The 57,671-nt window shown below is 60.3% G+C and carries 48 protein-coding genes (1 of these 48 running past the window's edge); 22 read left to right on the top strand and 26 right to left on the bottom strand.

Annotated features, from left to right (window positions below):
• Window positions 1-288: 288 nt before the first annotated feature.
• The 4 genes from AAC645_RS10270 to AAC645_RS10280 all read right to left on the bottom strand — a co-directional run bounded on the left by AAC645_RS10270 (window position 289) and on the right by AAC645_RS10280 (window position 4,111).
• Entirely contained in the window at window positions 289-1,293 is a 1,005-nt protein-coding gene (locus AAC645_RS10270) for a dihydrodipicolinate synthase family protein (RefSeq protein ID WP_340315773.1), read from the bottom strand.
• Between the two features lie 30 nt (window positions 1,294-1,323).
• Window positions 1,324-2,154 (bottom strand): ornithine cyclodeaminase family protein, encoded by an 831-nt coding sequence (locus tag AAC645_RS10275; RefSeq protein ID WP_340315775.1) that lies wholly within the window; start codon window positions 2,152-2,154, stop codon window positions 1,324-1,326.
• A 198-nt stretch (window positions 2,155-2,352) separates the two neighbouring features.
• Window positions 2,353-2,676, bottom strand: coding sequence for an MFS transporter (locus AAC645_RS20440; protein WP_422785820.1), 324 nt, complete (start codon window positions 2,674-2,676; stop codon window positions 2,353-2,355).
• A gap of 385 nt (window positions 2,677-3,061) precedes the next feature.
• Window positions 3,062-4,111 carry a VOC family protein gene (locus AAC645_RS10280; protein WP_340315776.1) on the bottom strand — a complete coding sequence of 350 codons (1,050 nt, stop codon included), beginning with the start codon at window positions 4,109-4,111 and terminating at the stop codon, window positions 3,062-3,064.
• 326 nt (window positions 4,112-4,437) lie between these two features.
• Between AAC645_RS10280 and AAC645_RS10285 the strand changes: the two genes are divergently transcribed.
• Both AAC645_RS10285 and AAC645_RS10290 read left to right on the top strand, forming a co-directional pair.
• Window positions 4,438-4,662, top strand: coding sequence for a hypothetical protein (locus tag AAC645_RS10285; RefSeq protein WP_340315777.1), 225 nt, complete (start codon window positions 4,438-4,440; stop codon window positions 4,660-4,662).
• Window positions 4,663-4,674: 12 nt separating this feature from the next.
• Window positions 4,675-4,953 carry an SDR family oxidoreductase gene (locus AAC645_RS10290; protein WP_340315966.1) on the top strand — a complete coding sequence of 93 codons (279 nt, stop codon included), beginning with the start codon at window positions 4,675-4,677 and terminating at the stop codon, window positions 4,951-4,953.
• Window positions 4,954-5,012: 59 nt separating this feature from the next.
• Here AAC645_RS10290 and AAC645_RS10295 read toward each other — a convergent pair whose 3' ends face one another.
• The 9 genes from AAC645_RS10295 to AAC645_RS10335 form a co-directional block, all read right to left on the bottom strand.
• Window positions 5,013-6,665 (bottom strand): FAD-dependent oxidoreductase, encoded by a 1,653-nt coding sequence (locus AAC645_RS10295; RefSeq protein ID WP_340315779.1) that lies wholly within the window; start codon window positions 6,663-6,665, stop codon window positions 5,013-5,015.
• Window positions 6,666-7,110: 445 nt separating this feature from the next.
• Entirely contained in the window at window positions 7,111-8,226 is a 1,116-nt protein-coding gene (locus tag AAC645_RS10300) for a helix-turn-helix transcriptional regulator (protein WP_340315780.1), read from the bottom strand.
• 369 nt (window positions 8,227-8,595) lie between these two features.
• Window positions 8,596-9,426: an SDR family oxidoreductase gene (locus AAC645_RS10305; RefSeq protein WP_340315782.1), complete on the bottom strand. Its 831-nt coding sequence runs from the start codon at window positions 9,424-9,426 to the stop codon at window positions 8,596-8,598.
• On the bottom strand, window positions 9,423-10,811 hold the full coding sequence (locus tag AAC645_RS10310; protein WP_340315783.1) for a phosphotransferase: 1,389 nt from the start codon (window positions 10,809-10,811) through the stop codon (window positions 9,423-9,425). Before AAC645_RS10310 ends, AAC645_RS10305 begins: the two co-directional genes overlap by 4 nt.
• A 28-nt stretch (window positions 10,812-10,839) precedes the next feature.
• Complete coding sequence (locus tag AAC645_RS10315; protein WP_340315785.1) at window positions 10,840-12,123, bottom strand: cytochrome P450; 1,284 nt, start codon at window positions 12,121-12,123, stop codon at window positions 10,840-10,842.
• A 25-nt stretch (window positions 12,124-12,148) separates the two neighbouring features.
• Complete coding sequence (locus AAC645_RS10320; RefSeq protein WP_340315786.1) at window positions 12,149-13,405, bottom strand: serine hydrolase domain-containing protein; 1,257 nt, start codon at window positions 13,403-13,405, stop codon at window positions 12,149-12,151.
• On the bottom strand, window positions 13,387-14,604 hold the full coding sequence (locus AAC645_RS10325) for an amidohydrolase family protein (protein ID WP_340315788.1): 1,218 nt from the start codon (window positions 14,602-14,604) through the stop codon (window positions 13,387-13,389). The genes AAC645_RS10320 and AAC645_RS10325 overlap by 19 nt, the downstream gene beginning before the upstream one ends.
• A 161-nt stretch (window positions 14,605-14,765) precedes the next feature.
• A complete protein-coding gene (locus tag AAC645_RS10330; protein WP_340315789.1) occupies window positions 14,766-15,935 on the bottom strand; it encodes a cytochrome P450 in 1,170 nt (389 codons plus the stop codon).
• A gap of 233 nt (window positions 15,936-16,168) precedes the next feature.
• Complete coding sequence (locus tag AAC645_RS10335) at window positions 16,169-16,651, bottom strand: YybH family protein (RefSeq protein ID WP_340315790.1); 483 nt, start codon at window positions 16,649-16,651, stop codon at window positions 16,169-16,171.
• A gap of 296 nt (window positions 16,652-16,947) precedes the next feature.
• On the opposite strand from AAC645_RS10335, the gene AAC645_RS10340 reads away from it, so the two are divergent.
• Window positions 16,948-17,706 (top strand): SDR family oxidoreductase, encoded by a 759-nt coding sequence (locus AAC645_RS10340; protein ID WP_340315791.1) that lies wholly within the window; start codon window positions 16,948-16,950, stop codon window positions 17,704-17,706.
• Between the two features lie 214 nt (window positions 17,707-17,920).
• Entirely contained in the window at window positions 17,921-19,942 is a 2,022-nt protein-coding gene (locus tag AAC645_RS10345) for a PQQ-dependent dehydrogenase, methanol/ethanol family (protein WP_340315792.1), read from the top strand.
• A 57-nt stretch (window positions 19,943-19,999) separates the two neighbouring features.
• Here AAC645_RS10345 and AAC645_RS10350 read toward each other — a convergent pair whose 3' ends face one another.
• The 5 genes from AAC645_RS10350 to AAC645_RS10370 all read right to left on the bottom strand — a co-directional run bounded on the left by AAC645_RS10350 (window position 20,000) and on the right by AAC645_RS10370 (window position 26,047).
• Window positions 20,000-20,950, bottom strand: coding sequence for an NAD-dependent epimerase/dehydratase family protein (locus AAC645_RS10350; RefSeq protein WP_340315794.1), 951 nt, complete (start codon window positions 20,948-20,950; stop codon window positions 20,000-20,002).
• 131 nt (window positions 20,951-21,081) lie between these two features.
• The gene (locus tag AAC645_RS10355) at window positions 21,082-22,299 is read right to left on the bottom strand and encodes an amidohydrolase family protein (RefSeq protein WP_340315795.1); all 1,218 of its coding nucleotides are present in this window, start codon (window positions 22,297-22,299) and stop codon (window positions 21,082-21,084) included.
• A gap of 154 nt (window positions 22,300-22,453) precedes the next feature.
• Window positions 22,454-23,605: an acyl-CoA dehydrogenase family protein gene (locus tag AAC645_RS10360; protein WP_340315797.1), complete on the bottom strand. Its 1,152-nt coding sequence runs from the start codon at window positions 23,603-23,605 to the stop codon at window positions 22,454-22,456.
• The gene (locus AAC645_RS10365; protein WP_340315799.1) at window positions 23,605-25,365 is read right to left on the bottom strand and encodes an AMP-binding protein; all 1,761 of its coding nucleotides are present in this window, start codon (window positions 25,363-25,365) and stop codon (window positions 23,605-23,607) included. Before AAC645_RS10365 ends, AAC645_RS10360 begins: the two co-directional genes overlap by 1 nt.
• Window positions 25,262-26,047, bottom strand: coding sequence for an enoyl-CoA hydratase/isomerase family protein (locus AAC645_RS10370; protein ID WP_340315968.1), 786 nt, complete (start codon window positions 26,045-26,047; stop codon window positions 25,262-25,264). The genes AAC645_RS10365 and AAC645_RS10370 overlap by 104 nt, the downstream gene beginning before the upstream one ends.
• A 182-nt stretch (window positions 26,048-26,229) precedes the next feature.
• Between AAC645_RS10370 and AAC645_RS10375 the strand changes: the two genes are divergently transcribed.
• The 7 genes from AAC645_RS10375 (at window position 26,230) to AAC645_RS10405 (ending at window position 34,816) form a co-directional block, all read left to right on the top strand.
• Window positions 26,230-27,153, top strand: coding sequence for a crotonase/enoyl-CoA hydratase family protein (locus AAC645_RS10375; RefSeq protein ID WP_340315800.1), 924 nt, complete (start codon window positions 26,230-26,232; stop codon window positions 27,151-27,153).
• A complete protein-coding gene (gene ribB / locus AAC645_RS10380; protein ID WP_340315802.1) occupies window positions 27,153-28,352 on the top strand; it encodes a 3,4-dihydroxy-2-butanone-4-phosphate synthase in 1,200 nt (399 codons plus the stop codon). The genes AAC645_RS10375 and ribB overlap by 1 nt, the downstream gene beginning before the upstream one ends.
• A complete protein-coding gene (locus tag AAC645_RS10385) occupies window positions 28,342-29,388 on the top strand; it encodes an amidohydrolase family protein (RefSeq protein ID WP_340315804.1) in 1,047 nt (348 codons plus the stop codon). Before ribB ends, AAC645_RS10385 begins: the two co-directional genes overlap by 11 nt.
• A gap of 35 nt (window positions 29,389-29,423) precedes the next feature.
• A complete protein-coding gene (locus AAC645_RS10390) occupies window positions 29,424-30,419 on the top strand; it encodes a VOC family protein (protein ID WP_340315806.1) in 996 nt (331 codons plus the stop codon).
• 123 nt (window positions 30,420-30,542) lie between these two features.
• A complete protein-coding gene (locus tag AAC645_RS10395) occupies window positions 30,543-32,123 on the top strand; it encodes a hypothetical protein (RefSeq protein WP_340315807.1) in 1,581 nt (526 codons plus the stop codon).
• 4 nt (window positions 32,124-32,127) lie between these two features.
• On the top strand, window positions 32,128-33,555 hold the full coding sequence (locus AAC645_RS10400; protein ID WP_340315808.1) for an acyl-CoA reductase: 1,428 nt from the start codon (window positions 32,128-32,130) through the stop codon (window positions 33,553-33,555).
• A gap of 4 nt (window positions 33,556-33,559) precedes the next feature.
• Entirely contained in the window at window positions 33,560-34,816 is a 1,257-nt protein-coding gene (locus AAC645_RS10405; protein ID WP_340315809.1) for an MFS transporter, read from the top strand.
• On the opposite strand, the gene AAC645_RS10410 is transcribed toward AAC645_RS10405, so the two are convergent.
• Window positions 34,803-35,744 carry an alpha/beta hydrolase gene (locus AAC645_RS10410; protein WP_340315810.1) on the bottom strand — a complete coding sequence of 314 codons (942 nt, stop codon included), beginning with the start codon at window positions 35,742-35,744 and terminating at the stop codon, window positions 34,803-34,805. The genes AAC645_RS10405 and AAC645_RS10410 overlap by 14 nt on opposite strands.
• Window positions 35,745-35,923: 179 nt before the next feature.
• Between AAC645_RS10410 and AAC645_RS10415 the strand changes: the two genes are divergently transcribed.
• On the top strand, window positions 35,924-37,714 hold the full coding sequence (locus AAC645_RS10415; protein ID WP_340315811.1) for a flavin-containing monooxygenase: 1,791 nt from the start codon (window positions 35,924-35,926) through the stop codon (window positions 37,712-37,714).
• Window positions 37,715-37,786: 72 nt separating this feature from the next.
• On the opposite strand, the gene AAC645_RS10420 is transcribed toward AAC645_RS10415, so the two are convergent.
• The 4 genes from AAC645_RS10420 to AAC645_RS10435 are packed head-to-tail and all read right to left on the bottom strand — an operon-like array spanning window position 37,787 to window position 40,996.
• Complete coding sequence (locus AAC645_RS10420) at window positions 37,787-38,104, bottom strand: 2Fe-2S iron-sulfur cluster-binding protein (RefSeq protein ID WP_340315813.1); 318 nt, start codon at window positions 38,102-38,104, stop codon at window positions 37,787-37,789.
• 12 nt (window positions 38,105-38,116) lie between these two features.
• Window positions 38,117-38,986: a fumarylacetoacetate hydrolase family protein gene (locus AAC645_RS10425; protein WP_340315815.1), complete on the bottom strand. Its 870-nt coding sequence runs from the start codon at window positions 38,984-38,986 to the stop codon at window positions 38,117-38,119.
• A gap of 33 nt (window positions 38,987-39,019) precedes the next feature.
• Entirely contained in the window at window positions 39,020-40,042 is a 1,023-nt protein-coding gene (locus AAC645_RS10430) for a WD40/YVTN/BNR-like repeat-containing protein (protein ID WP_340315816.1), read from the bottom strand.
• A 15-nt stretch (window positions 40,043-40,057) separates the two neighbouring features.
• Entirely contained in the window at window positions 40,058-40,996 is a 939-nt protein-coding gene (locus AAC645_RS10435; RefSeq protein WP_340315817.1) for a fumarylacetoacetate hydrolase family protein, read from the bottom strand.
• A gap of 272 nt (window positions 40,997-41,268) precedes the next feature.
• On the opposite strand from AAC645_RS10435, the gene AAC645_RS10440 reads away from it, so the two are divergent.
• The 7 genes from AAC645_RS10440 to glcF all read left to right on the top strand — a co-directional run bounded on the left by AAC645_RS10440 (window position 41,269) and on the right by glcF (window position 49,902).
• The gene (locus AAC645_RS10440; protein WP_340315818.1) at window positions 41,269-42,081 is read left to right on the top strand and encodes an SDR family NAD(P)-dependent oxidoreductase; all 813 of its coding nucleotides are present in this window, start codon (window positions 41,269-41,271) and stop codon (window positions 42,079-42,081) included.
• A 34-nt stretch (window positions 42,082-42,115) separates the two neighbouring features.
• On the top strand, window positions 42,116-43,867 hold the full coding sequence (locus tag AAC645_RS10445) for an N-acyl-D-amino-acid deacylase family protein (protein WP_340315819.1): 1,752 nt from the start codon (window positions 42,116-42,118) through the stop codon (window positions 43,865-43,867).
• A 70-nt stretch (window positions 43,868-43,937) separates the two neighbouring features.
• Window positions 43,938-44,786 carry a metal-dependent hydrolase gene (locus AAC645_RS10450; RefSeq protein ID WP_340315820.1) on the top strand — a complete coding sequence of 283 codons (849 nt, stop codon included), beginning with the start codon at window positions 43,938-43,940 and terminating at the stop codon, window positions 44,784-44,786.
• Window positions 44,783-45,937 (top strand): epoxide hydrolase family protein, encoded by a 1,155-nt coding sequence (locus AAC645_RS10455; RefSeq protein ID WP_340315821.1) that lies wholly within the window; start codon window positions 44,783-44,785, stop codon window positions 45,935-45,937. The genes AAC645_RS10450 and AAC645_RS10455 overlap by 4 nt, the downstream gene beginning before the upstream one ends.
• A gap of 26 nt (window positions 45,938-45,963) precedes the next feature.
• A complete protein-coding gene (locus AAC645_RS10460; protein WP_340315822.1) occupies window positions 45,964-47,457 on the top strand; it encodes an FAD-linked oxidase C-terminal domain-containing protein in 1,494 nt (497 codons plus the stop codon).
• Window positions 47,457-48,620, top strand: coding sequence for a glycolate oxidase subunit GlcE (glcE, locus tag AAC645_RS10465; RefSeq protein ID WP_340315823.1), 1,164 nt, complete (start codon window positions 47,457-47,459; stop codon window positions 48,618-48,620). The genes AAC645_RS10460 and glcE overlap by 1 nt, the downstream gene beginning before the upstream one ends.
• Window positions 48,621-48,651: 31 nt before the next feature.
• Entirely contained in the window at window positions 48,652-49,902 is a 1,251-nt protein-coding gene (gene glcF / locus AAC645_RS10470; RefSeq protein WP_340315969.1) for a glycolate oxidase subunit GlcF, read from the top strand.
• On the opposite strand, the gene AAC645_RS10475 is transcribed toward glcF, so the two are convergent.
• Window positions 49,899-51,542, bottom strand: a complete 1,644-nt coding sequence (locus tag AAC645_RS10475) for a thiamine pyrophosphate-binding protein (protein ID WP_340315824.1) — start codon at window positions 51,540-51,542, stop codon at window positions 49,899-49,901. The genes glcF and AAC645_RS10475 overlap by 4 nt on opposite strands.
• Window positions 51,543-51,957: 415 nt before the next feature.
• Here AAC645_RS10475 and AAC645_RS10480 point away from each other — a divergent pair, with 415 nt between their 5' ends.
• From AAC645_RS10480 to AAC645_RS10490, 3 genes are all read left to right on the top strand, one after another.
• Complete coding sequence (locus AAC645_RS10480) at window positions 51,958-53,088, top strand: helix-turn-helix transcriptional regulator (protein WP_340315825.1); 1,131 nt, start codon at window positions 51,958-51,960, stop codon at window positions 53,086-53,088.
• 96 nt (window positions 53,089-53,184) lie between these two features.
• Window positions 53,185-53,808, top strand: a complete 624-nt coding sequence (locus AAC645_RS10485) for a TetR/AcrR family transcriptional regulator (RefSeq protein ID WP_340315826.1) — start codon at window positions 53,185-53,187, stop codon at window positions 53,806-53,808.
• 214 nt (window positions 53,809-54,022) lie between these two features.
• A complete protein-coding gene (locus tag AAC645_RS10490) occupies window positions 54,023-56,002 on the top strand; it encodes an oxidoreductase (protein ID WP_340315827.1) in 1,980 nt (659 codons plus the stop codon).
• 42 nt (window positions 56,003-56,044) lie between these two features.
• On the opposite strand, the gene AAC645_RS10495 is transcribed toward AAC645_RS10490, so the two are convergent.
• Both AAC645_RS10495 and AAC645_RS10500 read right to left on the bottom strand, forming a co-directional pair.
• Complete coding sequence (locus AAC645_RS10495) at window positions 56,045-56,920, bottom strand: VOC family protein (protein ID WP_340315828.1); 876 nt, start codon at window positions 56,918-56,920, stop codon at window positions 56,045-56,047.
• Between the two features lie 140 nt (window positions 56,921-57,060).
• Window positions 57,061-57,671, bottom strand: the 3' portion of a protein-coding gene (locus AAC645_RS10500; protein ID WP_340315829.1) for an aldo/keto reductase. It continues 214 nt past the right edge of the window; the window shows 611 of its 825 coding nt (coding positions 215-825); the start codon falls outside the window, past its right edge; the stop codon is at window positions 57,061-57,063.

The following is a 57,671-nucleotide window of genomic DNA, read 5'->3' on the forward strand; positions in this document are numbered from 1 at the left end:
CAATGCCGCTGCAAAGCGTATTCTGAAATCGGCAAACGACTGACGCTCGTCACCGCGGCCCTCGCCGAATGCTTACGCAACAGCGTCATGAAGCTGTGGTCTACACGCGCACCGTTGCGACGCCCTTCGGATCGGCGCTCCCTCCGAGCGCGAAAGACGCTCAGATCGACGACGCATGGCGTGCTGCCGGTCGTCCGAGACGGAGCACGAGCATAGGCGCCCGACGTGTTGCAATATCCTATCCGATCTTCACCCACTGGCACCTAGCCGGGGAGAATGTTCCCCGCATCACCTTAGCCCGGCAAAGAAATCCCGATCGTGAAGCGACGTCACGGGAAGCCCTGAGGCGACCAGTCCGCTGCGCAACTGGGACATGGCCGAGTCCTTGAGCCGCATGGTCGGCTGGCGCAGCGGGCCGCCGCTGTAGCCGCTGAGCCACGCCTGGTATTTCCACTGTAGGCGCGAAACGAGGCCGGTTCCCGCCCAGGTTGCGCTGACCAGCGCGTTGGCGCGGCGTGCCGGATCCACCTTCCAATAGAGCTCGGTCGCCTCCGCTAAGCGACCCTGCCGTACCATGTCGAATAGCCTGGGGACCGCATTGCCAAAATATTCCGAGTTGCTCGTACCCATGAACTGAACAGGAGCGATCTGCGCCAGCGCGAGGATGTCCGTCTCGAGCGGGTTGGTGACGATCACGCGCTCAGAGAAGCGCCGATAGCATTCGACAAACCCCATGGGGCTGGGATAGCCGCCCTCCGCCTTGATCGCGCAGACGTTAGGGCAGTCGTCGATCAGCCGCTCGATCAGGTCGGCGGAAAGTCCCGCGGGATGGACGCGGGTGAAGTTCCAGAGCGGCACCGGGAACAGGATGACGCCGAGCGACGTGCGGTCGCAGAAAGCCTTAGTGTAAGCATAGATCTGCTGCTCGTCCTCCGCGTAGAGCCAGGCAGGGTAGGTAAGCAGCGACAGACGCATGCCGAGCGCAGCCCCTACGTCCGCGGTGCGTGCGTTCTCGTCCGGTGTGTCGAAGCAGGCGTGATGGATGAGATGCAACCGGCCTGCGGCCTCGTCGACCGCGATCTCTAGAAATCGATCGTACTCGAATTGTCTTAGCACGACTTCGCCAACCATCAGCGTGCCGGTGAATCCGTTCTCGACGTGTCGGCGGATGTCATGCCGGATCGCCGCCTCGTCGAGGCCGGCGAGATCGGAGGTGAACGACGGTAGTGTGACATTGGCCACGCCCGTCACGTGCTCGCGAGCCCATTCGCGGATGTCGGTTCTTTTAGTCATGTCGATCCCTGATCGCTCCGAAGTTGAAGGTCAGCCGCGGGCGGCGAAGTTTATTGGAAGGTCGGTGGCGAGGCTCGCGGCGACCGCCATCCGGTAGGCGGCTTCGGCGACGACGACGTCTTGCAGCCCGCTCCCCGTCGACTTGAACATCGGCGAGCGGGCGTCGCGCAGCCGCTCGTCGGCAGCGCCGGATACTAGATCTGAAAGGCTGATCATGCGCTCGACAATCGTAGCGTCTTGCGCCAAAGCAGCCTCCAGATCACCGGTGTGCAGCACGTTCTCGACCGTGTCGCAGACGATCAGGTCGCGGTCCACGATCGAGCGGGTATCAACCTCACGCTGGCCGGGCATGGTTGACCCGATCGAGATGACAAGAGCATACGGCGGGACCCAGGCCCCGTCGATCACCGGACCACCGTCGTTCGATTTGGCGGCGGCGATCACGATATCCGCGTCGGCAAGCGCTTCCGGCCCATTCGCGGCCGCACACACGTCGATGCCCTGGGCTACGAAATCCGCAGCGAAACGCGCGCGGCGATCGGAATTGGGACTGAAAACGCTCAGCCCCGCGATCTGCAACACCGATGCAAGCGCCTCGACGTGCGACCTAGCCTCGAGACCGCTGCCGATAACACCAAGTTTCAGCGCCTTCGCTGGTGCCAGCAGACGCGCGGCGACGGCGGAGGTCGCGGCGGTCCGAAGTTTGGTGACTGACATGCCGTCGACGATCGCGCGTACCAGCCCGGTTTCGCGGTCGAACAGCAAGATCGCGTAGTTCACCCCAGGTTTCGATCCCCAGCCGAACAGCTTCGCGCCGAGCATGCCCTTGCCCGCCGGCGCATAGGCGTTGACCCGCAGCACCGATCCGCCCGCCCGGAGCGCGAGATGGCCGGCGCAACCGGGGGTGCTCGCCTGTTCGCGATAGGCGTGCTCCATCTGCTCGATAACATCGGCGAAAGCAAATGAGCGCGAGACTGCCTCATCACTCACGAAAACGACCCCGTTACTCATCGCCGCTTTCCCTCTGCTAGTCGCGGCAAACGCGGCTGGCGCCATTCCTCAACGTTCACTCGCTCTCCTCCACAAATGTCTGACGCAGTAAAAGACGGAAGCGCCGGACACCTGAACTCCAACGGGGCTGGTTCGCCGCTTTGGCAGATAGCTGTCACAGATTAGGCCATGTGCGCCGGGATTGTGTCCCCCCTCGCTGAAGCCGACTATCAGGCGCCCCACCGCTAGTTGAAAGTAGACGGTCGCGAGGCCGCACAGCGCAGTCGCGGCGCTCCAGACGCACAGCGAAGCCGTAAGCAGGTTGCCCCGGTTCCCGCTGTCGACCCACCGCGCGAACGCGAAGCCGCTTAAGCGATGCAGATACCCCGTCATTTGGACGCGATACCGCGATGAGCCTCTAGATCCGACAGGACGCTTTGCCAGCCCTTAGGGGGCGGCGCACTGGGGGCGAAATTCGGGCGCGAGCCGATGCGGGCTTCTTGCCGGTTATTCGGACCTAGATGGATTGCCATCCTAGCACCTCCTCTCACGCTACGTTTTCCCATCAAGAAGCGTAGCGGCGTGCCTCTCCAGTCGATCAGCTTGCCAAGCTCGTCGAGCGGTGATGTGGATCGTGCGCACCCGGCAAGACCGAACCGCTCCTGACCGATCGATGTGCCACGTCCGGCTCTTTCCTTGGAAAAGCCCATAGAATCAGCGATTGAAGCGGCTGTCTCCAACCACCCGCGCACAGGTCTCCTAGGCATTTGAAATTAGCCTATCCGCCGATCAGAATGTCTGCGATCGGCCCTTCCATCGCCACGCTGTCATCCTGACGGACAAGTACTTCGAGATACATGTTATCGAGTTTCTCGCGTGCGTCGATGAAGGCGACATAGGTTGAGCCATCCGGTGTCCAGGCGTCCTGTGCTATGGGCATGCCTTCGGCGGCGAGCCATTTGGATGTTTTTTCCCATTGCTCAGCGTTGGTGATCGTCGTCATGATGTGGTGCATGCCTGCGCCGTTGCGGCGAAGCTTTTCCTCGAAGATTGAGCCTCCGCCTTGCGGTTCGACAATCTCCACGCCCAAAGCGCCCTTGCGGCCGGACCAAGTCCTGAAGCGGAAGTCTCCCGGACGACCATTGTACCGAGCGTCATGTACCGTTTCGTTGGGTTTGTTCTCGAAGTCATACCATTCGGCGATACCGAACAGGTCCTCATAACCACGCTTGTAATGTTCGGCGGGCTGCCTAGCCGCGACGGTATAATGGTAGAGCTTGTCGATCGGCAGCTTGTCTGGTGTCTGCGTAATTTCCGGGCCGAAGCTGATGATTTCGTCGGGCGGCGTACCTTCGGGATTTGGCCCCTTGATCACCAGCAGTTCGATTAAGGTGCCCGTCTGGGCTTCCGCATCGACATACCAATAATCGACCGTGTCGCTGATTTCAGCACTTTGGTTGAATTTCAAGCCTCGCTTTTCCATTTCGGGGAGCAGCGCTTTGAATTCCTCCTCAGACATCAAGGTCGGCGAGATATGGTGGAGACCCGGGCCCTTCTCCTCTAGGAACTCGGCGTACAGCGTGCGGTCACCGGCCCTAGGCTCGCATAGTTCGAACGAGAGTGGGCCGCCGATGGCGAGCGCGGACACAAAATTCTGCTTGACATGCTTGCCATGTACGCGCGGATTTTTGAACCGGTCGTCAGTAAGATAGCGAATTTCCCACTTGGGAATACCGAAGACGCGCGAGTAGTTCTCCATCGACCGCTTGAAGTCATTGGTGACCACGCCGAGATGATACATATCGGTGATTGGAATGATCCCGTTCATCTGCACTCTCCACGGCTCGTTGTGCTCTACGCAGCGAATTCTGTCCTAGGATCAGACATCACTTGCAACTTACTGTATTTCGACCGTTCTATCCTGTCGGTTCGAGCCATTTCTGCGGTTCTAGGCAGAAAGGGGACGCGCAACCTCGTCCATCCGGCCTATGTTGAGCGGGCGATGCCCATTTATCGGTTGCGACGGAAATCCTGGCTATCACTACACAATCTTGTCGACCTCCTGCCGGGCGGGGGGGAACCGGCTGGGGCAAGCTTATCGGCTGGATCCGGAAGGATGTCGCAAGCCAGCGTATCAGCCTCGCGGTGTGCTCGGTGAGCTTACCGCGCCGAATTCATGGGTGTCCGCTGACCGACGAGGAACTCGAGATCATCACGCTGAACTTGCTGATCGGCGGATTGGGTATGACGCAGGGATTTGTCGGCAGCATGGTCGTTCATCTGGCGCGCAATCCGGATCACCGCCAGCAGTTGATCGACAATCCCGCCATCCGCCCCGGCGTGATCGACGAAATGCTGCGATATTATGCTCCCGGTTAGTGCAAGCGCGCGCTGTCGCTTTGGGTCAAGCGCGAGGCCGTCAAGGCGGAATGGGCGGGCAAGGGCATTTTGCTCAATGCGGTCGCACCCGGCGTGGTGCAGACGCCTATGATTCGATATCTGCTCGATACAAAGGACCGCACCGAATTCCTGAACAAAAACAAACCTGTGCGTCTCGGTCGACCGGCTAAACCTGCCGAGCTGGCCGCGTTGATCGCTTTCCTGAGCAGCCGGGAAACAGCTTCATTGTGGGCCAGACGATCTGCTGCGACGGTGGCACGGAAGCGATGAAGCGCCCCGATCAGGTTTGATAGTCGTCATGACCGTCAGTATCGATGGGGTCGTTGCCGCTAAGCCGTGATCGGACGGTTCGCCATGCGCCGGGCGGCATGCTCCATCGCCAGATAGCCGAAGGTCATCGCCGGGCCGAGCGTGACGCCGGGGCCGGGATAGGAGCGCCCCATGACCGAAGCCGTGGAGTTGCCCGCGGCATAGAGCCCTTCGATCGGATGGCCTTCGAGGTTCAGCACCTGAGCATCGGCATCGGTCACATATCCGCCCTTGGTGCCAAGATCGCCGAGATAGACGCGGGTGGCCAGAAACGGCCCTTGCTCGATCTTGCCGAGATTGGGGTTGGGCTTGATCGTAGGATCGCCCCAGTAGCGGTCATAGGGTTCGCCACCTCGCCTGAAATCCTCATCGACGCCCTTGTCGACGAATGTGTTGAATCGCGCGACCGTCGCGCGAAGTCCGGCCGGATCGATGCCACACACCTCCGCAATGCCGTCGAGAGTGTCTGCTGTCCTGAAGAAATCATGTTCGAACATTGCCTTGGGCGTGTGCCCGGGGAAAAAGCCGCCAAAGGTATAGCGTTTGCGATGGCGCGCATCCATTATGAGCCAGGCTTGATCTATGCCGTGGGCTATCAGTGACTGGCCAAAGCTGTAATAATCTTCGGCCTCGTCGCAGAATCTCTTGCCTGCGCTATCGACGACGATGCTGAAGGGAAGCGAACGCTCCCATTGGCAGAAGACCGGCACATCGCCGGGATAGACGAACGCCGAACCCCACCATGCCTCGTCGAGCATGGACGTCATGGCGCCGATGCCCATCGCCATCTGCACTATATCGCCGGTATCGTCGGGGCTAGCCGAGGACCAGCGCCCGGTCATTCCCATGACCTTCTCGCGATAAGCGCCGTGGGCGAACCCGCCGGCGGAGAGCAGCACGCCCGCGCGCGCCCCGATCCGCCGCTGCCCTGCTTCCCCCCCCGTCACCACGCCCGTGATACCACCCTCATCAGAGACGAGCTCAACGAGCGGGGTGTTCAAGCGGAATTCGACGCCACGTCGTTGCGCGATCGCCATGAGCTGCGCGACCAAGCTTTCACCGCAACCAACCGGGTCCTGCCCGAGAGCGGTCATCAGTTTCTGTCGAAAGAAGATGAACGCCATTCGGGACAGGCTTCTCACGCTGCTGATGCCCTGGGCGATCCCCTGAATGTCCTTAAGCCGGATCGCGTAGGGGGCCGGGCCGCGACGCATGGTCTTGCGCCACGCACCGAGCCGCTTGGCGTCGAAGAACTGCGAATCGAGATCGCGTCCGATGCCGGCATGCTTGCGATCCGACAGATAGTCGGGGTGTTTGCGATCTGCGGTCCAGCCCATGCCTTCTTCGATCAGCACATCAACCATTTCCGGCGCGCCGCGCAGATAGGCCATCCGACGTTCGGGAGATGTCGCAAGCCCCTCGTCCGTCACCACTTCATCGAGGAACTTCGCGGCTTCCTCGACCGAATCCTTTATTCCGGCGGCTTTCTGGAGGCGATTTGCAGGCGCCCATACGCCGCCGCCTGACCAGGCCGAGGTTCCGCCCCAGACGGCCGCTTTCTCGATGACGAGCATCTTCATGCCGCGGCGGGCACCGATGATCGCAGCGGTCAGGCCGGCAGCCCCGCTTCCAACGACAACGGCATCATAACGTTCGTCCCAGTTATCTGTCACGTTGCTCTCCCCCGCGCCACGGCGGTCCACCCTAGGCGGGTAGGCCGCAGATGGTAGCGCTGTCATAGTCTGATCGTGGTATTTTCAAGCGTCGCAAACAGCCTTCGATTGGCTGTTTGATCGCGCAGTGTGGTGGTACGATTGACCAACACACATGGCGGGAGGAGCTATGGGGCAGTTTTTACACGGTAGCGCCCGGACGATGACGCGGTCCGTCGAGCGATAAGCGGTGTGAAGAGAGCATAAGGGCGCTGGCCCGACGTCACGGCGTCAGCCCGACGCCAGAAGTGGCGCAAGCCGGCGAGCGTCAGCGATGCCCCTAAACAACTAGTCACCTGTTCGCGAACTCAGGGCATAATTGGTATTTTGCCAGGAGTGTGCGTTGAACCTCCAAGCCCACCCCTTTACATCTCGATGGAAAGCAACCTTGCTTCGACTTCCCCATCTACAGCGAAACCGCGCAGTTGGAGAGCAGGTGAATGAGCTGGGATTGCCGACTGACGTCGACTTTCAGGAACATGGATCGCAGATGCGCCCGCGCGGTATTGTGGCGAATGTTCAGTTCAAGCTCGAGGTCCTTCAGTTTCATGCCCTTCGCCAAGCCAACCGCCAATCGCGCTTCGGCGGGGGTGAAGTTGAACATCTGACGGACGAGCCCGGCGTCGATTTCCGACGATCCACCGACCGACCTGACAAAGAGAAGCGCGCTCAATTCTGGCTTTCCCGATGCCACGGAGATCGTTGAGCGCCGACGGATGACGATTCCGACATCAAGCGACCCGGTCCCGGAAAGCGACATGGCGCGAGTCGATGATGTCGCATCATTCCCAGAGAGAATCTCGCCGATCATCTTCTGCAGCTTGCGATCGTCCCAGCTATTGGGAGCATGAATATGTCCGTCACGCAGATGGAGGACGCCGGAGTTGGAAATGAGCTTCGACGCTGACTTGTTAAGGAGAATGGCGTTGCCGCTCTGATCGAGTAGTGCGCCAGCGATCGCAAGGCGATCAAGCCCTTCGCTCTGAAAATTGCTTATCAGCTCAAGGCGAAGATACTTCCGGCGCAACTGAAGCGCCCGACGCAGATGTCTGCCAAGCGCTTTGATGACATCGCCGTCCTTTCTGGAGAATTGATTCTGCTTCCTATCTCTTGAACCGATCAAAAAACATTGCGTGCTCTCGCTATCGTCAAAGCAGTGGATAATAGTCCATGAAGAATCGTAGTTATTCATGTACCTAATAAGCTCTTGGTCCTTGAGCGTATCCTCCCACCGAAAATAAGACACCTCGTCAACGGCTGGTGTCACCGGGAAAATTTCGCGGTACAACTGATCTTCCCAGTCACGAATCTTGTCCTGATCGACCTTAGGACCATAAGCGAATATAGAATCGCGCGATCTCTTGCTCCGTGACGAAATGCGCAACATCAGGTTGCTGGCATCTAAAAGCACGCGTGCGCCCTCCAGCGCGTCCTTCCAGGGTTCATCGGATGTAAGATGCTCATAAAACGAACCAATTAGGGTGTCGTCCAGCAACGAAGCAGTTTCCATGATGGTCGACATGCTCTCCCAATCCAATGACACGTGGGGTAGACCGAGCGCGAGCCGCGCCCAACCGTCTTTTTCAAATCGTATAGCACCGATATGTTGGGGAGCCAATTAAGGTTTGGGAAGCGCACTCGTCCCCCGGCCTATGATCGACAGCCGACTTACGGCATGCTCGCCGGCAAGAAAGCCGAAGTTCATCGCCGCACTCAGCGTCACGCCTGGACCTGGATAGGTTCGTCCCATCACAGAAGCTGTGGAGATGCCGGCGGCGTAGAGTCCTTCGATTTCTGTCCTGTTTCGAGGGCCGGGGTTGGCGATTGCTGAAAATGTTGTCTGGTAACTACCGATCCTGGCCGATTTATCTGGTAAGCCGGAACCCGCGGGCTAACAGGTGATGACCGAGGCCTTAGCTGCGCCCGCCCATCGGTGGGATGCGGTCATTCCGCCATCGACGAGCAGGTCAGTGCCGGTGATGTAACGCGCCTCCGCGCTGACGACCCAGGCAACTGCTGCGGCGATTTCATGGGGGGTGCCGATGCGCCCCATTGGCGTCGTGGAAAGAGCCTCGTCGATCGCCGACCCGGCCTCGGCTTCGCTTTTGGACATTTCGGTGGCCATGATTCCCGGACTCACGCTGACGATACGGGCGCCCTTCCGTCCCCAGGCGGCCGCTGCTGCCTCGATACGAAGCTGCGTCCCGCGCTTGGATAGCCAGTAAGCGCCCAGACCGTTATCGGCGCCCGGAACATTCCTCAGCGTGTCGAGCAATGTCTCCGGCGGATCTAACGCCAGCGACCGTTCGAGATCGGCAGCGACGGGAGCCAGATATCCGGCATTGCTGGCGATGACGACGGCGACCGTGTCCTGCACCGCCAGCGGTAGAAAGGTATCGATCACCGCACTGGTCCCCAGCAAGTTGACTGCGATGATGCGCTCGGGCGAGGCCATGTGCGGCGAAAGGCCGGCGGTCAGCACCATATTGTGCAACCGGCCCATTTTTGACGTTTTCTCCGCAAATTCGGTCAGCGACGATGCGTCGGTGATATCGACCAGCCTCGCGGTAACGTCATGGCCCTCGTTCCGCAGGGTTGCGGCGACGACGGAAAGCGTTTCCGCATTATTGTCTCCCAACACCAGCCGTCGTCCTGAACCCAGGCGTCGCGCGCAGGCGATGCCAAAGCCGCGCAGGCCGATGATCGCGGACACTTCAGTCATCGCCGTTCCCCCGTCGCCGCGCCGATTGGCTTCATTCGTGTCGTGATCTGCTCGTGATTCATCTGATCTTCCGGATCGGCGAGCAGGAAGCAGGTGCGCAGGTATCGCCGCGTCAAAAGCCGCCACAGCGCCTTTTCATCGACGGGGCGTTCCATCGCGACCACGCGCTCGATTTCTGCGTCAGCCTCTTGCCAGTCCGACGGTCGGCGTCCGATGAGCGCCGCAACATCATCCAGATATTCGGCGTCGAACTGCCAGCGCCAGCCGTCCGCCCGCTCTATATACCGCAATGTCCGTTGCAGCTTTCGACGGCGATAGGCCGCAAACTCATCCTCTTCCACACCGGCATCGAGGCTCATCGAAAGCGCAGTGAGCGATGTCGCATGCCGAGCCAGCCTTGGGTGATCGGGCAGGGGAGTCTCCAGTTCTTCCCAGCCCATGATCTCGGCAATGCAATCAAGCGCGATCAGCGTGCAGAAGGCGTCCCAAACCAGATATTCGTGATAGTCGATTTCAGGCGTTGGTCGTGCCAGTTCGGCAGCGACCTGCAACGGGGTGAGGATCGCGATCATCGCCGTATGATACCGGACGCGGTGGAGATCGACGGCGACCCCGCTGTGTTTTTGATACAACGTAATCATCGCTTCGACATCGCCGATATATTCGGCACGGTTGCGGATCCTGAGGGCCGCGAGATCAGTGTGGAAATCGCCAAGACCCGCGAACTCGAAGTCCAGCATCGCGGTCAGCCGGTCGCCTTCGAACAGGAACTGCCCCGCATCGACGGTGATCGGCCGAGCACCATCGGGGTTTTTCGGCACGTTGCGGTTGAGCCACCGTCGGACGAAATCGGCCGCTGGGGCGGGGGCGATCCGATTGCTGGTGAAAAGCTTCTCGATCAGGCGATAATAGGTCAGTCCCGCTTCGTCGTCGCCGTCGGGGCGAAGCGCGCCGATGTCGGCCATCGCATCAGGATCGATCGCGTGCATCATGACCATCTGCTCGATCAGTTGATCTCGAATCATGTCGCGGTCGGCCTCGGAATGGGCGGTGCGCAGATCCGGCCGGCCCGGCGCGAGGTCCATGACGATCGCCGGTATTTCCTGGATGAAGCCATGAATTTTCGGGACGCGTAATCCCTTCTGACCGAACAGCTCGAACACACGGCACTCATATTTCAGGGGCATCGGCGGCCAGTCGCCCGCCCGATCCCCACGAACATACAGGTGGCGCATTTCACTGCCGTCGAGCGCATCGACATACCAGCTCGGCCGCCAGCGACCCTGTCGTTCGATCCTACTCACCGGACCGATACGATCCTCAATCCAGCTTCGGATGAGCGAATCGGGGTCCAGCGCGGAATCCATCGGTGTGATTGCCTCCATTTCGATGTCTCCTGTCCCCGGACGGATCTTACGAAGGGTCGAACAAAACGTGGACGTGGTCGGGTGAGCGCAGCTCGGACCCATGCATTTCCGGGGGCGGCATGTCGGGGTCGAGCCGAAGGTTGGGGAGCCGATCCATGATGCTCGTCAGCGCACGGCTTATCTCGAGCCTGGCCAGGTGCATGCCGATGCAGATATGAGGGCCTAACCCAAAACGCAGTGCGCCGGCGGTACCCGTGCGAAAGATGTCGAACTTGTCGGGATCTTCGTAAAGCGCGGGATCGCGATTGGCTGCGCCTTGCGCGATCTGAACGAGTGAACCGGCGGGAATCGTGATTCCGCCGATCTCCGTTTCCTTCGCCGCGACGCGGTACATCATGAGGACCGGGGTGTCCCACCGCAGCGCCTCGTCGATCGCACGCGGCAACAGGCTGCGGTCCCTCATCAGCGCCGCATATTGCTCAGGATGGAGCATGAGCTGGCCAAGCAGCGTCGATGTCGAACGGAAGGTCGTGTCACCGCCGGCGTTCATCAGCTGCCGCAGGAACGAGATGATGATTTCATCCGGCAGCTTCTCCCCTTCGACCTGGACATTCAGAAGCGTGGAAACCAGATCCTCGCCGGGCCGTGCGCGGCGTTCCGCCAGCATGCCGGCGAAATAGTGGCCCAGCTTTTTCCCTGCCTCGACCGCAAATCTTGGATCGACATGAAGGTTTGTCAGCGAGACGGCGAGCTTGTGGAAGGTCTTCGTATCCGCAGCTGGAAGGTTAAGCAGCTCGTAGATGACACTGAAGGGGTAGAGTTGCGCGAAATCGGGGACGAGGTCCGCTTTGCCCTTGTGGATGATGCCGGCCATCAGCACGTCCACCACGGGGGCGACCACCGTTTCGCTCCATTGCATGACCGCTTTGGGCGAGAAGGCACGCTGGAATATCTTGCGGTAGCGGGTGTGCTCGGGAGGGTCCATCGCGGTGATCGTGCGGCCGAAGCTGAGGCCGAGGATCTGTTCGAAAATGCTGTTCGAAAAGCTCTCGGTGTCCCTGATCGCCTGATTGGCTTCCGCGGAACCGACAATCATGAAGCATCGAACGCCATCGGGCGTCGTCGCGCCGCTAATCTGACCGAGCGCGACCCGATACTCGATTTCATGGACCGGCGCCCGCTCGCGCATTTCCTTCAGGACCTCGAACGGGTCGCGATCCGTGGCGAATACCGCATCGGCGTCCGCGAACGGATCGTAGCTGGGGTCGTCGAAATCCTCGATTTGCGGGATCAGGCTTTCAGGTGGATCTGCGACGAGACTGTCGTTCATGGAAGACTTCCTCGCTTGCGGCGCATCAATTCATGCCCAGCGCGGCACGCACGGCTTGCGCGATTGGCAGCATCGAATCCTGGTCGGCGCTCATCGGTTGGGACATGCGGTTGTGGCAGATCGAAACTGCCAGTCTTCTCTCGCGATCCGCCCATCCGATGCTGTTGCCGAATCCCGGGTGGCAGATGGCGGAATTGCTACCGACGGCACAGGTAGGCGGATAATCGGTACCGAGCCAAAAGCCGCCGATCGTCAGTGGAATGGGAACCCCGTACATCACGGCGTCCGGTTCATCGGGATCGTCGCGCATGGTGTAGAGCGTATCGACCAGCTCGCGGGACAGCAGGCGCACGCCGTCCAGTTCACCGCCCTGGGCCAGCATCGCCCAGACACGGACCTCGCTACGCGCGTTGAAGATGCCACCGACGCCGGGAATGCCGGATCGGCGGACCTTGGCATTTTCGGCATAGATATCCGGCCCCAGCATGATCGCATCGGGCATCGACGCCTGCATCAACGGCGGCTGGTGCTCCGTAGGAACGGCAGCAATGGCGCTCACATGTCGGGCGAACCGGTGCATCTCACTGTCGGGCAGACCAAGCCAGAGGTCGGCGATACCCAGTGGAACCGCAATTTCCTCACGGATGAACTGTGCGATCGGGCGCTGCTGCGGATCCGTGCGACGCACCAGTTCGCCGACCAGCCAGCCAAATGTCATCGACTGGTACAGCGCCTTGGTTCCCGGTTCACAAATCGGCGTCAACGACCCGATTCGTGAAACGGTCTCGTCCCAGTCGCAGATGCTGTCCGGCGTTACACCCTCGGGCATCTGGGGAACGCCTGCGCGATGGGTGATGATGTGGCGCACCGTGGTGGCCGCCTTGCCGTTGACCGCATATTCGGGCCAATATTCGGCCACCGGCGCGTCATAGGTCAGCCGACCGCGATCGGCCTGAATGTGAAGCGCGGTGGCGATAATGGCCTTGGTCACCGAATAGCGGTTGAACAAAGTGTTCCCATCAACCATCCGCCCGCTGTCCGTGTCGGCAAACCCCGACCAGGTATCGACTACCAGCTCGCCATCCAGATAAGCGGCCACCTGCACGCCGATTTCGTGACCGGCGGCAATCTGCTGATCGATCGCCGCGCGGACGATGTCATTGGCTTTCGTGATTTGCGTTTGATACGCCGTTGCCATTCTCACCCCTTTTTGGCGGCGCGCGCCAAGGCCCCGTCGATACTGATCGCGTTTCAGGCACCAAGTTAGTCTGGCATGATCCATTGGGCGTTGGAGACGAAGAACTTGTGCTGGATATTTGGTCCGAGGGGACGGAGTCGTTCTTCCCAGAAGGGCATGGGGTTGGTGCCGCCTTCGACATGGGGGAAGTCGGAGGCATAGCAATAGCAGTCCTCCAGGCCGTTATCGTTGATGTATTTGTCGATCGGTTCCCATGGGAAGCCGGCGCAGCGAACATTGCGGGCGATATATTCGGAGGGTTTGAGCGGCAGGCGCTCGCTCCATTTGGAGGTCTGGGTGTTGGCGGACCACATGTCGAGTGCGTGGGCGAGCGGTCCCAGCCAGTGGGCGCCGGTTTCCATCGCGGCGAGGCGCAGCATCGGGTGGCGTTCGAACACGCCGCCGGTGACCATCGTGCCGGTGAAGTTCTGCGATGCCATCGGCATGGTCGAGAGCGTCCAGGGATCGAGCGAGATCTCCTCGCCGATCAGCCAGCCCTTGAAGGCATCGGCTTCGCGCCAGTCGAGCGTCTTGAAGAAGCCGGCCTCGTTGCCGACGTGCAGCGTGGCGACCGTGTTGCTGTCCGCCAGCAGCGCCCAGGTCTTGTCCAGGTCGTTATGCGCCGGCGACTTGCCGCCCGGCAGGATCGATCCGGGGAACCACACGCAGCGCACCCCGGCATCGATCAGACGCTTGGCCTCGGCATACAGCGCGTCGGGGGTTTCGCCCAGCAGCACGCCCACCGGCCGCACCCGGTCCGAATAGGCCTGGCTGCGGATCACCCAGTCATTCTGGGCCTTGATCATCTTGAGCGCGAAGCCGACCCGGTCGCCGGTGATCTGCGGGAAAAACGCCGCCACATCCGCATTGGCCAGCAGAAACAGCGCGTTGATCGCGACATTGCCCGGAAAGATCAGCTGCTTGTCGATGCCGCAATAGTCCATCAGCTCCAGCCGCTGGGCCATGTCATAGGCGCCATAGGCATAAGGCCCCTTGCCATGCCAGGCACCGCGAAAGGTCAGCTTGTTCTGGACGTCGGAATCAACATCCTTGAAATAATTGTTCTTCATCCCCTTGAGATGATGCAGATCCAGTTCCGCAAACGGACGCGTCACCTCGCCGAACATCTCCACCCACAATTCAGGCGGAACCCATTCATGGGCATCGGCATCGTTGATCCGGCCCGCAAACTTCGCCAGCTCAGCCGGATATCCAACCTCAGGCTCTTGCGCCAACGTCGCCATACCAATTTCTCCGTCTCAATCACCCGACGCCGTCTCACGGCGCTATCCGGCAGCCACTCTAAACCTACACCTCCACCCAACATCGTCTGTTAAGGCTAGGATGGGGGGCAATGCGTCTCGACCGGCGGCTTTTTCCGGATGAGGGAAGACCGTTATTTTGATCAGATGCCGACGGGAACCTCGAGAAAGGCGAGCGTCGAACTGACATTGTCGGCGATTCTCAACCGCTCCTCGATCACGTCGAACCGGTCGAGCTCGACGATCGCTTTCAGCATTTGGCCGAGTTCCATGCGGGCGAACTGATTGCCAAGGCAATGATGGGGTCCGAAGGCAAAGGTTCCCATCCGGTTCGCACCGCGGGTGAAGTCGACATCGAATGGTTGCTTGACGAAGGCCGGGTCGAAACTGGCCGCCGTCCAGAACAACAGCACGGGATGTCCTGCACGGAAGGCATGGCCATCGACTTCGCAATCGCGCACGACGTCCCGGCCCGTCATTGGGGCCGATCCGAAGATTCGCAGAAATTCGGTCACCGCGCCGGAAATACGCTCGGGGTGCCGGGCCAGTTCGGCGCGCCGATCGGGATTGCGGGCCAGAAACACTGATGTGCAACCGATGACCGCTTGGGTTGTGTCGAGCCCTCCGATAATCAGGTTCATCACGATTGCCTGAATTTCGTCGATAGTGAGCTTCCTGCCATCGACCGACGAACTCAGGAGAATTGGGATCAGACCCGGCGCGTCGGCCAACTTCGCCAATCGCTCGATTTCCGATCGAACCCGAACGGCAAATGCCATTCCCCCGGCGATGCGTTGCTCGACCGGCCCGATGCAGAAAGCGGCGCGATGGATCGGCATCGAATATTCGGCCCAGTCCTCGACGGGGAGACCTAGAAGACGCATCGTGAACTTGCCGGTGACGGGTTGGCCGAGATCGGTCACGATGTCGAGTTCACCCTTGTGGAGGGCGGCTGCAAGAATCTCGCGGATATCGGCCCCGACGACTTCGGTGAATGCAGCGATCGATTTGGGCGTGAAGTACTGGTTCAGCAGCTTGCGGAACGCCCCATGGACAGGCGGATCGAGGTCGCTTGGCATCAGCAGCGGCATGGTCGATCGGGGGACGACGCGGCTTCCGGGCGCATTGCTGAAATTCTCGGTGTCGAAGCAGATCTTGGTCATGAGTTCATAGCTGGTGACGACCGAAAAGCCGCCATCATAAACGTTGGAACGCAGCAGCGACTCCTCTCCCGCCACTCGTTTCAGCACATTGTAGAAATGATCCCGGAAGAAGATGGTGTGGTGATCGAAACTTTGAACAAATTGTTCCATTTCGATAGCTTGGACACTATCGTTCTGTAACTCTTTGAGCATCCGAATCCCTCCGGCAGCGCAATGCTTGCACCGCTCTTGCTACCGCAAGCTATGCCGCTTGGGCTTGCGCGTGCATGGTCTGATAAGACGACAATTGGCCTTCCGCCTTCTTCGTTGGTATCCGATGCGTGCCACGCCGCTCTCGCACGCGATGTCGATGGTATCTGCGGGAATATTGGCAAACCGGCGTTTCATTCCGTCGATTGAGATTCCTGCGCTGTGGCCGGCGAGAAGAAAATGGCCTTCCCGGTTGCGGGGTCGATCCCATAGGAGATGTGCTGGTGCAGGATTCTCCATGTGTCGCCGTCGCGCTCGAAGACGTCCGTCACGCGACACACGACTTCGCTGCTGCCTCCGGCCTCGCGCTCGACCGTCAGACGCTGGATACTGTGCAGAACCGCAAGGTCGCCCGAGATGTGCAAATCATGTTCCTCGAGTTCCGTCGAGACAGACGTCGTGCCAACCAGTTGCGCGGCAAAGGCATCGCAGATCGCGTCGGCGCCACGGACGGAACCGGGCATGAGTGCGTCGTACAATATGGCGCGCTCACCGGCGTAGAAGGGCGGCACGTCGGCGGGGTCGGCAAGCGTCCCAATGCGGTGCTCGATCGCCATGACCGCCGCTCTATCTTCGGCCGTGCCGTTGCATGACATGGTGGCGTTGGACATTTTCATCCTCCTTCGTACCCGACGGTCTGAAATGTGCCGCCCGCATTGACATGGTGGCCGGGATTTCCATCTGCGTTTAGCGCGCGGAGCCCATGATCGCTCCGGCGCATATCTTGCCTGCGCCGGTCTTTGGCATCGTCTTACCGGACGGATTTCGACTGTAAGGCCTGTGTGGATCCGCCCCGGTTTCAGGTCCCGTCGTCCGAACAGAGGTATGTCACAGCGGCGATATCTTTCAGGAATCTCCTCGATATCGGTCAGGCAACATGCCTGGATGGCGATTGCCAGAGGGGATTCTCGAAATGCGGACAATCGTCGTTACCGGGTCGGCATCCGGCATTGGGGCGGCTTGCTCGGCTTTGCTGCGCGAACGTGGCGATCGGGTCATCGGGGTCGATCTGGCCAATGCCGACGTGAACGCCGATCTGTCCGGGACGGATGGCCGGGGGGCGATGGTACAACAGGTTTCAAGCCTGGCCGGCGGGCGGGTGGACGCAGTCCTGGCCTGCGCGGGCATATCCAGTGGTCCGGCGGGCCGCATCGTGTCGGTCAATTTCTTTGGTGCCGTAGCGAGTTTGCAAGGCTTGCGACCGCTATTGAGCGCCAGCCCGGAACCCCGAGCGGTGGCCATTTCGTCCTTCGCCGCGTTGATGGGACAGGACGACGCGACCGTTACCGCCTGTCTCGAGATGAATGAGGACGCGGCGGTAGCGGCGATCGGCGACGATGCCGAGTATGCCTATTATTCGTCCAAGATGGCCCTGTCGCTGTGGATCAAGCAGAACGCGGTGGGGCAGGAATGGGCGGGATCGGGAATCGTCTTGAACGCCGTGGCGCCCGGCATGGTCGCAACCCCCATGATTCAGCCGCTGCTCGATACGCAGGACGGCCGGGATTTCCTGAACGGCCAGGTGCCCTCGGCCCTGGGCCGACCGTCGGATCCCAGAGAACTGGCCGAACTGCTGGTTTTTTTCGGCAGTCCGCAGAACAGCTTCGTAATCGGGCAGACCATCTATTGCGACGGGGGCGCGGAAGCGTTGCGTCGGCCGGGCCGCATCTAAGTCGAGCGGCAGCTGCTGGTCGACCCTTGTCGTCTGGTCGGACGGTGCCGCGCTGCCATACGCGTGTTCCTATCGTGATGGACCGGGTGGAGGAATCTCAGGCGGCATGTTGAAGCTACATCCTTTGCGGTCGGATGCCTTTCCATCGAGATTCGCTGAAAGCGGCTCCCTGCGCAGTGGCCGGGCGTGGAACGCGCCCATCATATTGGCGATCATGACGTCGAGCCTGCTCATCTATGGCTGCAGCGATTCCAGGCGCGACGGCGTCAATTTTACCGATGCGGAAAATGGCGACGACTGGCCTGGTTATGGGCGCCTTTATGACGAGCAGCATTACAGCCCGCTGGATCAGGTGAACGTATCGAATGTATCGCGGCTGGGGCTGGCATGGTCGGCGGATTTGCCGGTCGTGAACAATCCTGCGACGGCGCCGATCGAGATCAACGGCGTCATCTACATCTCCTATGGCTATAGCGTGGTACACGCCTTTGACGCGGTCAGTGGCAAGCAGCTTTGGGCCTATGATCCCGATGTTCCGGCGGTGGCCGGCGATACGCTCAAACTGGGCTGGGGGATCAGGGGCGTCGCCTATTGGGACGGACTGGTCATCACCGGCACCCAGGACGGCAGGCTGATCGCGCTGGACGCCCAGACGGGCAAGGTGCGCTGGAGCGTTGCGACTTTCGAAAAAGGCGAGTTGCGTTCGATTACCGGGCCGCCGCGCGTCTTTGCAGGACGTGTCATAATTGGCCATGGCGGCGGCGATTACGGGCCGATCCGCGGCTATGTGACGGCCTATGACGCGCGGACCGGTCGCCAACTGTGGCGATTTCACACCGTCCCGGGAAATCCCGCCAACGGTTTCGAGAACAAGGCCATGGCGATGGCCGCGAAGACCTGGACCGGCGAATGGTGGAAACATGGCGGCGGGGGCACCGTCTGGAACGCGATCACCTATGATCCCGAATTTGACCGCATCTATATCGGGACCGGAAATGGACAGCCTTGGAACCAGAAAATCAGAAGCCCCAAAGGAGGCGACAATCTCTTCCTGTGTTCGGTGGTCGCGCTGGATGCGAAAACGGGGAACTATGTCTGGCACTACCAAACCAACCCTGGTGAAAGCTGGGACTATAATTCCGCGATGGACATGACGCTGGTCGATCTCACGATTGGCGGACAAAAGCGCTCCGTCATGCTCCACGCGCCGAAGAACGGCTTCCTCTACGTCATCGACCGGCAGAACGGAAAACTGATCTCGGCGGACAAGATCGTGCCACACGTCACCTGGGCGTCTGGCGTCGACGTCAAGTCTGGCCGCCCGATCGAAAATCCCGAAGCGCGTTACCCCGGCGGCCAATTCGACCTGTGGCCCTATCCTGGCGGCGCGCATAATTGGCCGGCGCAATCATACAGTCCAAAGACGAAGCTTCTATATATTCCAACGGTGGATCTTGGCGCCCGTTATGACGATCGCCGGATTAACGCGAGAAAATGGAAGCCGGGCGGGGTGATCATGAATACCGGCGTTGATCTCACCGCGATCCTTACCGAGGGTTCGCAGGGCGCGCGACTCATTGCGTGGGATCCGGTTGCCAGGCGGGAGGTGTGGCACCGCCCATTGCCCGGTTATGCCTCCTCAGGGACGATGGCGAGCGGCGGCGGCTTGGTTTTTCAGGGGCGGCTAGACGGCAAGTTCATCGCCTATGATGCGCAGACCGGAAAGGCTGTATGGTCCTTTTTCGCGGGCACCGGCGTTATCGCCCAGCCAATCAGCTTTGCCCGTAAGGGCGTGCAATATATATCGGTGATTGCAGGCTATGGTGGCGCGTATGGCGCGCGCGCGCCGGGCGTGGACCGGTTCGGCTGGACTATGTTCGGTCAGCAGCGGCGATTGTTGACCTTCCGGCTGGATGGAACCGCCAAACTGCCCCCTTCGAGGCGAGAAGCCGCTGTACCACTGAAAGGGCCGGTGCCGGCAACGACCCCTGCTCTCGCGATGCGGGGAGCGATTTCGTTTTCCGCCAATTGCGCCGCATGCCATGGCGAAATGGTCCGTGCCGGGGGTGCAGCGCCGGACCTCCGGGCCTCGGGCATTGTGGCCGACAAGGATAGTTTTTTCAGAATCGTCCGTGACGGTGCGCTGGTTTCATCCGGCATGCCCAAATTCCGCGACCTGGATCCGGCCGAACTGGAGGCGATCCGTCACTATATCCGTGCGGAAGCTCAGAAATAGGGCGAAGTCCGTTGGCTCGACCGTCGGGCTATGACCCTTTTTCCGGCGGTTATTCTGTCAGTGGGAGGCCTGCTTCAACTTCATGTCGGGAAAATGCGCGGCGATCGCCCGAGCGATGCCGTCTTTCCAATGGATCTGGCATTTGCCAGCGATCGCCTCGCGCTTGCTGTTATCGGTCAAATAATTATCGCGATAATATGTTCCGCGCAGGAACTCGACCGGAACACCGGTGATTTCGGAGATATACCTTATGTATTCAACGTCGGAGACCGCATCGTCGCCGGCCATGTTCACGATGGTTGCTGGAACCGATGCAGCGTTGAAGATGGATGGCGTGAACCGCGCGATATCGTCCACATCGATTGGCATCGCATAGGTGTAACCCTCGGGCGGAAGCTCGATCGGCTCGCCTGCCAGCATCTTGTTGAGGAACAGGATCGGCACACCACCCCAACTGCCCGGACCATAGCAGATGCCGGGGCGGATGATGACGGTCGGCAGATCGTAAAGCTGCGCGAGCGACCGGACGACCGCCTCGGCCGCGATCTTGCTGACCTGATAGGCGGGAATGAATACCAGCCCGCCACCTAGCGGATCGGTCTCCTTGTGCCGGTGTTCGGGTTCGAGGTGCTGATAGATCGCGGTCGATGAAATGAAGTAAAAGGCCTCGGCACCGCGGAACCGGTCCATCAATTTCGCAACGGCCACGCCGTTGACATCCATCGCTGCGTCGAAGCTCTCTGTTTCGCGTAGCATGGCGGTGTGGAGGATGTGGGTAATATCCGCCGGGACGGCTGGTGGGAACGCGTCTGTCGCCATGTTCCATGGGATGCATTTTACGCCGACGGCCTCCAGCAGCGCGCGTGTCGCTGCTTCCGCCTCGTTGAACAGCGACAGGCCCCACACTTCGTTGTTCTGCGCCAACATCAGGGCGATGGGACGTGCAATGAGCCCGGTAACGCCGGTTATCAGGATTTTCTTCCCAGTGAGTATGGGAGCAGAGAGCATGTTGGCGTCTTTCGTTGGACGTTGGCGACGAAGTAATGAGGCCAGCATCCGATCGATGCCGACCTCAATCCGATTAGATCCCGAGCGACTCCGTCAGCCCTTAGGGGAAAAGTGGCTCTGCAGGAGCGAACTCAATCTGGCATGATCCATTGGGCGTTGGAGACGAAGAACTTGTGCTGGATATTTGGTCCGAGGGGACGGAGTCGTTCCTCCCAGAAGGGCATGGGGTTGGTGCCGCCTTCGACATGGGGGAAGTCGGAGGCATAGCAATAGCAGTCGTCCAGGCCGTTATCGTTGATGTATTTGTCGATCGGTTCCCATGGGAAGCCGGCGCAGCGAACATTGCGGGCGATATATTCGGAGGGTTTGAGCGGCAGGCGCTCGCTCCATTTGGAGGTCTGGGTGTTGGCGGACCACATGTCGAGTGCGTGGGCGAGCGGTCCCAGCCAGTGGGCGCCGGTTTCCATCGCGGCGAGGCGCAGCATCGGGTGGCGTTCGAACACGCCGCCGGTGACCATCGTGCCGGTGAAGTTCTGCGATGCCATCGGCATGGTCGAGAGCGTCCAGGGATCGAGCGAGATCTCCTCGCCGATCAGCCAGCCCTTGAAGGCATCGGCTTCGCGCCAGTCGAGCGTCTTGAAGAAGCCGGCCTCGTTGCCGACGTGCAGCGTGGCGACCGTGTTGCTGTCCGCCAGCAGCGCCCAGGTCTTGTCCAGGTCGTTATGCGCCGGCGACTTGCCGCCCGGCAGGATCGATCCGGGGAACCACACGCAGCGCACCCCGGCATCGATCAGACGCTTGGCCTCGGCATACAGCGCGTCGGGGGTTTCGCCCAGCAGCACGCCCACCGGCCGCACCCGGTCCGAATAGGCCTGGCTGCGGATCACCCAGTCATTCTGGGCCTTGATCATCTTGAGCGCGAAGCCGACCCGGTCGCCGGTGATCTGCGGGAAAAACGCCGCCACATCCGCATTGGCCAGCAGAAACAGCGCGTTGATCGCGACATTGCCCGGAAAGATCAGCTGCTTGTCGATGCCGCAATAGTCCATCAGCTCCAGCCGCTGGGCCATGTCATAGGCGCCATAGGCATAAGGCCCCTTGCCATGCCAGGCACCGCGAAAGGTCAGCTTGTTCTGGACGTCGGAATCAACATCCTTGAAATAATTGTTCTTCATCCCCTTGAGATGATGCAGATCCAGTTCCGCAAACGGACGCGTCACCTCGCCGAACATCTCCACCCACAATTCAGGCGGAACCCATTCATGGGCATCGGCATCGTTGATCCGGCCCGCAAACTTCGCCAGCTCAGCCGGATATCCAACCTCAGGCTCTTGCGCCAACGTCGCCATACCAATTTCTCCGTCTCAATCACCCGACGCCGTCTCACGGCGCTATCCGGCAGCCACTCTAAACCTACACCTCCACCCAACATCGTCTGTTAAGGCTAGTGGCAGGCAGAATCCGCTCGGCGCCGGACATCGTTGCGCGACGCGTACGAACCGCTCAGCGCCCTGCGGAGGTCAGCCGTCGCCCGATGATCAATTTCATGATGTCGGTGGTGCCGCCCGCCAGCCGCGCGGCGCGCGCATCGGCATAGGCGCGGGCGATGGGATATTCCCATATGAACCCCCACCCGCCAAAACAGGTTACGCACTCGTCGATTACCCGCGCCTGCATCTCGGTGCTGGAAAGCTTCACCACCGCCGCGTCGAAATCGTCCAGTTCGCCCGCCACCAGCGCTTCCATGCAGCGGTCTACCAGCGCGCGTTGGCCGGCAATATCCGCAAAAAGCTCGGCAAAACGGAATTGGATGGCCTGAAATTCGGATACTGACTTTCCGAAAGCCTTGCGTTCCGTCGTATAGGCGATCGTCATTTCCAGTGCCGATTCAGCGGCGGTGACGGCACGCACCGCCTGCACCAACCGCTCCTGCGGCAGGCAGCGCATCATCTGCTGGAAGCCGGCACTCTCGATGCCCACCAGATTGGTGATCGGAACGCGGACATCGTCGAAGAAGATCTCTGCGGTGTCCTGCGCCTTGAGCCCCACCTTCTCCAGAAGGCGTCCCTTGCGGAAGCCCGCGCGATCCGCCTCAACCAAAATCATGCTGATGCCGCGACCGCGTGCATGCGGATCTGTCTTGCAGGCGACGACGAACAAGTCGGCGTTATGGCCGTTGGTTATAAACACCTTCGACCCGTTGATGACATAGTCGTCGCCATCGCGAACCGCACTGGTCTTGATCGAGGCGACATCGCTGCCGGCGTCCGGTTCGCTCATCGCAAGCGAGACGATGCATCGACCGGCAATCACACTAGGTAGCCATTTTGCCTTCAGCGCTTCGCTGCCGAAGTCCCAGATGTAGGGCGCGGCAATGTCGCTATGGGTATAGAATGCGATGTCGGGCACATTGGCCCGTGCGAGTTCCTCGATCACGACGGCGCTGAACAGAAAGTCGAGCCCGCACCCGCCATGAGACGCCGGCGCCATCGGGCATAGCAGGCCGGCTTCGCCCGCTTTCAGCCAAAGCGAGCGCGGAGTGATGCCGTCCTTCTGCCATGCCTCGTGATGGGGGAGAATTTCCTCGGCAATGAAGCGACGGACGGACTCACGAAAGATATCATGCTCAGATGTGAAAAGCCTTCTTCTAAGCATCAGCCGACTTCCACCGTCGTGGCCCGAGACTGGCGATCCCAGGTGGAAACCCTTACCCCCAGTTTGCGAAGTTCACCTTTTTGGATCTTCTCCGATGGCGTCTTGGGCAGATCCGCAATGATCTCGATGAAGCGGGGCAGGGCGAAAGCGGGCATTCTGCGTTCACAAAACGCGATCAAAGCCGCCGGATCGACCATTTCCCCCTCGGCCGGGACGATGAACGCCATCACTTCGTCCTCGCCGCCATCCTCGTCTGCAGGCACGCCGACGACAGCGCACTCCGCGACGCTGGGAAAGGCGCGCACGACATCCTCGACTTCGAAGGAGGAGATGTTCTCGCCACGACGGCGGAGCGTGTCCTTCAGCCGATCGACGAAATAATACCAGCCATCGGCATCACGACGCACGGCGTCGCCGGTATGGAACCACAGGTCGCGCCACGCTTCCACCGTCTTTTCCGGCATGCCCATAAACCCGTCGCAGATCACGCCGGGGATCCTAGGGCGAACCAGCAGTTCGCCGACAGCCTCGCCGTCGAGCGCCTCGCCGGTTTCCGGATCGGCGATCACCACGTCATACCATTGGTCCAGTAATACCCCACATCCGCCTGACGGGATCGCCTGCCCCCAGGGCGAAAGAAACGGCATGGCGATTTCGGTTTGACCGAAGCCGGTCGTGATTGCCTCGACGCCATATCGTTCCTTGATCGTGCCGCACAGTTTGTCCGGTACCGGCGCCGCGAAGATGCAGCGCAACTTGTGATCGGTATCGTCAGGACGCTGCGGCTGCGATGCGACGAATGCCATTGTCGCGCCCAATAGATTTGTCACTGTCGCGCCGGAACGGCGGATCCTGCCGATCCAGTCGCTCGCGCTGAATTTGCGGTAGAGGACGCAACGAATGCCCATCACCATTGCCGGGTAAATCGATTCCAGCTGCGCATTGGCGTGGAAGAATGGAAAGCCGGTCAGGTAAACATCGTCCAGTGTCAGCCGGCACACCTGGATCATTTCTTCACAAAAGAAGTAAATCTGGCGATGGGGCATCAGCACCGCCTTTGACGGCCCAGTCGTGCCCGACGTAAAAAGCACGGCCGCCAGGTCGCGCGGCGAGACGTTGATGTCGGGATTTTCCGTGTTCGCGCTGCGCAGGGTGGCAAGGGGCGTCACCGTAATCGTGCCGAGGCTGGCCGGGCGGCAATCTGCAGCCTCATCGTCCCCCACCAAAATCACGCGCTCAATCGCCGGAAGGTCGTTCGTCACTTCCGCAAGCACATGCGATAAGGCTGGCGTGGTAACCACCATGCGTGCCTCGCTCAGTTTTAGCGGATGGCGCAGGAATTGGCCCTTGAAGCTGTCGCCGATCGTCACCTCGACTGCGCCGAGCTTGTTCAGTGCGAACCAGATGAGCGGATATTCGAGGCAGTTTGGCAGGAAGATCGCGACCTTGTCGCCCTTGGCGATGCCGAGCGCCGTGAAGCCGTGCGCCAGCCGGTTGGCCTCCTCGTTCACCTCCGAAAAGCTTAGCGGTTCTTCGGAATCCGTCCATTGCAGAAAGGGGGCGTCGGGGATGGCCCGCGCCTGATGCTCAAGAACGTGCGGCAGCGTCCAGTTCTCGCGCGGAAAGCGCGGTTGAAAGTGCGGAAACGTCAGCATATCAGACGCCCTTTTTCGGGTCTCTGCGAAAGCGCCGATAGTCTGGCTTGCGCTTTTCCATGAAGGCGCGCGCGCCCTCCAGATTCTGCTCGGATCCCGCAGCATGCATCAGGAACTGCTCGCCATGCGAGATGGCGGGTTGCATCATATCCCACCACGTGTTTGCGGATACCTTGGAGAGCTCAATGTAAAGCGGGCTCCGGTCGAGTAGCTCTTCGCACCAGCGATCGACTTCGGCGCCGAGCTCTTCGTGCGGGACCACCTTGTTGATCCAGCCGAGCTCGCAGGCTTCCTGCGCCGTGAACTGCCGGCACATGAAAACCATCTCCTTGGCCTTTTTCTCCCCGATGTTCAGGGCGTGCAGGTTGGTCGCGCCCCAGATCGGCGTACTTCCGACCTTGGGGCCGACCTGGCCCAGCCTTGCATGATCCGAAGCGATCGCAAGGTCGCACGCGACCACGATTTCGTTGCCGCCGCCGATTGCATAGCCATTGACCGCCGCGATCACCGGCTGGCGTGCCTTGCGGATCGCGAAGAAGCATTTGCCGGAATTTCGATAGACCCGCCGTGAACGTTCTGCGTCGAATTCCGCGATATCGGCGAGGTAGCCCCCAGCGCAAAAGGACCGGTCGCCCGCACCGGTGATCACGATTACGCCGACTTGGCGGTCGGCATCGGCATCGTTGACAGCGTCGGCGAGATCCAGCCAGTCCTGGTCGTCCAACGCATTCAGGCGCTCGGGATTGTTGATTGTCACCCGAGCAATTCCGCCCTCCTTCTCGAACATGATCACGACGGCTTCTCCGGGTGGTGGTGCAATAGGCTTTCAGCACACGCGCTGCGCCAAACAATCGTCCGAACGAGGGATGGAATCGCGGCGCGCGTGCCTCAGGAAGCATTGGCTGGATGAATGGGCAGGGATCGCCGTGAGGCCGTATTCACGCCCGTGTCAGAATCTGGGGAGCGTGGATGCCATTCGAATTTATCCTTTATGATGTGCAGGGCGGCTATGCGACCGTAACGCTGAACCGGCCCGAAAAACGCAATGCGCTGTCGATGGAATTGCTGACGGAGCTGAGTGCCGCGCTGTGGGAGGCCGACGACGATACCGCAGTTCATGCTGTGCTTCTTAAAGGAGCGGGCAAAGATTTCAGCGCCGGCTATGATCTGACGCCCAACCTTGGCATCAGTATCCGGCCCAAGCTGCGCGACACGCAATATCGTCGCGGAAGCCTCTATGAGGAGGGGTTCGCAAGCGTCGCCGACGATAGCTGGCGGCTGGAATACTCACAGCGCCTTCGCATGACCATCTTTGACATGCACAAGCCAGTCGTCGCGCAGATCCATGGGAACTGCCTAGCCGGCGGCACTGATCTGGCGCTGCTCTGCGATATGATTATCGCGGCCGACGACGCAAATATCGGCGTTCCACCGGTGCGGGACGTCGGCACCACGCCCAACAGCATGTGGCTATATCATATGGGTCCGCAATGGGCGAAGCGGCTGATGCTGACCGGTGACACGTTGTCCGGCGAGGATGCGGCGAAGGCGGGACTGGTGCTGAAGTCGGTCCCCGCGGACATTTTGGATGCCGAGGCTGCAAGCCTGATGCGGCGATTGGGGAAGGTTGATATCGATCTTCTCCACACCAACAAGCGCATTATCAACCTGGGGCTCGAGCTGATGGGCGCGCGCACGCTTCAGCGGCTCGCAGCGGAGAATGATGCTGCCCTTCACACGGCGGAAGTCACTCGTCGCTTTCGCGATCTGGCCAGGGAAAAGGGGCTCAAGGCTGCGTTCGACAATCGGAATACGATGTTTCCGGACGGCCAGGCGCGCTTCGATCGACCGGAACTGCGCGACGCAGATGGTCGCTTCGTCAAGGACGACTGATGATGAAACCGACCGATATGGTTGATCCGCATAGCGCGATTTCCAGCACCGAGGAGATCATCGAGGAGGCCAGAAACGGGCGGATGTTTATCCTGGTCGACGACGAGGACCGGGAAAACGAAGGCGACCTCGTCATTCCAGCGCAGTTTGCCACCCCCGATGTCGTCAACTTCATGGCTACGCATGGCCGCGGATTGATCTGCCTCGCATTGCCTCTGGATCGCGTGAAGGCGCTCGGACTCGATCCGATGCGCCATGACAATAATTCGCGCCTCAGCACTGCCTTCACGGTTTCGATCGAGGCCCGCGAGGGGATTACCACGGGGATTTCCGCTGCCGATCGGGCACGCACGATTCAAATCGCGAACGACCCGACGCGCGGGCGAGACGATATCGTCAGTCCTGGCCATGTCTTTCCGCTCACCGCGCGCGAGGGCGGCGTGCTTGTGCGGGCCGGCCACACCGAAGCGGCAGTCGATGTCGCGAGGCTCGCCGGGGTCACGGCTGCGGGCGTCATCTGCGAGATAATGAATGCCGACGGGACGATGGCCCGGCTTCCGGATCTCGTGTCCTTTGCGCAGATCCACGGCCTGAAGGTTGGCACCATCGCCGACTTGATCGCATACCGGCGGCGGAAGGACACCATCCTGGAATGCACGGTCGATCAGCCGTTCCAAAGCGAATATGGCGGCGACTGGCGTCTGCGGGTCTATCTCAATGCGACCGAGCAGACCGAGCATCTGGCGTTGGTGAAGGGCGTGATCGATCCGTCGAAACCGGTGATGGTGCGTGTCCATGCGATCAATTTGCTGGAGGATCTTTTTGGACTCGCGAATGGCCGCGCTCATCAGCTCAATGCCACGATGATGGAGATCGCCCGATACGGCTCCGGCGCGGTGGTGATGCCGCGCGAAGGGGAGGGGTCGCATATCTCGCAATATCTCGCGAAAAGCCGTGCCGATCCCGTTCCGGGTGATGGCATGCTGCGCGCCTATGGTCTTGGCTGTCTTATGCTCAGCGACATTGGCGTGCGGGAAATGATCCTGCTCACCAACTCCAAGACGCACTCCTTTGTTGGTCTGGAGGGCTTTGGGTTGCGGGTGGTTGGCGAGCAACCGATTCCGCCGATTGCCGCCGCCGTGCCATCCGCCCGGCAGGGCGATCAGCATGATCTTCAAGGAAGCACCGATGAAAATTGACGTACACGGGCATGCGCTGTTCGCCGAAGCGATCGGAATGGCGGGGAAATGGGGCCCCAACTATGTTCAGGAGCCTGGGGGCCGATGGAAGCTTGTGGTGGGGCCATATGAGGTGTTCCTGCCCCCCCAGCCGGAGGGCGTCCCGTTCGATCCGATGGAGGATATGCGCAAGAACTGGGATCCGGCAGGTATAGTCACCAAGCTGGACGCCGCTGGCGTCGATATGGCGGCCATGACGATATCGCCGTTATTCTATTTCTACTGGGCAGAGCCGGAGATCGCCATTCCGTTTTGCCAGCTGCACAATGACCTGATGGCACGGGATGCGAAGCGGTTTTCAGATCGCCTGTTCTTTCTGGCGACATTGCCGCTTCAGGATCCGCAGGCAGCTGTCGACGAAGTGAACCGCGCCGCTGCGCTGGGCGCTCGCGGTGTCAACCTTGGAACCGACGATTTTGGCGGTCGTAACTTCGACGACGAAGCATATTGGCCGATGTTCGAGGCATTGCAGGCGCACGACCTCCCGATCTTCATTCATCCCTATCCCTCACCGATGGCGTCTGGGAAGGAGGATCGGTACAATCTGTCCTGGGTGCTTGGCTATTGCCATTCCGAATCGGTCGCTTTTGCGCATTTCACCTTGGGTGGCGTGTTGGACGCATTCCCCAAGCTGAAAATTTATATCACCCATGGCGGAGGCATGACGCCCTATCAGCTGGGCCGAATGGAGCAGGCGCGCACCACGGGCCAACCTGGGGTGAAGGCCCAGCGGTCCATTTACGACTATATCGGCAATTTCTATTTCGATGTGCTGGTTCACGATCTGAAGGCTCGCCAGTTTCTCTATGATCTTTGGGGCGCGGATAACCTGGTCGTCGGCTCCAATCGTGGTGGCTGGGACTGGGCGGACGGCTTCGCGCTGCTCGATGAGCTCAAGCTGCCCGCAGAGGCGCATGAGAAGATCGCATGGAAGAACGCGGCGCGGCTGTTCAACCTCGATATGCCGGCGAGCCGCCGCCTGGTCGGCATGCAATGAGGTTCAGCGCGACTCGTTCATAAGGGACCCTGGCGATGACTCTCTTGCCAGTCACTGGCTTGTATCATTCCGGCGTCGTGGTGGATGATTGCCTGCGAAGCATCGAAAATTTCTCGCGTATTTTTGGCATTCCCGTCTGGGAAGCGCAGACCCTGACCAATGCCGACTTTCGTGAACCGCGCGTGCATGGGCAGGATCTGCCGCAGCATTTCATGTCCGCGGTTGCGATGAACGGCCCGGTCGGCTTCGAACTCTGCGAATCGCTCGCTGGCGACCGCTCCGTCTATGGTCAGTTCAAGGCGGAGGCGGGGCTTGGGCTGCAGCATGTCTTTTACACCATCCTGGATCAGTCCGAGTTTGCCGCCACAGAAAGACGGTTGGCGGAGGCCCGAATAGCCCCCGCCCAGAGCGCGATCATCAGCGACACCGTAGATTATTACTATTTCGACACCATCGACTCGCTTGGGGCATATGCTGAACTGCTTGTGGTTAAAGGGCCAAATCCGGCGGGAGGGCCGCCGGATGTTCATGCGTTCGGCCCCGAAGTGACAGAGTTGCCTGGGCGTGCGCCGATCGATCGGTTGTATCGCTATGTGGTGGTTACCTCAGATATTGATCAGACGCGCGCCAGCTATTCCCAATTTTATGGGGTAACGGATTGGCGAACGCTGCTCTTGGTGAGTGCGGACGGGCACACGCGCAGGTCGTTCGCCGGGCGCGCCGGGCAGCTTGCGGTCGAACTGGTCGATGCGGCCTCAGCCCCGCAACTGGCTACCCGGCTAGGCCGTGCTAATGGCCCTCGGCTCAGCCATCTGACAGTGAGCATCTATTCGCCGGACGAAGCGGATGCGGCGCTGTCGTGGTTCCAGGACCAAGGGATGTCGGTCGCCGAGAAGCTCGCGACGCCGGACGGATTGCTAGAGTTCGTTCGGCTGGATGGACGCTCGCTTCTGGATGGGGTCGATCTGGAAATCATCGTCCGCAAGCCCGCAGCGGCGGACCCTGTCGATGCCCTCTACCTGGCGCCCTGATGACGACCGCCTTGTCAGCTCCGCGGTACGATAGACGGGGACGAGAGGTTTTTCTTTCATGATGTACCATTGTTCGCGGCGTTCGGCTGGAGCCGCCGCACATGTCGGCGGCGGTGCCGATCAATGGCTGCACCCTCGCGCTCGTGGCGTGCGGCCCGGCTCTCGCCCGCAACAGCTTGGACGGGAATAGCCCAAAGGGACGATGCGCCGTCTGGTCGCGGGGGACAGCTTTGCACGAACAGCGCCGCGATCGCATGTGTGCACACAGCCAGGAGAATTGAGATGGCCGAACCCGGCCTGTCGCGACCCGTAGATCCTTTGGTGTTTGGCGACCAGCCCCAGGAGATGATGTGGTTGAACCGGACGGCAAGCTTGGAGATCGCACCGGCCGAGGCTGAAGCGATCCAGCTCGCCGCCGTCCGCAAGCGGTTTGCCGATCTTCGCGACCGCTTGCCGGTGCTGGCCAATTTGGCGCGCGAGCAGGGTATCGAGGAGATTCGCGACCTCGACGATGCGGCAGCGCTGTTGTTCAAGCACTCGGTCTATAAATCCTATCCGGTTTCGCTGATCGAGAAGAACCGCTTTGACCGGTTGACGGCATGGCTGGCCAATCTGACCATCGCCGACCTCTCCGGCGTCAAGACCGATGGGGTGGAGACGATCGACGATTGGCTCGATGCGCTGCAGCGCGATGCGGGTGTCCGCATTACACATTCGACCGGGACTAGTGGCAAGCTATCATTTCTGCCCCGCGGGCCCCTCGACGCGGGGCTGCAGTTGCGCACGGGACGTCTTTGTCAGGAAAATCTGTTCCAGCCCGAGCCGACGGGCCTTGAAACGGTGCCGACCGTCGTGGTGGGCCATCGCGAGATGTACAACGGATACGGCGCGAACGTCGAAAGCATGGTCAACGATCTTTACAACGGCGACGAAGCCATGGTGGTGGTAATGGATCCCGGCAGGCTGAGCGCGGACGTCCTGTCGCTGGGCGGTCGGTTGGCCACGGCGGAGAGCCGGGGGGAAATTGGTCGCTCGCAAATCTCCCCTGCCATCCTCAATCGTCTGGAAGAATTTCGCGCGGCGCAGAAAGATGCGCCTGCGCGGAGGGCGCGCTTCTTTGACACGATATTCGAGACTCTGCTCGGCAAACGAGTGATGATGGCCGCCAACTGGGCAATGTATAATGAAATGCTGGAAGCCGGGCGCGAGCGCGGGGCAACGCGAATATTTGCGCCGGATAGCCTGATCCTTTCGGCCGGCGGGACAAAAGGGAAGATCCTGCCGGGCGGTTTCAAGGAGGATATTCGCGAATTCCTCGGCGTCGATGCCATCAGCGAAGGCTATGGCATGAGCGAGATTTCCGGGCTCATGGCCAAATGCTCGGCTGGAAAATATCACGCGCCGCCATGGATGCTGGTGTTCCTGCTCGATCCGGAAACCGGCGCCCCCTCCGAGCGAAGTGGCACCCATACTGGGCGTTTCGGCGTGATTGACCTGGCGATTCAGGAGCGTTGGGGCGGCATATTGAGCGGTGATGAAGTGACTATGACGTTCGGTGAATGCGCCTGCGGTCTCTCCGGTCCGCATATCGATGATTCCATCCGCCGGTACAGCGACGCGGAGGGCGGTGACGACAAGATCACCTGTGCCGGGGCGCCGGAAGCGCATGACAATGCACTGTCGTTCCTTGCGGAAATGGACTGATCTGGTGGCCGACGCTGCTTTCAGCGTGCCGCTGATCATCCGCGGCGAAATCGTCGCCGAGGAAGCGGTTACGCACGGCGGACGCGGTGGAGGCATCAGCTTCACCGCTCCCGATGTCGGTGCTCGAATCTCAAGGCTCGCCCTGTCCTCTCCGGGGTCAATGGCGGATCTCTATTCGCTGAGCTTCACCGACATTCTCGATTTTCTCACCGCGTTGAGCGAACGGTTGAATCTGCGCAATCCGTGGATCGAAGAGGCGTTCGAGTTGTCGTGCCGCACCTCCGGCCTGGGGCGCGAGATCTTGCATTCGATGTACGAAAGCATGGGGCAGGGGCTGAATCCCATCGCACTGCGTGAAGTCGCCGAGCAGGCCATCGGCGTCGATTATCTCGACGGCTGGGTGGAAACGCAGCTCGAAAATGGCCTGAAATCCCGCATCCGCGCCTTTGGTGCGCGCAGCGTGCATATCGTTGCCGGAAATGCACCGGGAACTTCGGTGCTGACGATCGCGAGGAACGCAATCACGCGGGGTGATGCAATCATCAAGACCCCCAGCAATGATCCGCTGACGGCGGCTGCGGTCGCGCGGACGATGATCGATATGGCACCGGACCATCCGCTGACGCGTCATCTCAGCGTAGCATATTGGAAAGGCGGCGATGCGGTGGTCGAGGAGCAGCTCTACAGTTCCCGCAATATCGAAAAGATCATCGCTTGGGGCGGCATGGCGTCGATCCGTCATATCGCGAAATATATTCAGCCGGGCATCGAACTGGTCGCGCTCGACCCGAAGCTCAGCTCGACCATCATCGGGCGAGAAGCCTTCGACGATGAGGAGACGATGCGGGCGGTTGCAGCGAAGCTGGCGATGGACGGTGGAGGGCTCAATCAGGAGGCCTGCGTGAACGCCCGGGTCGTCTGGGTGCAAAGTGGCACTGATCCAGAGGGTTTGGAGCGGATAAGCCGTTTTGGTCAGATGGTTTACGACGCTATCCAGGATCTGCCCCGATCGATCAGCGGGCCAGCGGTGCGCCCGGACCCCGCCCTCGCCGACGAGGTCGAGGCGCTGAGATTGGGCGGAGATGAATGGTATCGGGTGATCGGGGGTGGCAAGCAGGGCGCAGTCATCGTTTCGCAGATGGACGAACCCGTGGATTTTGCCAGGATGCTCGGCAACCGGGTGCTGAACATCGTGCCGTTCGACGAGGTGGAGACACCGGTGAATGCGGTCACGAGCTACACGCAGACCATTGGAATTTTCCCCGAGAGTTTGAAGCTTGCCCTGCGCGACCGGCTGGCGCTTCACGGTGCGCAACGCCTAGTCACGCTGGGCCACGCGATCGGAATGTCCAACCACGGTATTCAGGATGCGATTGAACCGTGGCGCCGAATGTGCCGCTGGATTGTCGACGAAAATTTTCAGGCGGCATAGCCGCATGGCCGCAACGCCTGTCGAGGCCGAACCTGGCGTTGTGCGTGATGCCCGCGCCGAATGGCGAAGCGGCTGGCCGATCGCGTTTGCTGCGGCGGGCGGCATTTTTACGGCCGTGCTCTATGTCTATTCCACCGGCCTGTTCCTGGAACCCTTGGCCAATTTCGGCTGGAGCAGAGTCGATATCACGTCGGGCATGCTGATTGTTGGGGTGGTGGCAGCGTTTGGCAATCCATTCATTGGGCTGCTGGTCGATCGCGTCGGGCCGGGCAGGATATCGGCGTTCGGCGTGATTGCTTATGCCATCGCGATGGCAGCGCTGGGTCTTACTGGGCCAAACGCTGATGGCTGGAGGTTGGGATGGGTTGCTGTCGCATTTGCGTCGTTGGCAATTTCGGTTCCCGTCTGGCTGGTTGCTGTTGCGCGCCACTTTGACAAGGCCCGGGGGATGGCGCTGGCAATCGGATATTGCGGGTCGTCCATTGCAGCGCTCAGCGTCCCGTGGATCACACAGCAGTTGATCGAGCATCTCGGCTGGCGGGCGGCCTATGCCGGGATTGGTCTCCTGGCTCTGACGATCGGCGGCGCTGCCTCGCTCACGCTGCTGCGAGCGGGCGGCTCAAGGTTCGAAGCGCGGCCTGCGGCTGGGCTGGTGTTCAGCGGGTCGAGCCTGCGGGTATCGCTCGGCTCCACGCGGTTCTGGCGGATCGCGCTGATGAGCCTGATCGTGACGATCGGTGTCATCGGTCTGACGGTGCATTTTGTGCCGATTTGCGTGGAACACGGAATCTGGCGCGAAACCGGCGCCAGCCTTGCGGGATTGATCGGCATTGCTGGGCTGGCAGGGCGGCTGGGCACCGGATGGCTCCTCGATCGCTTGCCCGGCACCCTGATCGGCGCAGTTCTGTTTTCAATCCCCGCGCTGGCCTGTTTGCTGCTTTGGCAGGGTGCACCGGGTATGTTCGGAATGGCCATGGTCGCCATTGCCGTCGGTGTCTCGCTGGGCGCCGAGCTGGATATCATGGCTTACTTGACCACCCGCTATTTCGGATTGGGCAACTATGGTTTTCTGTTTGGCATATTGACCGGAATCGTCGGTTGCGCGGCGGGGTTCGGCCCGCTCCTGGCATCGGCCCTGCGGGATCGCGGCGGGGATTATGCCGTTTTCGCCCAGACGCTGTTCTGGGGGTTTCTGTTATCGGTGCTGATTGTCGCGACGCTGGGTCGATATGATCGCGGCGATCCACTCAGTCGGGTGTGAGCAGCATTTCCGCCAGCTTCTCGGCGATTTCGTCTAGCGCTTCGCCTGCTACCGGCAATATCTGCGCGAACTGAAAGAAGCCATGGGTCAGCCCGTCATAACGCAGCTCACTCAGACTGACGTTTTCGGCCTTCAGCCGTTCTCCATATCGCTCGACCTCGCTCCGCAGCGGATCGTAACCGGGAATGGCCAGCACGGCCGGCGGGAGACCGGCGAGGCTTTCGGCTTGCAACGGGGATGCCAGCGGATTCAGGCGCTCCGCAACGGACGGAATGTAGTTGCTCCAGAACCACTGCATCGCGCTTGAAACCAGCGGCAGGCCTGACGTGTGCTCCTGATGCGAAGGAGTCGAGAAATCGGCGTCGGTCACTGGATAAAGGAGCATCTGCGCCGCCAGTGCAGGTCCGCCTTGGTCACGGGCCATGAGCGCCACGGCGGCGGCCAGATTCCCGCCCGCGCTATCGCCCCCTATGGCCAAGGGCGTGTCGTCGGCAAGGCCGATGCGAGCCTTGTTCGCCGCGGCCCAGCAGGTCGCGGCATAACAATCGTCGAGCGGCGCTGGAAAAGGATGGTCCGGCGCCAGCCGATAGTCGACCGAGAGCACGGCACACCCGGATTTCACTGCCAGACGGCGGACACACGCATCATAGCCGGAAATATCGCCGAGCACCCACCCTCCGCCATGAAGATAGATCAGCAAGCCGATGATGCTGCCTTCCGGAACATATAGTCTGGCCGCAATCTCCGATTCCGGGCCGGGGAAAGTGAGATCCTCTACCCTCGCTACCTCTGGGCCTTGCCCCATATGCTGACCCATTGCTGTCGCAACGGCCTTTGAGGCCTCGACGCCGATGACCGCGAAATCCGGCGGACTTCCCGCTTCGAGCATCTGATCGACGAAGATCTGCATTTGCGGGTGGAGCGGCATTTCGCTTGAATCTCCTGCATTTGAACTTGCGAATAATATTCGGGCGGCAGTGCGCGCGGACAATATCCGTTCGGACGATGTTCGAAAGCTGGACGCGCGTCATACAATTCAGCGTCCAAGCAGCATGGCCTGCCCGGCAACGAGGCCTCAGCTGCGTCTCTCGTGAAAGTGATGCGCCAATGAAAAGCCGCGATGCGTTTGATTTCGACCCCGAAGCTCTGTTGCAGAAGTATGCCGAGGAACGCACTCGCCGGATTCGTTCAGACGGCACGCAGCAATATATCAAGATCGAAGGCCGATACGCCCATTATCTTGAGGATCCGTATGTTGAACGGATCGAACGGGAGGCGATCGAAGAAGAGCTTGATGTCGTTGTGCTGGGGGGTGGGTTCGGTGGCCTGTTGGCCGGTGCCCGGTTGCGCGCGCGCGGCGTAACCGATGTTCGTCTCATCGAAAAGGGCGGCGACTTCGGCGGAACGTGGTATTGGAACCGCTATCCCGGCGCCGCCTGCGACGTCGAATCTTACAATTACATGCCGCTGCTTGAAGAGACCGGCTACATGCCGGTCGAAAAATATGGTCGCGCACCCGAAATTCTCGAGCATTCGCGCCGGATCGGCCGCGAATTCGGCCTGTATGAAAAGGCGTTGTTCCAAACAGAGGTGACCGAGGCGCGGTGGCATGGAGAAAAGGCGCGCTGGCTTGTTTCGACCGATCGCGGCGATCGGCTGTGGGCTCGGTTCCTGATCACGGCTTCGGGCCCGTTGCAGGAGCCTAAATTGCCCGGAATCGACGGTGTCGAAAGCTTCAAGGGGCACAGCTTCCATACCAGCCGTTGGGACTATAACTATACTGGCGGCACTTCGCTGGGCGGCCTGGACAAACTCGCCGACAAGACGATCGCCATCATCGGTACGGGCGCGACGGCGGTGCAATGCGTACCACACTTGGGCACGGCGGCGAAACAACTCTACGTATTCCAGCGCACGCCTTCATCGATCGGCTATCGCAATGACCGCCCGACCGATCCGGAATGGGCCAAGACGCTCACGCCGGGCTGGCAACAGCGGCGCATGAATAACTACACCGCCATCGTAAGCGGCATGCCGATGAAGGAAGATCTGGTCGACGACGGGTGGACCAAGATCATGCATGACGTAATGAGCAAGGCCACGGCCGACACACCGCCTGAGGAAATCGGACGGATGTTCCAGATGGCTGACTTTGCCTATATGGAAGATGTACGCAATCGCGTCGATAAGGTGGTCAAGGATCCGGAAACGGCGGCCGCACTAAAGCCTTGGTATGCCCGGATGTGCAAGCGCCCGTGCTTCCACGACGACTATCTGGAAACGTTCAATCGGTCGAATGTGAAGCTCGTCGATACCGCCGGGCGCGGCGTTGATCGCATAACGAAGGATGCGCTGATCGTCGGCGACCAAGAGTATAAGGTCGACTGTATCGTTTATGCGACTGGCTTTGCCTTGAGCGCTTACCTCGATGGCGAGGTCATGCCCATCTACGGGCGGGACGGGTTGCAGTTGACTGAAAAGTGGAAGGAAGGCGCCACCACCTTGCACGGCATCCATGTGCACGGCTTTCCGAACTATTTTATTCTCAGCACGACGCAGACCGCATGGGGACCGAATTTCCCGCACATGATGAATGAGCAGGCGATCCATATCGCCTATGTCATCGGTGAAGCAAAGAAGCGGGATCTCGTCAGCCTGGAGGTGCAGTCCGAAGCGGAGTCCAACTGGGTCCAGCACCATTTGGATGTTTGCGGCCCCGCCATTCAGATGTGGAAAACCTGCACACCCAGCTTCTGGAACGAGGAGGGTCAGGCCACGAGCAGGATGGCGCGGAACGGCATGTATGGGCCGGGCGTCTTCGTTCTCACCGATATTCTGGAGAAATGGCGCGTCGATGGTAGTCTTGCAGGCCTGGATACGGTAAAGCGGTTGTGCTGATCCCACCGCCATCAAACGCCCCGGGCGAAGCCTTCAAAGCTTCGCCCGGTCCGAGTGATTTTCTGCCTGCTGCTATTGTTCGTCTGGAACGTGTAGAACTAGCCCGTCGAGCGCCTCGCTCAGCTTGATCTGGCAGGACAGACGGGAATTCTCTTGTCGTCCTTCAGCCAGATCCAGCAGGCTGTCTTCATCGCCCTCGGCCATGCCAAGCCGGTCGATCCATTCTTCATCAACATAGACATGACAGGTGGCGCAGGAACAGGCGCCGCCACAATCGGCCGGGATACCCGGAACATCGTTGCGAACCGCCGCTTCCATCGCGGTTTGCCCGTGCTTGGCATCGATGATGTGCTTGGTGCCATCGAGTCCGATGAATATGACTTTGCTCATCTCCCCACCCCGTCAGGCGCGCTGTTCGTCATGGACAGTGTTTCGGAGCGAGCCGACCTTGTCGACCGTGCAGATGACAACATCGCCGTCCTTCATGTACAGCTTGGGCTCGCGTGCATGCCCGATGCCGCTGGGGGTGCCTGTCAGGATGATATCGCCGGGCTCCAGCGTCATCACCTGACTTAGCTTGTGAACGAGAGTTGCGACGTCGTAGATCATGTCCGACGTTGATTGGGATTGAACCGTTTCACCGTTCAGCACGGTCGTGATGGCGAGGCCCTTGCCGCCGGCGGGTAGCTCGTCTGCGGTGACATAGTCCGGCCCGACCGGGCACGTCCCGTCGAAATTCTTGCCGATAATGAATTGCGAGGTCAGGAACTGATAGTCACGGACCGAGACGTCGTTCGCGACAGTGTATCCCGCGACATGATCGAGCGCGTCGCTGAGCTCGACATAATGGGCGCGCTTGCCGATGACGGCGACCAGTTCAACTTCATAGTCATAGGCTTCGGAAACGTGCGAACGCGGAATGCCCGCGTTCGGGTCGAGCAGCGTGGATGTGAAGCGCGTGAATACCGTCGGAAAGGACGTCACCGCCAATTTCGTCTCGTCGGCATGTGCCTGATAATTCAACCCGATGCAGAGAATTTTTGCCGGGGCCGGGAAGGGGTTGAGCAACGTCGCCGATCCCCTGTCCACGCTATGGCCTCCGCCGGACTCCGCGAGCGCGGCGATGCGCGCCAGCATCTGCGCGCCGCCTTTGATGATCTCCGTCAGGTCGGATGGTAATCCGGCGTCGAGGCTCGCAAGGGAAACAGCACGGGTGCCCAGGTCAAGCGCCAGCGCTGCGCCATTCCCGGTTTGGTAACGAAAAAATCGCATAGTTGCTCCTGATAATCGCGATACATTCCGGTGTCAGTTGGGAACCCAGACCAGACCGCGGATCTCGCCGAATTCGCGTGATAGCTTGGTCCAGTTCTGCCCCGCATCGCGTGAAACGTAGATGTAACCATAGTTGCTGGCCGCCACGATCCTGTCGGGATCGGCTTTGTGCGTGGCGAACAGATAGGTTGTGGAATTGGGGATCACGTCCATTCTGGCCGGCGCCCAGGTCAGGCCGGCATCGGTACTGACCTGCACGCCTCCGACCTTCCCCGGAACATAGTCCCCCGTCGCGACGAACACCGTGTCGGGATCGTCCACTTTCATCGCAATGCCGCGGCAATAGGTTTCGACACCGACTGCGACCGCCGCAGGCTCAGGCGGCCATTCGATCGGAAATTTGTGCACGGTATAGGTCTGGCCTTCGTCGGTGCTGGTGAACACGCCCGAGGGCGTGGTGGCGAGCAGCTTGCCGGATGGGTGCACGACCAGCCCGTGAATATCGGTATCCTGCACGGTCGGACCGGGATCGGGTAGATGGACCCAGGTATCGCCGCCATCCGTGCTGCGTAAAATTCCCGATGCTTCCACCGATGCCCACACGATGTCCGGATCGCGCGGGTCGAACACGATGTCGGTGATGTGAGTGGAGCCCACCACGCAGCGTGGATCGACGGGAACGGACAATTCTTGCCATGTTGCGCCATTGTCGCGGGTGCGGTGGATGGCGGCAGGGGCGAGGCCGATCAGGATCGTGCCAGGCAGTGTGGGATGAAACCGGACCGCCCAGACATGAATGTAACCATCGTCGGCAGGCGAGGGCAAATGCTCCCAGCTCTCGCCTCTGTCGCTGCTGCGATAGATACCCACGTCGGAACCGGCGATCATGTGGCTATCATTTGCCGGGTCGACAGCGATAAAGCGGACGCGGATCCACGGTGCCCATGGCGGCACGGGCACCTTGATTCTGCTCATCGTCCAGTTTTCGCCGCCGTCACGGCTGTGAAACACACCGCCGCCGACTGTCCCGACACAGATCGTGAAATCGCTGCTCATCGCGCCAATCCGCACCTAGTTGTCGATGCGCTGCATGAAGACGTTCTTTGGCGCACCCCTGGTTCCGCCGAGCTTCCATTCGCGGATATCCGCGCCAAACTGCGCATCGACCCGAAAGGGCCAGCGGCGTTTCAGCGGATCGACGACGTTTACGGACATGCGCCCGATCTTTTCGATTTCGATCTCGCACGTCTCACCATCCTGCATCGGGCCGATGCCTTGATGATTAGTGCCGCAGCCAAGGACGTCTCCCGGCTCGAGCGTGACCTTGCTCGATGCCCACGCGATGATCGCGGCGACCGGATGCTCCATGTCGCTCGTATTGTAATTCTGGCGGTCCTGCCCATTCTCCCAGCAACGAACCGACAACGTCTGTGGATCGACGATATCATCGGCCGTGGTGATCCAGGGGCCAAGTGGCGCGAAGGTGTCGAATCCCTTGGCGACGAGGCTGACGCCTGCCGTTTGCGAACGTAGGGAAACGTCTAGCAGGCAGCTATAGCCAAACACATGATTCAGCGCATCGGCTTCGCTGACGTTGCGTGCGGTCTTGCCGATGATGATGGCCAGTTCCGCCTCATGGTGAAATATCTCACCGTTATCCGGGGGCAGCACGACGGTACCGCCGGGGTCGAGAACCGCGGTCGACGGCTTGAGGAACATGCCAAGCGGCGCCTTGGGGCCATCGACATTTTCGTGATAATTTCCCTGACCCATCAACAGCTTGCCCGGACGGGGGACGGGTGCCCGCAATCGGACCTGATCCAGAGGGATCACAGGACCATCGAAGGATTCGATCGCGGCACGAATGTCGTCAAACGCTTCGATGAACGACAGCATCCGGTCTTTCGGACGCTGGGCCATGATCGTTCCAGGCACCGCGCGCGAGATGTCCACAACGCCTTCACCGCGCAGAACCGCCGGCCGATAGTCGTCGATCAACGCAATTTTCATTCACCTGAACCCTTCAACTGAGCTCGTTGTGGCGAAAGCTCATTTGAGAGCTTTTTCACAAAGCCGACCGGGGACCATCGTCCTTTTGGACAAGGCGGACCAATTAGCCGCCGAGAGCCGGCGCCCAGCCAAACGTGATGACGGATCGCTCCTCACCCTGGAAAATCAGCGCCATCGTCTTTTGGGACGACTAACTGCGCGGGCGGGAAGCGTAGGCCTGCTCTCCGGACAACTGGCGGCCTCGTCGGTTCCGCCTTGATGGAGCGTTAAAGATGTCTGCTGAATTTGCAGGGAAGGTCGCGCTGGTCGTCGGCGGCGGATCTGGCATCGCCAGGGCATCGTCCGAACTCTTTGCGGCCCTTGGCGCCCGCGTCGTCGTTGTGGATTTGAACGCCGCCGCCGCCGAGGAAACTTGCCTGCATATTCGTAACGCAGGGGGCGAGGCGACCGCGTTTGTCGCAGATGCGACTACCGAGCCGGCAGCGGCGGGAATGGTCGATTTCGTCGTCGCGACCTATGGCCGGCTCGACATCGCGCACAACAATGTTGGTCATCCCGGGCCATATGGCAATATCCATGAGCTTTCGCTCGAGGCATTCGAGCACTGCCACCGGCTCAACACGGTGTCCTGCTTTCTCGCGATGAAATACGAAATTCGGCACATGCTCGCGGCTGGGGGCGGCGCTATCGTGAACACCGCATCGCTGGCGGGGATCATCGGTTCGGCCGGGATTGGCGCCTATGTCAGCGCAAAACATTCGGTCATCGGATTGACCAAGTCTGCAGCGCTTGAGCTGGCCGCGCACAATATCCGTGTCAATGCCATCTGTCCGGGCGCGACCGACACGCCGATGCTGCGCGGGAGCATGACGGGGTTCGACATCGACAATACCGGGCTGATGGAACACTGGCTGGAGCCGATGGGCCGGATCGGCGAAGCGCGCGAGCAGGCGGAGGCAGCCGTCTGGCTATGCTCGCAGGCGGCGTCATTCGTGACCGGGCACATTATGCCGGTCGATGGGGGGCATGTCGCGGGCAACCGCGCCACCAAGGAGCAGGACGAATCGACCAGGCAATGGCGCTGATCGACCCACTCATGATCAAGCCAGGAGGCGGTGAATGAACGGCCGGACGAGCGACGAACCCGCTTATGACCTGGTGATCCGCAACGGCGTCATCATCGACGGCACGGGCGAACCGCAGTTCTGTGCTGATCTTGCAGTCCATGCGGGGCACATTGCTGCGGTGGGTTCGGTGACCGGTCGCGGTAGAGAGGAGATCGATGCATCGGGACTTATCGTTACCCCAGGCTTCGTTGACATCCACACGCATTATGACGGTCAGGCGACCTGGGATCCGGTGCTTGCGCCTTCGTCGCAACATGGCGTGACCTCAATCGCGATGGGCAATTGCGGCGTTGGCTTCGCACCGGCAAGGCCCGATCGTCATGCTTGGTTGATCGAGTTGTTGGAGGGGGTCGAGGATATCCCAGGCACGGCCCTTGCCGAGGGGCTGACGTGGGATTGGGAGACTTTCCCTGAATATCTTGATGTCCTGGAGCGCCGCTCCTTTACGATGGATGTTGGCGTGCATATACCGCATGCGCCCTTACGCGCTTATGTGATGGGTGACCGCGGCGCCGACCCGGAGGCGCGTCCGACCGAGGCGGAGGCGGCGCAGATGGCTGCGCTAGTGGCCGAAGGGCTTCTCGCCGGAGCGGTTGGATTTTCGACCTCACGCACCATGGTTCACCAGACTCGCGCGGGCAAGGTCATTGGCACCTTTCGCGCAGCCGAGGATGAACTGGTCGCCATCGCACGTGCCATGAAGCGGGTGGGCAGGGGTGTGACCCAGTTGATCTCCGACGCCTATTTGTTGGCCGACCACGAATTCCTTGAGGCTGAACTCCAACTGATCAAATCGCTCGCCCGGATATCCGGCCGACCGGTGTCGATCACGGTACAGCAGGTATCCACGATGCCCGATCGTTGGCGGGAGATGTATTCCGCGATTGCTGCAATGCGCGAGGATGGGCTGGACGTGCGCGCGCAGGTTGCAGCGCGCGCGGTCGGAGCTATTCTGGGGCTGCGGACATCGGCAAACCCCTTTGCGTTCACCCGCAGTTGGCCCGCGTTGTCGGCGCTGCCCTTTCCCGAGCTTCTCGCTGCATTTCGCGACGCCGGGACGCGCACGCGCCTGCTGGGCGAAATTGACGAACCCGTTGATCATCCTCTTGCAAAATCGATAGTCGGGGCCTTCGATCGGATGTTTCGCATGCGAGATCCGGTGGATTATGAGCCGCGTCCGCAGGATTCGATCCTGGCGGAGGCTGAAGCAGCTGGAATCAGGCCTGCGGAATATGTTTACGACACGCTGCTGGAAGAGAATGGCGAGCGGTTGCTCTACATGCCGTCGCTCAACTACGCTGCTGGGAATCTCGATGACGTTCACGAAATGATGAGCGCCGATTTCGCGTTGTTCGGTCTGTCCGACGGGGGCGCACACTGCGGGGCGATCTGCGACGCGAGTTTCCCGACGACGGCGTTGTCGCTCTGGCCGCGTGGCAATCGTTCGGGCCGTTCGATCCCTCTGGAACAGCTGGTGCACGGCTATACGGCACGCAATGCCCGGCAGGTGGGTTGGCTGGATCGCGGCGTGATAGCGCCCGGGATGCTGGCCGACATCAATGTGATCGACCTAGCAAGCCTGGAGCTCGCCGTGCCACGTCCCGTCCATGACTTGCCTGCAGGTGGAATGCGCCTGCTGCAAGAGGCTCGCGGCTATCGCTATACGATCAAGCGCGGCGTCACTACCTTCCGCGATGGACAGGCTACCGGCGTCCAGCCCGGCCGTCTGATACGATGCAACTGACCTGATGAACAGCAATGCATGGTCGATCGGAAGGTCTTCGGATAGTCCTATCGAACCATGCTAAATCCATATGGCAGCGTTAGTTCTCTCTCAAAGGAGAAGTAGCGTGCGTGTTCGCCGACCAAGCTTCGATTTCAGCAACTCGTCCCCCCGCTGGGCCCCGACATGGGAATATGCCCATCAGATGAATGCGTCATCGGCATGGATTCCCTATCTTGAGCGATTCTTGAATCGCGTGATGGCCCAGGCGGTTTCCCGGCTGGACGCCGACAATCCTGCAGCAGCCGATCTGCGCAAAGATGTCCGGACCTTCATCAGGCAGGAAGCCAACCACTATTCGATCCATGCAGAGTTCAACGATATTCTTCCGCGCCATGGCTTTGATACCAGCCCGATGCAGGCCTGTTTCGAAGCGGAGTTCGAGCGCCTGTTCACGACGAAATCCTTCCCCTTCCTGCTGGCCTATTGCGAGGGGTTCGAAACGATAGGGCCCCCAGCTGCTCTGGTCTGGTTGGGGGAGACCGAGGATCTCCTCGAACGTGCCGACCCTCAAGTCGTGGGCTTGTGGAAATGGCATCTGATGGAGGAATATGAGCATCGCACCGTATGCTATGATGTCTTCAACGCCTTACATGGCGGATACTTCATGCGCCTCTATGGGTTTTTCTATCAGCTCCGACACCTCGGCAAGATGTCCAAAATGGTGAATGAATATCTGATGAAGAAGGAGTGGGAAACCATGACCGCCGATCAGATCAAAGCTTCGAAACTGCGCCAGAAGCAGGTGAAGAAGCGCGTGACGAAGTTGATCCTTCCGCGCCTGTTGAAGGTACTCTCACCCTTTTACTCGCCCCGGAAATCGCCTGAGCCGCGGCTCTTCAGGACGCATATGCAGAAGGTCGAGGCCGGCTTGGCATGACGCATTCAGGCTGGCCGGGAACGCCCTTTCCGATTGAAACTCCGGAAGCGATCTTGGACGATTTGCATGATCGGTTGCAGCGTGCCCGCTTTCCGGCACAGGATTCTGCGTCTGGCTGGGTTGCAGGCACGCCCGTCGAATATATGCGGCGCCTTCGTGATTTCTGGCTGAACGAGTTTGACTGGCGGAGCTGGGAGCAGCGGTTCAACGAGTTCGACAACCGCATGGTCGAGGTCGACGGGCACAGGGTCCATGTGATCGTGGAGCAGGGGTCCGGACCGTCGCCTATGCCGTTGTTGCTGACCAATGGCTGGCCGGGATCGTTCACCGAGTTTCTGGATCTGATCGACCGGCTCGCCCATCCTGAAAACCATGGCGGACGAGCAGAAGATGCCTTCACGGTAGTCGTGCCGAGTCTACCGGGTTATGGTTATTCACCGCCGGCAGTCCGATCATTGTCTCCCAGCGACATTGCAGGGCTGTGGTCGTGCTTGATGATCCGGGTCTTCGGATTTGAACGCTACGTTGCCTATGGCAGCGACTGGGGCAGCCTGATCACGGCACGGATGGCGTTTGATTTTCCCGATAAGCTGGCTGCGATCCTGATCACTACCGGCGGCGGTTCTGCGGTGATGGACGAGAATAGTCCGCCGTTGAGCGCGGACGAGGTGGGGTGGCAACACAGCACCTACGCCCGACTGATGCCGGAAAGCGCCTATCAAATGGTGCAGGCCACGAAGCCGCAATCGCTGTCCTTCGGGCAAACCGATTCTCCGATTGGTCTGGCGGCTTGGATCGTCGAAAAATTTCAGGGTTGGACGGCGCAAGGCACCCACGACGATCCGCCATTTCCGATGAACGATCTGCTCGCCAATATCATGCTGTACTGGATCAACGGCTGTGTGGCGCCGATGTGGCTATATTCCCATCTCTCGACCGCGACTAAGCTGGTGAGGGGGCCCGCGGCGGTCCCGGCAGGTTTTCTGTTTGGCCCCGATGATATGATGCCGCCTGCGCCCCGTTCCTATCTCGAGCGATCGTACAAGGTAGCGCACTATCAGGTTCTGGATCACGGGGGGCACTTTCCCGGCCTGGAGGTTCCGGATGAGCTGGTGGACGCGATCTCCGGTTTTCTTGGGACGTTCCGCTAGGACGCCAGCGGACTGGAGCAGATCAGATGTCACTCGTCATGCCGGCGCCGGATAAAACCGTTCTTGCACAGCGCGACCGCATTGTCGCGGCGATGCGTGCCATCGTTCCGGGTGAAGGCGTTATCGATGACGAAGCGTCGCTCGTTCCCTATGAATCCGATGGGCTGACCGCCTACCGCCAGACGCCGATGCTCGTCGTCTTGCCGCAGACGGTAGAGCAGGTTTCACGAATACTCGCCTATTGTCAGGGGCACGGCGTGAAGGTGGTGCCGCGCGGCGCGGGCACTTCGCTGTCAGGGGGCGCGCTGCCGCTCGCCGATGCGGTGTTGCTGGGCATGGCACGCTTCAACCGCGTGCTGGAAATCGACTATGACGAACGCATCGTCGTGGCCCAACCCGGCGTGACCAATCTTGCCGTCACCCATGCGGTGCAAGAGCGCGGGTTCTATTATGCGCCCGACCCTTCCAGTCAGATCGCCTGTTCGATCGGGGGCAATGTCGCTGAAAACAGCGGGGGCGTTCACTGTCTGAAATATGGGCTGACCACGAACAACGTGCTGGGCGTCGAGATGGTGCTCATGGACGGAGAGGTCATCCGGTTGGGCGGTCGTGCGCAGGAATCGGCGGGGCTCGACATGCTGGGTGTCGTCGTCGGTTCCGAGGGGCTGCTCGGCATCGTCACCGAGGTGACATTGCGCATCCTGCCGCGACCGGAAACGGCGCAGGCACTGCTGCTCGGCTTCCCCACCGTCGAAGGCGCCGGCCAGTGCGTGGCCGATGTCATTGCCGCCGGAATCATTCCCGCAGGCATGGAGATGATGGACCGTCCAGCGATTCACGCGGCGGAGGCGTTCGTCAATGTCGGCTATCCGCTCGATGTCGACGCCCTGCTGATCGTCGAACTCGATGGGCCGAGAGCGGAGTGCACGCATCTGGTCGAGGAGGTCGAGCGGATTGCACGAACGAACGGCGCCGTGAGTTCCCGCATATCCCGCGATGACGCGGAGCGGCAGTCATTCTGGGCAGGGCGCAAGGCGGCCTTTCCCGCGGTCGGCCGGTTGGCACCCGACTATTATTGCATGGATGGCACGATCCCGCGCCGTCGCCTGCCCGAAGTGCTGGAACGCATGGCGCACCTGTCGGCGGATTATGGACTCGGCGTCGCGAACGTATTTCACGCGGGCGACGGCAATCTGCACCCGTTGATTCTCTATGATGCCAATTTGCCTGGAGAACTGGCCAAGGCGGAGGCCTTTGGCAACGACATATTGCGGCTGTGCGTGGAAGTGGGTGGCGTGCTGACAGGCGAGCATGGCGTGGGCGTCGAAAAGCGCGACCTGATGCCCGTTATGTTCAGCGAAGTTGATCTTGCGCACCAGCAGCGGGTGAAATGCGCGTTTGATCCGGCACTCTTGCTCAATCCCGGCAAGGTGTTTCCAACCCTGCATCGCTGCGCGGAGCTTGGGCGGATGCATGTCCATAAGGGGCAGGTGCCGTTTCCAGAATTGCCGCGATTCTAATGGACGTCTTCTCTCCGACAAACGCAGCGGAAGTGGCCGAAGTGGTAGCGGATGCGGCTGCTTCGGGCCGTAAGCTCGATATTCGCGGCAATGGCAGCAAAGCGTCGATCGGCTCTGGTCGGCTGGACCATGCGACGCTGGATGTCAGCGCGATTGCGGGCATTGTTGATTATGATCCGGCTGAGCTGGTCCTGACGTTGCGGCCCGGAACCCAACTTGCCGAGGTCAATGCCCTGCTGGCGGAGAACGACCAGATGCTGGCCTTCGAGCCTTTGGACCTCTCGCCAATCCTCGGCAGCGACAAAGGCGCGACAATTGGCGGCACGGTGGCTGCAGGGCTTGCGGGTTCGCGTCGCCTCACACGCGGCGGTGTGCGCGATCATTTGCTGGGATTTGCGGCGGTATCGGGGCGGGGCGAGCAATTCGTCGCAGGGGGCAAGGTGGTCAAGAACGTGACCGGCTATGACCTTTCGAAGCTGATGGCGGGAAGTTGGGGCCGGCTTGCGGTGCTCACGGAACTGACGCTCAAGGTGCTGCCTGCTCCGCGGGCGCAGGAAACGCTGGTCGTCGCGGGCCTTTCGGCGGCCGAAGCCTATCGGTTGATGGCGAAGGCCATGGGTTCGCAAGCGGAGGTGTCTGCTGCGGCTTTCCTTCCTGCGGCTACCGAGGCGCGTTCCCAAACGGCTTTTCGGCTGGAAGGAATCGCGCCTTCGATCGTGGCGCGCAAGCATCTGCTGGCGGACGCCACGGGTGGAAACAGGTTGGAAACGCTTGCGGTTCCGGATGGATTCTGGACCAATGTACGGGATGCGGGGGGCCTGGCCGGTGCGGTCTGGCTCTGGCGTATCATCCTGCCTGCGCGTGCCATGCCTGATCTTGCGCTCTTGCTCGATGCCGCCGACGCGACATGGATGTCGGACTGGGCCGGGGGGCTCGTCTGGGCCGCTTGGGATGGCTCGGCTGGGATGCTGCGCGATCGTGTCGCTTCGCTTGGCGGGCAGGCGCTGCTCGTCCGGGCAGATGCCGCCGATCGCTTGAAGGTCCCAGCATTTCATCCGCTCCCAGCGGCACTTGCCCGACTCGAAGCTCGGGTTTGCCGTGCCTTCGATCCTGCAGGCGTGTTTGATACCGGTCGTTTTGGAATGTTGATCGATGCAGACTAATTTTTCTCCGGAGCAGTTGCGTGATCCGGCCATGTCTTCATCGGAAGGGGTGATCCGCAAATGCGTGCATTGCGGCTTTTGCACCGCCACTTGCCCGACCTATATATTGCTGGGCGATGAGCTGGATAGTCCCCGTGGTCGCATCTATCTGATGAAGGAGATGTTGGAGAAGCAAGCGAAGCCGACCGTGGAGGTGGTCAAGCATATCGATCGCTGCCTATCTTGCCTGTCGTGCATGACGACCTGCCCGTCTGGCGTCAATTATATGCATCTGGTCGACCATGCGCGGGCGTATATCGAGCAGAATTATCGGCGATCATGGCATGACCGGTTGATGCGGGGACTTTTGGCAGCGGTGCTGCCGTACCCTGCGCGGTTTCGTGCCGCGTTGTATCTGGCGAAGCTGGGCCGGCCGTTCGCCCAGATTTTTTCGCGCATCGCCCCGCTGCGCCCGTTGGCCAGCATGCTTGCACTGGCCCCTGCGCGTATTCCGCGGAAGGAGCGGGATGCCCGCCTTCGCCTCGTTGCGCCTGCCCACCGGGTCGTCCTGCTTCAGGGCTGTGCGGAGCCCGTTCTGCGTCCGGAAATCCGTGCTGCAACGCTCCGGCTTCTGGCGCGCGTGAACAGCGAGGTCGTGCGTCCTCATGGCGAGGCTTGTTGCGGCGCGCTGGTCCATCATCTCGGACGCGAGGACGCGGGGCTCGTTGCCGCGCGTCGCAATATAGATGCATGGACGCACGAGATCGAAACGCGGGGGCTGGATGCTATCATCATCACCGCTTCGGGCTGCGGCACGACCGTCAAAGACTATGGACATATGCTGCGCTCTGATCCGGAGTATGCGGGCAAGGCGGAGCGCGTGTCGGCGCTGGCCTGTGATATTAGCGAGTATCTGTCACGCATTGGCCTGCCGCCTGGACAGGCGAGCGGGCTGATCGTAGCCTATCACGCGGCCTGTTCTCTCCAGCACGGGCAGAAGGTGACTGTACAGCCGTCACGCCTTTTGGCTGAGGCCGGCTTTATCGTGAAAACGCCCGCCGAAGGGCATTTATGCTGTGGATCGGCCGGAACGTACAACATCCTTCAGCCCGAAATCTCCTCGCAGCTTGGCGCGCGCAAGATCGCCAATATCGAACGCCTTTCGCCCGACGTGATCGCCACAGGAAATGTCGGTTGCGCGATCCAGATCGGACAAGGCACGTCGATCCCGGTGGTCCATGTCGTCGAGTTGTTGGACTGGGCGACGGGAGGGCCCCGGCCCGCGGCCCTGCAACGATCCTAATCACCGAATGGCATTTCGATGATCACCGCATTCGGACCCTGGGCGGATTGCGCCCAAGCACGTTCGATCGCTGGTCGCGCGTCGCTTCCGAGCGGGATGCGGGTCGCCGGGATGCCGAAACCCCCGATGATGCCCTCAACGCTCGATCCCGTGTCGCGCAGATCGCTTCCGAGATAGCTGGCGTGCTGTGGATTGGCCTCGGCCCCCAGCTTTGCCACATATTGCCGTTCGAAATAGCGGGTCGATCCATATCCGCCGTTGTCGAGGATCACGAGGGTAATCGGGAGATTCTGTTCGCGGATGGTCCATAGCCCGAGCGCTCCGAAGCGCAGCGCGCCATCGCCAAGCACGCAGGTGACCGGTTCACCCGAAGCAAGTGCCACGCCGACGGCCGCCCCGGTGGCCCAGCCCAGCGACGCGCCCGTCGTCCCGACATATCGCCGCCCGTCCCGCGCCTGTAAGGTAGCGGCCAGTGCCGGGATCGCCATGACGGATTCATCGACGACCCACCCGCGGTCCATGGCATCGTGGAGCGGGGAAACCGCCGCCATATAGCTGTCGGTTGCCCGCGCGGTCGGATTGGCGGCAACAGGCTGGCGGAGAGATTCGAGCCATTGTCTCCGCCGGGCAAGTCGTTCGGGCGCGGCTGGCAGGCGACCAAGGGCTTCTCCCAGTGCCGCCGCAAAGGCACCGGGATCGGCGGCTACGCGCCAATGAGCGGCCTTTGTCTCGGTGAGCTTGATCGGGTCGGCATTGATATGAGCTAGAAAGGTCGCTGCCGGGAACCATTGCGGTTTGGGATGCGCCTCCATCAAGAAACGCGATCCAATCGCCATCACCACGTCGCTTTCGGCGTCAAGCCTGGGCGCGAACAGGATGTTGCCGAAGCAATTCGGATGGCCGGGTGCGACACCCAGCCGGTCCGCGAAACCGGGTTCATAGGCCAATGCGATCCCGTGCTTTTCAGCCAGCGACTCGATTGCTTCCGAACCTCTGAAGCGGCGCAGCTGGCCGCCGACAAGGATCATTGGTCTTTCCGCCGCATGGAGCGCTTCGGCGACGTCCGTCGCGTCCGGCGAGACAGGGGCGGGCGAGATGGTTGCCGGAAGCACAGCGACCGGTCCTGGCTCCTCAAAGACATTTTCCGGAATGGATAGAAATGTCGGCCCCGGTAGCGGACCGCAGGCGATCTGCTGCGCACGTTCCAGCCAAAAACGGACGTCCATTCCCGGTGCAAGTTCATGGGCTAGGCGGGTGAATGGCTGGACCATATTGACGAGATCACCCTCGCCGATGGTCGCATCCATCGTTCGATATCGCGTCGATTGTTGAGAGGCGATCATAACGATCGGGGACTCATCGCGCCAGGCATTGTAGAGATTGGCCATGCCATTCGCGACGCCGGGCAACATGTAAAGCATGACCATCGCCTTGCCCGCTACGCGCGCATAGCCATCGGCCGCCGCGACGGCGACCGATTCGTGGATCGCGGGGACGAACGCTATGTTCGTGCGCTGCAACTCGTACAACGGCGCTACCATCGAACTTCCCGGCAATCCGAAAAGATGGCGCTGCCCGGTCTCCTCAAGGAAGCGTACGAGCTCACGGCCTCCACGGGCCAAGCTGTCGATCTTGGGCATGCATCTCTCCTTTGCGTGCCTCCTTCGATCGATACGCTACGAAGAGTGCATCGTCTCGAAAGACGACATTGTCTCGGACCGGCCCGGCCCAGCGTCCGTATCGACGCTATACACAAATTAGCAACTTTGCGAAGTTTCGGCCGGATTCGCATCGGCAGGGGAATTGTGCCCTGGCGCCCGCCCGACGGTCTACGCAGTGCGGCAGAATGCACGGCTCCTTTCCATATAAGGTGGAAAGCCCGGTTTTTCTCCCGTTATACCGCGACCCGGCGCAGGCCCGATCGATGATGATTGTAAGGCTGTGATCGATTCAAGGCCATGGTTTGGTTCGATCAATCATCTTGCTACCCGACGCATTTTATGTATTGTCGCTATATAACGGGGAAACCCCGGCGTGACGTACTGGAGAGATTTGATGGGCGCAGCTTTGGAAATCGACGACATTGTCAGCCGAATTTATCGCGATGCAAATTGCGATGATTCCTGGGAATCTTCCCTTTCAGCAATCCGGGAATTTTTCGACGCTGGCATCGCTTGCCTGCGAATCGCAAATCAGGGTGGCAAGTGTCAGCAATTCCTGTTCGCCACGGGGCCAACTTTGCGACGGGATATTCTGGCGGAATGGGAAGTGAACAACCGAGGGGGAGAATCAAGTTCCGTATTGTCGGTCGGGGAGGTCAGGGTTCTGAACTGGGAAAGGGATTTGCCCGGTCAGCCGATCGTGAACGAGCTTCGCGAGTTCGATGTCGTTACTTCGATTGCGCACTGCTTCCAGAACTATGAGGGGCAAACCTACACGATCAATATCACGCGTGGAGAGAATTCCCCAGCTTTCACCGACGACGACATTGCCAATGTCCGTCGCATCGGTCGCAATTTCGCGGAGGCGAGTATTCTGCGCCACGAGATGCTGCGATCTAACTTAACCAGCAGGTTCCAGGCGCAGGTGCTGGATCGGCTGAGCGTCGCAGGGATATTGGTGGATCCCTACGGTAACGTCCTTCCGCTCAACGATGGTGCGGAGAAGCTGCTATCCAAGCAGGAGGTGCTGAAGCGTCGTCGTTGCGGTCAGTTAATCGCGATCGACCGCGCAAACGATCGTGAGTTGCAGGGCCATCTTTCACGTATCTTCTCTGGTGCGGTTGAGTATGGCGCCGCGATCGCGGTTTCGTTGGATCGTGGCAGCGGTGAGCGTCCATTGGGATTGATCATAACGAGTACCAGGTCCATGTGTATTGCGTCCAACCGAGAAGAAATCTGTGCCCTTCTTTTCATTCGTGATGCTGACGTCACATCAGCCATTGAGCCTTCACTGCTGCAGAAGTTGTTTAACTTTACGCCGGCGGAAGCTAATCTGGCGATCGGGCTGGCTTCGGGCAAAAGATTGGTGGACATAGAACGAAGTCTTAAAATTCGACACAACACGGCCAGGGCTCATTTGCGTTCCATGTTCTTGAAAGCGGACGTCAGCCGGCAGGCCGAACTGGTCCGTCTTCTGACAACGAGCGTCGCCCAGCTTGGGCGGAAGGAAAAGATACTGAATTAGTATCTCAGTCAAGCGGCATAAAGAACGATACTTTCTTTGATCGACTAGTAGAAAAATTTAGGATAGTCGAGTATATGGGTTAGTGGGCAAGTTGACATGGCGTCGGAGCGCGAACAAAAATTGAAAGATGACACTACGGATAACGTGCAGGCGCGGCAACAAAATCGCGGCGATGGCCAGATGAGGCAACGTTTTATCGATGTTACGACAAGACTTCTGCGCGAGCATGGCATGTCCGAAGTATCCACACGCCTGATTTGTGATGCCGTGGGAGTCAAGGCGCCAACGCTTTATTATCATTTTGCCGATTATTCTGGCTTGCTGACTGCTGTAGTAGAGCACGCATTTGAGCGCTATTTTGAGCGTTGGAACGGTCGAGCGATCGTCCACGATCCGTATCAGCAGATTCGGGACGGGTGGGATACCTATATCGCCTTCTCGCAGGACGAGCCGGCGCTATACACCGTAGTTGCACACCAGAATCTGAATGGTGAACTTCCGCAGGCGTTCATGTTCGAACACGATAAGCTTATTGAGATGCTGCGTGCTATCGGCGCGACGCAGCCGTTACGTTATCAGCCAGAGATTGGCGCGCAGATATTGACTGCAGCCTGTATTGGCGTCGCATCAATGCTTGCAGCTCAGCAGCACGGCCTCCCGTTGGCGCCGGAACTGAGCGCGGCGGCTCGTGAAGCCGTGCTTTCGAGCCTGATCCTGTGATCTGTTGCCGCTTGATGAGATCTGCGCGATGGTGACTGTATATTCCGGCTTTAGTTGCTGATTATATGAGCTTTCCGGAGAGTCGAGCCGACCTGTCGCGCCATTTGATGGGTGGGGGCGCGCTTGCCTGACGCCTACTGTGCTCGTTCAAACGGACGTGGCCCGACGCAGCTCCATCCGCGCATGTGGCTGTGTTGTAGCAGGAATGATGGCCATGACGTTGAGCCTCGTATATGAACCGATCACGATCAACGGGTTGGAAATTCGCAACCGGATCGCAAGATCCGCGCATGGCACTTCGCTCGCATTCCAGGGCGCTATTACCGATCGGATGATTAACTATCATCTGGCGCGGGCAAAGGGCGGCGTTGGCCTGACTATCCTGGAAGCGGCTGCGGTGCACCCCAGCACGATCACCAGTTTCGCGAATATCGATGATTCCATCATTGATGGATATCGTCGCTTGATGGCGGCAGTCCGGCCCCATGGCATGCGCGTTTTTCAGCAGCTCTGGCACGGTGGCCATATCTACCCGGTATTCGATAGATCGGCGCCGTGGGGCGTATCGTCGATCCCCAATCCCGCCACCGGCATTGTGCCAAACCCCGTGGGATCACAGGAAATCGGTGAGCTTATCGCGGCCTACGCCGCGGCGGCCCGGCGTTGCAAGGCGGGCGGGATCGAAGGCATTGAGGTGCACGCGGCCCATGGCTATCTGATCATGCAGTTTCTCAATTCTCTGACGAACACACGCACGGATCGCTATGGCGGTTCGTTGGAGAACCGGATGCGCTTCCTGCATGAAGTCATGGTTGCGATCCGCAAGGAGGTCGGCGACAATTATCCGGTTGGAATCCGGGTAGGTAACAGCGCGGGAATCGGCGGACTCGACGAAGCGGAAATCGCCAAGGTGCTTGAGCATCTCCATGCCGATGGGCTGATCGATTTCGTCGATGCGAGTTACGCGGACTATTGGAGCCACGGCTTTGCTTTCGCGATGGACCAGCCGCTGGGATATCAGCTCACATCATCGTCTTTGATCACTTCTGCGATCAAAGACCTTCCACGGATGGTCATCGGTCGGATACGTACTCTGGAGGAAGCAGAGCAGATATTGCGCGATGGTATTGCGGACATGGTCCATATGACCCGTGCCCATATCGCCGATCCCGATATCGTTCGCAAAACCCAAGCAGGGCATCCGGAGCGGGTCCGGCCCTGTATCGGTTGCAACCAAGGTTGCTGGTACGCGGTGACCACGGGCGGCCCAATCGGGTGCGCGGTCAATCCCGCAGCCGGCAATGAAGGCGCGCTGTCCGAAAATTTGATCGAACCTTCGGAAAGCCCCGGCCGGGTTCTCGTCGTGGGTGGAGGTCCGGCCGGAATGGAGGCTGCACGCATTGCGGCACTGCGAGGTCATGAAGTGGTGCTTGTCGAGGCCGCTTCATGTCTTGGCGGTCAAGTCACGCTGGCCAAACGCGCGCCAAGGCTCCACGCGATCGGCGACATCACGTATTGGCTGGAGCAGGAGATCATTCGCCTGGGTGTCGAGATCCGCACAAATTCCTATTTCGAAGCCGAGGATACTCTGGCGGAGAATGCGGATTTCGTGATTGTCGCAACTGGATCGAACCCGCGTAGCGACCGCATTCAATTTAGCGATTCATCGCAAGCGGTGCCGGGGGCCGACCAATCGCATATATTGTCGTCCCCCGACTTGTTCTCAAACCCGCATCTCGCACTAGGCTCGACGGCGGTCGTTTTCGACGAGGTCGGCCATTATGAGGGCATCGCGGCCACGGAGTACCTGCTCAACAAGGGATTAAAGGTGACTTTCGTCTGTCCCGGCAGCAGGATCGCCCCGCTAGTCTGCCATGACACACGCGTTGTCCCGGCGCTTCGGCGTTTTGCCGATCTCGGAAACTTCCGCCCGTTGACCAACACGAAGCTCGTGGCGATCGACAAGACACATTGCAACGTCCGGTCGTTATATTCGGCTTTCGTTGAACGGATTCCTGCCGATACGGTCGTCTTCATAAATGCGCGCGATCCGTTGCGCTCGCTCTATGACGAGCTTTGCGCGCGCGGGTTCAGGAAGGGGCAGAACATTGCCCTCGCCGGTGACGCCCTGGCGCCTCGCGATATTCAATACGCCATTTCCGAAGGGCACGCCGTCACACGATCAATGGTTTGAACGTCCAAACGCCCAAACCTGACCAAGCGGTGGTTCTGTATGTCAGGCGTTTTCCATGCCTTCTCGATGGCCCCAGACGCTGCCGGTGAAGGTCTCATATTCGGTCGGTTCGTCATCGGCGAGCAGCCGGGCACCCCAGGCCAGTTCGACCGTGATGTTGGACGGCGCACGGACATAGAAGGAGGTGACCCAGTCGCTGACGTGCTTGCCCAGCGTTGCGACGAACTCCAACGGTAAGTCCTGCGCCCGGTCAAGCGCGCGACCAAGATCATCCATCGAGTTATACTCGATTTGCAGATGCTGCAGTTTCTTGGGACGGTGCGACACCGAGAGCGCCACCGAGTGATGGCGCGGGTTGCAGCGCAGAAATACGGCTTCATGCGGGCCGATGAACAGGTGCGAGGTCACTTTGTGGCCAAGTACGTCGATGAGGAAACGTTGACTGGCCGCCAGATCCTTCACCGACAGCACAACATGCCCCAAGCCTAGTTCGTTGCTGCGAAAGCCGTCAACGGCAACCGTTGACACAAACGGCGTCTTGTCATCAACCGCGAGACCCCAGGCGATCTCGTGCACGATATCGTCGTCATCACGAACCCGGATAAGGCGTATGGCCTTGCGAGCCCGGGCATCGTCGCCGCGCACGTCGTCGAACGGTCGGCCGGCCGCCTTGAGCTGCTCCGCCAGAACATCGAGCTCAGATTCCCGCGTCAATCCGCCCCAACCGATTGCGAGCAGATCCTCATCGTCGCTACGTTCGATCTGCAGTCGCGAAAGCCAACGGTCGCATCGCAGATGAAGCACCTTGTCCGTACGTTCGCTTACGCCAAGGCCGATGCCCTGGGTCGCAAATTTCTCCCATGCGTCCAGATCCTTCGCGCCCAGAACGATATAATGAATCTGGCTTACATTGACCACAAAGCATCTCCTCCGCGCGGCGGTTTGTCATAGTTTGGCTGGGTGCATAGTATCGTCGTCATGAACTGACATCACATCTTCGGACTATGGAGCGTTATGCAAGTTCAGGGCGACGAGGATGCCGGCATATCGCGGCCGGATCAGTCATCCCAGATGGGTGCCAAGCCCTCGAAATTGGCCAAGCGGGTACCCGGCTCTGCAAGCGCGGAAATCCGCGTCATGTCTTCCAGGTCCAGCGTGAAGTCGAAGACGGCGGCGTTCTCCGGCATGCGCCGGGCGTTGGTGGTGCGGGTCAAGACGATATGCCCCAATTGCAATAACCAGCGCAGGGCCACCTGCGCAGCCGACTTGCCGTATCTAGCGCCTATTTCGGCCAGCACCGGATCCCGCGGCGCGCGACCTTCCGCGAGCGCGAAATAGGCGGTCGTCGCCAGCCCGCGCGCCCGCGAGGCATCGACGAGACGAGGCTGCTGGCAATAAGGATGAATTTCGATCTGGTTGGTGACCAGCGGCGACTGCGCGAGCGCCAACGCGCGATCGAGCCAATCGATCGAGAAGTTGCTAACCCCGATGTGACGGGCCTTTCCGCTCGCGCGGGCGGTTTCCAAGCTCTCGATCTGCACCTCAAGAGGTACGGCCTCGTTTGGCCAATGTAGCAGCAACAGATCGACATGGTCGGTCCGCAGCTTTTCCAGGCTTTCGTCCAGCGATGCCGCGAACCGGTCTGGCGCTAGATTCGTGCCCCAGATTT

Origin of the sequence: Rhizorhabdus argentea (assembly GCF_037861105.1) — a bacterium.
Lineage (GTDB): Bacteria > Pseudomonadota > Alphaproteobacteria > Sphingomonadales > Sphingomonadaceae > Rhizorhabdus > Rhizorhabdus argentea.

Bases quoted from the DNA above. Each gene is read 5' to 3' on its own strand.
- AAC645_RS10320 (WP_340315786.1), bottom strand. From the start codon at position 13,405: ATGGATCATGCCAGACTAACTTGGTGCCTGAAACGCGATCAGTATCGA.
- glcF (WP_340315969.1), top strand. From the start codon at position 48,652: ATGTCTTCATCGGAAGGGGTGATCCGCAAATGCGTGCATTGCGGCTTT.
- ribB (WP_340315802.1), top strand. From the start codon at position 27,153: ATGATGAAACCGACCGATATGGTTGATCCGCATAGCGCGATTTCCAGC.
- AAC645_RS10480 (WP_340315825.1), top strand. From the start codon at position 51,958: ATGGGCGCAGCTTTGGAAATCGACGACATTGTCAGCCGAATTTATCGC.
- AAC645_RS10310 (WP_340315783.1), bottom strand. From the start codon at position 10,811: ATGGAGGCAATCACACCGATGGATTCCGCGCTGGACCCCGATTCGCTC.
- AAC645_RS10420 (WP_340315813.1), bottom strand. From the start codon at position 38,104: ATGAGCAAAGTCATATTCATCGGACTCGATGGCACCAAGCACATCATC.
- AAC645_RS10280 (WP_340315776.1), bottom strand. From the start codon at position 4,111: ATGAACGGGATCATTCCAATCACCGATATGTATCATCTCGGCGTGGTC.
- AAC645_RS10315 (WP_340315785.1), bottom strand. From the start codon at position 12,123: ATGAACGACAGTCTCGTCGCAGATCCACCTGAAAGCCTGATCCCGCAA.
- AAC645_RS10415 (WP_340315811.1), top strand. From the start codon at position 35,924: ATGAAAAGCCGCGATGCGTTTGATTTCGACCCCGAAGCTCTGTTGCAG.
- AAC645_RS10355 (WP_340315795.1), bottom strand. From the start codon at position 22,299: ATGGCGACGTTGGCGCAAGAGCCTGAGGTTGGATATCCGGCTGAGCTG.
- AAC645_RS10450 (WP_340315820.1), top strand. From the start codon at position 43,938: ATGGCAGCGTTAGTTCTCTCTCAAAGGAGAAGTAGCGTGCGTGTTCGC.
- AAC645_RS10270 (WP_340315773.1), bottom strand. From the start codon at position 1,293: ATGACTAAAAGAACCGACATCCGCGAATGGGCTCGCGAGCACGTGACG.
- AAC645_RS10475 (WP_340315824.1), bottom strand. From the start codon at position 51,542: ATGCCCAAGATCGACAGCTTGGCCCGTGGAGGCCGTGAGCTCGTACGC.
- AAC645_RS10425 (WP_340315815.1), bottom strand. From the start codon at position 38,986: ATGCGATTTTTTCGTTACCAAACCGGGAATGGCGCAGCGCTGGCGCTT.
- AAC645_RS10350 (WP_340315794.1), bottom strand. From the start codon at position 20,950: ATGCTCTCTGCTCCCATACTCACTGGGAAGAAAATCCTGATAACCGGC.
- AAC645_RS10370 (WP_340315968.1), bottom strand. From the start codon at position 26,047: ATGTTCGAGAAGGAGGGCGGAATTGCTCGGGTGACAATCAACAATCCC.
- AAC645_RS10395 (WP_340315807.1), top strand. From the start codon at position 30,543: ATGGCTGCACCCTCGCGCTCGTGGCGTGCGGCCCGGCTCTCGCCCGCA.
- AAC645_RS10445 (WP_340315819.1), top strand. From the start codon at position 42,116: ATGAACGGCCGGACGAGCGACGAACCCGCTTATGACCTGGTGATCCGC.
- AAC645_RS10405 (WP_340315809.1), top strand. From the start codon at position 33,560: ATGGCCGCAACGCCTGTCGAGGCCGAACCTGGCGTTGTGCGTGATGCC.
- AAC645_RS10345 (WP_340315792.1), top strand. From the start codon at position 17,921: ATGACGTCGAGCCTGCTCATCTATGGCTGCAGCGATTCCAGGCGCGAC.
- AAC645_RS10340 (WP_340315791.1), top strand. From the start codon at position 16,948: ATGCGGACAATCGTCGTTACCGGGTCGGCATCCGGCATTGGGGCGGCT.
- AAC645_RS10435 (WP_340315817.1), bottom strand. From the start codon at position 40,996: ATGAAAATTGCGTTGATCGACGACTATCGGCCGGCGGTTCTGCGCGGT.
- AAC645_RS10375 (WP_340315800.1), top strand. From the start codon at position 26,230: ATGCCATTCGAATTTATCCTTTATGATGTGCAGGGCGGCTATGCGACC.
- AAC645_RS10490 (WP_340315827.1), top strand. From the start codon at position 54,023: ATGACGTTGAGCCTCGTATATGAACCGATCACGATCAACGGGTTGGAA.
- AAC645_RS20440 (WP_422785820.1), bottom strand. From the start codon at position 2,676: ATGACGGGGTATCTGCATCGCTTAAGCGGCTTCGCGTTCGCGCGGTGG.
- AAC645_RS10325 (WP_340315788.1), bottom strand. From the start codon at position 14,604: ATGGCGACGTTGGCGCAAGAGCCTGAGGTTGGATATCCGGCTGAGCTG.
- AAC645_RS10460 (WP_340315822.1), top strand. From the start codon at position 45,964: ATGTCACTCGTCATGCCGGCGCCGGATAAAACCGTTCTTGCACAGCGC.
- AAC645_RS10485 (WP_340315826.1), top strand. From the start codon at position 53,185: ATGGCGTCGGAGCGCGAACAAAAATTGAAAGATGACACTACGGATAAC.
- AAC645_RS10410 (WP_340315810.1), bottom strand. From the start codon at position 35,744: ATGCCGCTCCACCCGCAAATGCAGATCTTCGTCGATCAGATGCTCGAA.
- AAC645_RS10305 (WP_340315782.1), bottom strand. From the start codon at position 9,426: ATGACTGAAGTGTCCGCGATCATCGGCCTGCGCGGCTTTGGCATCGCC.
- AAC645_RS10365 (WP_340315799.1), bottom strand. From the start codon at position 25,365: ATGCTGCGGGATCCGAGCAGAATCTGGAGGGCGCGCGCGCCTTCATGG.
- AAC645_RS10440 (WP_340315818.1), top strand. From the start codon at position 41,269: ATGTCTGCTGAATTTGCAGGGAAGGTCGCGCTGGTCGTCGGCGGCGGA.
- AAC645_RS10360 (WP_340315797.1), bottom strand. From the start codon at position 23,605: ATGCTTAGAAGAAGGCTTTTCACATCTGAGCATGATATCTTTCGTGAG.
- AAC645_RS10455 (WP_340315821.1), top strand. From the start codon at position 44,783: ATGACGCATTCAGGCTGGCCGGGAACGCCCTTTCCGATTGAAACTCCG.
- AAC645_RS10300 (WP_340315780.1), bottom strand. From the start codon at position 8,226: ATGTCGACCATCATGGAAACTGCTTCGTTGCTGGACGACACCCTAATT.
- glcE (WP_340315823.1), top strand. From the start codon at position 47,457: ATGGACGTCTTCTCTCCGACAAACGCAGCGGAAGTGGCCGAAGTGGTA.
- AAC645_RS10335 (WP_340315790.1), bottom strand. From the start codon at position 16,651: ATGAAAATGTCCAACGCCACCATGTCATGCAACGGCACGGCCGAAGAT.
- AAC645_RS10390 (WP_340315806.1), top strand. From the start codon at position 29,424: ATGACTCTCTTGCCAGTCACTGGCTTGTATCATTCCGGCGTCGTGGTG.
- AAC645_RS10330 (WP_340315789.1), bottom strand. From the start codon at position 15,935: ATGGAACAATTTGTTCAAAGTTTCGATCACCACACCATCTTCTTCCGG.
- AAC645_RS10385 (WP_340315804.1), top strand. From the start codon at position 28,342: ATGAAAATTGACGTACACGGGCATGCGCTGTTCGCCGAAGCGATCGGA.
- AAC645_RS10430 (WP_340315816.1), bottom strand. From the start codon at position 40,042: ATGAGCAGCGATTTCACGATCTGTGTCGGGACAGTCGGCGGCGGTGTG.